Here is a 54,393-nt window from a genome sequence, read left to right on the forward strand (position 1 = left end):
ACGTACGCCTTCGGGCCGGGCACGGCGTGCCACAGCGAGGCGAGCAGGTGGGTCTTGCCGACACCGAAGCCGCCGTCGAGGTACACCCCCGGCCGCATTCCGGACGGGCCCGGCGCCCCCGCCCCCCGGGTCAGGAGCCCGAACAGGCCGCCCTTCCCGGAACGGCCCGCATGCCCGGAACGGGCTACAAGTTCGGAACGGCCCGCATGCCCGGAACGGCTGGAACGATCTGAACGGCGGGACCGCCCGGAGGAGGCGGTCAACCGGTCGGCGAAGGCGGACAGCGCCATGACCGCGGCGGCCTGGCTCGGCTCGGCCGGATCGGGCAGGTAGCCGGCGAACCGGACCACGTCGAACCGGGGCGGCGGGACAAGCGCCGCGACCAGGTCCCCGGGTGGCACAATCGGCCGGCGATCGACGAGACGCTGCGCCACCCGCCCAGCGTACGGAGACGCCCGTACCCGTCGCCCCGGCCGGCGGTATCGCGGCCGACGTCACAACGCATGGGTTCGCCGCCGACCTGGGTTCGCCGCCGATCGGATGACCAGCACCGTCGCCCGTTACAGTCGGCCCGGTGCGGCGCATCTTCCCGGTTCCACCCCCGTTCGCCGGTTCCGCGGGGGCCGCCGGGCTCGCGAGGAAGGCCGAGGAGGCCGAGGATGCCGTCGAGGACATCGAGGACATCGATCTCGACGAGGCGTACGCCTACCCCTCGTCCGCCGCGCACACCCCCTACATCCGGGCGAACTTCGTGGCCTCGGTCGATGGGGCCGCCGAGGTGGGCGGCCGCTCGGGCCCCCTGGGCGGGGAGGCCGACCTGCGGGTCTTCCGGTTGCTGCGCTGGCTCAGCGACGTGGTGCTGGTCGGTGCCGGCACCGCCCGGACGGAGAACTACGGGCCGGTGGTCATCCCGCCCGAACGGCGGGAGCGGCGCGTCGCCGCGGGGCTCGCGGCGGTGCCCCCGATCGCGGTCGTGACCGCGACGGCGGGCTTCGACCCGGGTGCCCGGCTGTTCAGCGGGGGGATCCGACCGGTGCTACTGACCTGCGAGACCGCACCCCTCGACCGGCGTCGGCGGCTGGCTGCGGTCGCCGACATCGCGATCTGCGGCGGCAGCGCCGTCGAACCCGACCTCGCCGTCCGGGCCCTGGCGGAACGGGGAATGACCCGCATCCTCACCGAGGGCGGTCCGCTGCTGCACTCCCAGCTCGCCGCGGCGGGCCTCCTCGACGAGCTGTGCCTGACGATCACCCCGGTACTGGCCGGGCCGGGCCGGCTCGGGATCATGAAAGGCGAGCCGTGGCCGGCACCGGCCGCGCTCACCCTGACCCAGATCCTCACCGAGGACGACGTCCTGTTCCTGCGTTACCGGCGCTGAACCGGCGTTACCGGCGCTGGCCCGGCACCGGCGTCATCCACAGGCGGCCGGACCGGCACCTGCGTCATCCACAGTCGCGTCGCCGCGCGGGCGCGGGCGGGCGGGCCGCTGTTAGCGTCGCCACCGGTGAACCTGATCACGATCTGGGTGGTGTGCGCATGACGGTGCCCGAGGGACGTCGCGCGACGGTGGCCGTCGCCCTGGCCCAGGCCCGGCGTGCCCGGCTGGACGTGGCCGCCGCGCTGGAGCGGATCTCGGCGGTCGGCGCCGAGGCCTGGGAGGGTCGTCAGGCCGAGATCTGGCAGCGCCGGATGCGGCGGCTCGCGGCGGAGGCGGCCATGGCCCTCGATCGGTGCGTGCAGGCCCGCGAGACAGCGTTCGTTGCGGCAGGCCCCGGCGGGCCGGTGTCCCCCGTCCGATCGGCGGGCCCCGGCGGGCCGCGGAAGGTCAGCTGACGCGCATGCCCGGACCAAGCGACCGGGTGCTCGTCGACCCCGATCGGATGCGTGTTCTGGTGTCCAGCGTGACCGAGGCCGGGGAGCTGCTGCGCTCCTGGTCCCGCGCCCTCGCCGCGGCGTTGGCGGATGCCGGGCTGCCGCTCGACCCGGCGGAACGGCTCGGCGCGCTGGAGGACGAAGTCGAGGCCGAGGTCACCATGCTGCGGCGCCGGCTGCGCCTCGCCGAGGGCGTCGACGACGGGATCGGCATCACGATCAGGCCGACGTCCGCCCCGATTCGGCAGCCGGTGCCCCGCGAGGCGCCGGGCATTCCCGGTACCTCCGAGGCGCTCCGCACCTTCGAGCAGGCCGTGGCCGCCGGACGGGCGTTGGCGCACTCGCTGCGGGGGGACGGGCCGAGTCGGCACGGATCAGGCCGGGGCGGAACGGGCAGAGGCGGATCAGGGCTGGGCAGAACGGGCAGAATGGGTGGAACGGGTGGAAACAACTCGGGCATGGTCACCCCGCGTGACGCGCTGACCGTGCTGCGGTCCCGGATGAACGATCCGGACTTCGTCCTGGGCTTTCACGACGCGCTGGGACCCGACGGGCTCGCGCGGCTGCTCTACCGGGTGGAGGGACTGTCGCGGGGGCCGATGGTCCACCGTCCACCCGAACCGCTCGGCTTCGACCGGCGGGAGGCGGAACGGATCCTCGGCGCCACCCTGGCCTCCTACAGCCACCGGCGAACTCTCGACGCCGCCTGGCTCGGCCGGTTCAACACCGCCGGGAGGACCGACACGGCCGAGACGGTCCTGCTGACCCCCCTGCTCGCCTCGGCCCGCCTCGACAGCGTGCTGCTGGGCCGGATGGCCTTCGGGTCGGGTGACCGACCGGGTAGCGGGCCGGGTGACGCCGCGGCCGCCCCGTCGGCGCCGCACGACGTCGGCCTGCTCGCCCCCGCCGCAGCCGGGCTCACGAGCCGGGGCCGACCGACCGTCACCGACTACCAGGGGGTGCTGCTGGACGCCATCGCCGCGGCCCCGGCGCTGGCCGCCCGGTTCGCGGCGGACCACATCGACACCATCCTGCGCGGCGCGGCCGTGCTCGCCCTTCCGCTGCCGGTGGATCTCGCGACGGCCCGATCCCTGGAAGATGCCTGGATCCGGCTGGTGGCCGCGGCGGGAAGCCAGGAGAGCCGCCGTGCCGATCCGCGGGCCTCGGCCTCGTTCGTCTCCCGGCTAGCCCTGGCCGTGCAGGCGACCGGTGATCGGCCGTTGCTCCTCCGGCTGCGGGCGGCCCTCGTCCCGGCGCTACGGACCTATCGGGACGAGCTCTACGACGCCGTCACCGCCGTGGTCCCCGGTCCCACGGTGGACCCGCGGGCCGGGGCCGCGGCGGAGCAGTCCGCCCTGGTCAAGCTGATCCCGATCGAGGCGTGGGAGTCACTGCTGCGGGAGGGCCTGCGCGGCGGGGCGCTGGCCGGTCTGCTCGCCCAGGACGTCGCGACCTACGGTCTTCGTCTCGAGGACCAGGTGGCCGCCTCGGCCCAGGGCTGGAGAACGGCCCCCGGCGGGTATCCGTCGAGCCCCCTGGCATTGGGCTACCTGCGGGTCGAGCACGCGCAGGCGTTCTTCGCCGGCGCCCTCGCCGATGCGACCGAGGCGATGCTGCGCGAGCACGCCGACGCGGTCGGCGCCCACCGCCGGCAGCAGGCGGTGCTGCTCGACGTGCTCGGGGAGGTGGGCAAGTCCATCGATCCGACGAGTCCAGCGGGCACCTTCGTCCATCTGGGCGTCGGGGTCACCGTGGAGATGATCGAGGCCTGGATCCGGGCACGGCACAGCGACCTGCCGACCACCCGCCCCGCCCAGGTCGTCGCGGACCTGCGGGACGCCTCCCGGGTCCTGCCCGGCTGGGCAGCGGCCTACGAGACCAGCGCCCGCCGGCTCTGGGCCCGCCGGGATCGTGACCCGCTCCGGCCGATCGCGGTGACCCCCGCCGGCGGGCCGTGCCGCGTCTACATCGGCGATCCGAGGGCCGACGGGTTCATCACCTCGCCGGCGGAGAACTTCCTCGACGCCTCGGGGAATCCACGTCCGTCCGCGCGGATGACGCCGACCCAGCGGCGTGCCTATGCCGCCTGGCTCGCGAGCCCGGCGATGGTCGCGAACAACGACCGCATCTCGTTCCTCGACGGCCGGGCCGGCAGCCACGGATCCTCCCTGCCACCGGACTGGGGGCGGCGGCCGGGCTGACCCCGGTTCTCCCCGTCACCACCGGCTAGATGATCATCCCGGCGCCGAGAGTGGTCCCGGTCGACTCGTCGATGAGCAGCACGCTGCCGGTGTTCCGGTTGCGGCGGTACAGGTCGTAGCACAGCGGGGACGTCGTCCGCAGGGCGATCCGGCCGATGTCGTTCAGACCCAGCGTCTCGACGGTCTCGTCGCGGTGCAGGGTGTCGATGTCGACGCGGTAACAGATGTCGGTGACCATCGCCCGTACCGAACGGGTGGTGTGCTTGATCCCGATCCGGGCCCGGCGGCGCAGCGGGGCGTCGACCATCCAGGAGACCATCAGGTTGAGGTCCTGGCCGACGGCCGGCTGGTTCATCGGCCGGGCGATCGTGTCTCCCCGGGAGACGTCCAGATCGTCCTCGAGCCGGATGGTCACCGACATCGGCGGGAACGCCTCGTCGACCGGGCCGTCGAACGTGTCGATGCCGGCGATCCGCGTGGTCAGCCCGGAGGGCAGGACGACGACCTCGTCGCCGGGCTTGAGCACCCCGCCGGCAACCTGACCGGCGTACCCGCGGTAGTCGTGCAGGTCGTCGTTCCGCGGCCGGACCACCCACTGCACCGGGAAACGCACATCGATGAGGTTGCGGTCGGAGGCGATGTGGAGCTCCTCCAGGTGGTGCAGCAGCGAGCTGCCCTCGTACCAGGGAGTGCTTGGCGACCGGGAGACCACGTTGTCCCCGCCCAGCGCGGAGATCGGGATCGTCGTGACGTCGACGATCTCTAGTTTCGCCGCGAAGCGCCGGAACTCCTCCTTGATCTTCTCGAAGACGTCCCGGTCGAAGTCGACGAGGTCCATCTTGTTCACGCAGAGCACCAGATGGGGCACGCGCAGGAGGGACGTCAGGAAGGCGTGCCGGCGGGTCTGCTCGACGACCCCCTTGCGCGCGTCGACGAGCAGCAGCGCGAGGTCGGCGGTGGACGCGCCGGTGACCATGTTGCGGGTGTACTGCACGTGCCCGGGGGTGTCGGCGAGGATTAACGACCGCCGGGGCGTGGCGAAGTAACGATACGCGACGTCGATCGTGATGCCCTGCTCCCGCTCGGCCCGCAGACCATCGGTGAGCAGCGCGAGGTCGACGTAGCTGTCGCCGCGCTCCCGGCTGGTGCGCTCGACCGCGGCGAGCTGGTCGGAGAACAGCGACTTCGTGTCGTAGAGGAGCCGCCCGATCAGGGTCGACTTCCCGTCGTCGACGGACCCCGCCGTCGCGACCCGCAGCAGCTCGGCCATCAGAAGTACCCCTCCCGCTTACGGTCCTCCATCGCCGCCTCACTGACCCGGTCGTCAGCCCGGGTCGCGCCGCGTTCGGTGAGCCGGGTGGCGGCCACCTCGGCGATGACCTCCTCGACGGTCGCCGCGGTTGACTCGACCGCTCCGGTGCAGGTGATGTCGCCCACCGTGCGATAGCGCACCTGCCGGGGCGCCGCCGTCTCACCAGCCAGGGGCCGGGTCAGCGGCGTGACCGCCAGCAGCATGCCGTCGCGCTCGAACACGTCCCGGCGATGCGCGTAGTAGATGGAGGGGATCTCCAGCCGCTCCTGGGCGATGTACCGCCAGATGTCGAGCTCGGTCCAGTTCGACAGCGGGAACACCCGGATGTGCTCACCGGGGCGGTGCCGGCCGTTGTAGAGCGACCACAGCTCAGGGCGCTGGTTCTTGGGGTCCCACTGGCCGAACTCGTCCCGGAAGGAGTAGACCCGTTCCTTGGCCCGCGCCTTCTCCTCGTCCCGGCGCGCGCCGCCGAACATCGCGTCGAACTTGTTGTCGGCGATGGCGTCGAGCAGCACCGGTGTCTGCAGCTGGTTACGCGAGGCCCCCGGACGGGTGTCTTCGGTCAGCACGCCCGCGTCGATGGCGGCCTGGACGGAACCGACCACCAGGCGGGCGGCGAGCTCCGCCGCCCGCCTGTCCCGAAACTCGAGGACCTCGTCGAAGTTGTGCCCGGTGTCGATGTGCAGCAGGGGGAAGGGCAGCTTCGCGGGCCAGAAGGCCTTCTGCGCGACCCGGAGCATGACGATCGAGTCCTTCCCGCCGCTGAGCAGCAGGGCGGGACGCTCGAACTCCGCGGCCACCTCGCGGAAGATGTGGATGGCCTCGGCCTCAAGCATCTGCAGCTGGGTGAGCTCGTAACCCATCACCGGCACGCGAAACCCCCCCGTCGAGGCGATGTGTCCCACCAAAGTAGCGGACACGGCGGCCGTGTCGGCGGTTTCGGCGACATTACGCCCCTCACGGTGGACCCACAACCACGACCGACGTCATCCAGAACAACCATGGATCAACAATCGCTACCCTCTGAAACCACTCCGCAACCACTCCGAGGGCATGCGCCTCAACCGCCGGAGCCCCCCGCGGCGCCGATCGCCCGGAGAACCTCCGATGCCCAGCTCGCAGCACAGATGACCAGGTCGGGCAGCAGCGGGTCGGGCTGATTGTACCGCAGCGGCGAGCCGTCCAGCCGGCTGGTGTGCAGCCCCGCCGACCGCGCGACCGCCACCGGGGCGGCGGAGTCCCACTCGTACTGGCCGCCGGCGTGCAGGTAGATCTCGGCCTCCCCGCGGATGACGGCGGCGGCCTTCGCACCAGCCGAACCCATCGGGACGATGGTGGCGCCTAGTGCCTCCGCGACCTCCGTGACCAGCTGTGGAGCCCGGGTCCGGCTGACCACGATCCGTGGCGGACGCGCCTCGGCCGGCCGCGGCGGCAGCCCGCCCGCGCTGGACAGCGTCAACCCGAGCGCCGGCAGCGCCACCGCGCCCGAGACGAGCTCGCCGGCCTGCCAGAGCGCGACATGCACCGCCCAGTCCGACCTGCCGGGTTCGGCGAACTCGCGGGTGCCGTCCAGGGGGTCGACGATCCAGACCCGCTCCGCGGACAGCCGCGCGACGTCGTCGACGCCCTCCTCGGACAGCACAGCGTCCTGCGGGCGGTGCCGCGCCAACGCCCGGGCCAGGAGCTGATGCGAACGCGCGTCCCCGGCGTCACGCAGGGTCGCGGGTTCGGCGAACCCGACCTCCTCCCTGATCCGCAACAGCAGTTTGCCGGCGTCCGTGGCCAGCCGTCGGGCCAGGACGTCGTCGTCGAGTTCGTCGGTCGCGATGTCGACCGGCACGGTGGACGGCGGGCGGGTGTCATCGGTGTTCATTGGGACGGAGTCTGTCACCAGCTACCGTCGCAAGTGTGAGTACCACCTCCCATCCCGCCCCCGGTCCTGATCACCACCCCAAGTCCGGTGCCAACGGTGCCGCCAGTGTGACCGGCGGGTCCGGCGGGTCCGGTGTGACCGGTGGGTCCGGTGTGACCGGCGGGTCCGGACCAACCCCCGTCCTGGCGACACCGGCCCGGGTCGCGGAGCTGACGGCCGCGTCGGTCGCTTGGCCGTCGCTGACCCTGCGCCCGGCCCAGCTCGCCGAGCTGGAACTGCTGCTGCTCGGTGCTTTCGGGTCGGAACCTGGTTATCCCGAGGATCCCGAGATCAATGGCGTGCCGGTGCCGACCCTCATCGTCGGCGCGGCCGAGGCCGGCGCACTGACACCGAGCTCCACGGCGGCCCTGCGGGACACCGAGGGAGTGATGATCGCGGCGCTGCACCTCCGAACGACCATTCCCCTGCCGGACCAGCCGGGGGGTCCGGACGGGCCCCGGGTCCGGCTGGTCGGCACGGTCGAGGGCATCCGGCTGCCCCACCACCCCGATCATCCCGGCCTGCGGCTCACCCCGGCCCAGGTCCGGGCCGAGCTGCTCGCCCGAGGCTGGATCAGCCTCGAGGCGGATTCCGGCGCGTGCTGGGCGGTGTGGGCGGACGGCCTGCTCCACACGGCGGACGTGGGCCGGATCCGGGCGCTGACCCGGCAGGACAAACGGTGCGTCGTCCTCGCCCCGGTGGGTGGCGCCGATCCCGCGGACGCTGGGCATCACCTGCGGGTCCGTTGCCTGCTCGCCGCCCTCAAGGCAGTCGACGCCCCGTTGCGGGCCGCCGAGGCGACGCTCTCCTCGGAGGCGCTCGCCGCCGACGCGATCAGCCCGCCGGGTATTGCCGGCCGGCGGTCGGAACCGCCGCCGGACCCCTACCGGCGGCCGAAAGCCGGCGAGGCGGGAACGCCGGAGCACCGCAGCCTGCTGGTCCTCGTTCCGGTCATCCCGTCGGAGGCGCTGGCCACCCCCCGCGAGCCGGGCATGAGCGCGACGGTCCTGAAAACATCCGCGAAACCGAGCGGCGCGGCGGCGGGGGTACCGGGCCCGGCCACGGCCGTGACGCCCGCCCCCCCGGCACCCACGGACCTGGCGGACATCGCGTGGGCGGCGGCGGGCGCGGCCTGGACAGGCGTGGAGACGGCGGCGAGCTCCGCCGACGAACTGGCGAAACTCGCCGCCCAGCGGGCGCATCTGGCCAGCTTCTACGGCCTGACCGGCAGCCTCATCGGGCCGGCGATCGGCGCACCCGGGCGGGCGGAGCTGGCCTCGCTGCTCGACGCCGGCAACCCGATACCGGCCGAACTGACCCCGCCGACGGTGGCCGCGGAGCTCTCCCGCGCCATCCCACCACGTTCGAAGCGGGGCCTGGCCGTGTTTCTCACCGGGCTGTCCGGCTCCGGGAAGTCGACGCTGGCCGGCCTGCTCGTCTGCCGACTACTGGAATACGGCGGACGCCGGCTCACTTTGCTCGACGGGGACGTCGTGCGGGCCCAGCTGTCCCAGGGACTGGGATTCTCCCGCGCCGACCGCGACATCAACGTCCGACGGATCGGCTTCGTCGCGGCCCAGGTCGCGGGAGCCGGAGGCACCGCGGTGTGCGCGCCGATCGCGCCGTACGCCGACGTGCGCGCCCAGGTCCGGGAGATGGTCCGGGCCGCAGGCGGCGGATTCGTGCTGGTACACGTGTCCACACCGCTGGAGGTGTGCGAGGCGCGGGACCGTAAGGGGCTCTATGCCAAGGCGCGCGCAGGCGTCCTGCCCGCCTTCACCGGCGTGTCCGATCCGTACGAGATGCCGACCGACGCCGACGTCACGGTGAACACCGCGGAGCTCTCCGCCGAGGACGCCGTGGACCGGATCATCGACCACCTACGCCACGCCGGCTGGCTGGCCAGCTAGCCATGCGGGCCCCTAATACGCTCCCTCGCGGCGCAGCACGGCGAACACGGTGCGCCAGAGGATGACGAAGTCCATCGCCAGTGACCAGTTCTCGACGTAGCGCAGGTCGAGACGGACCGACTCGTCCCATTCGAGGTCCGACCGGCCGCTGATCTGCCACAGGCCGGTCAGCCCCGGCTTCACCATCAGCCGGCGGTGCACGTCGTCCTCATAGCGGGCGACCTCCGACGGCAGCGGCGGCCGCGTCGAAGCAGGACGAGGAGCCGGACGTAACGCCGTTCCCAGGTCACCTGAGCGCGGTAGCCGCCCGTCTCGACGGCGGCTGGGCTCACCCGCCCCGCGCTGTGCCGCCCGCCGGGCCCGGTAGCCGGGCGGCTCGGCGGTGCGCCGACGGGACGGCCGGCCGTCCCCGCCGGGCGCGCCGGCGGGGACGGCATCCCCTGCCCGCCGCGGGCGCGCGGAACGAAGTTCGACCCAGCGGTCGCGCGCGTGTCGCCGGGCACCGTCTCCGTCACTCGTGGTCCCCCCCCAGCACCGCGACGGCGCGCGTCAACAACACCGACCGGACCCGGCCGAACGGACTGGCCCAGTGGCGCCGGCACGTGCCCGAGCCCGAGCCAGGATCCGAACGGGCCCGGAGGTGTCATCGTCCTCCCCGTTCGGCGGCCCGCGGCGCCCCTCGCTCAGACAGCCACGAATTCATCCCTCGGTGGTGCATCGACCGGACCTCCAGCGATCTTCCCCCGCCACTGACTGTGGGCCACCCCGAACGATGAGCCGAACGCGCGCATCATCCAGGTCCCACTGGGGTGTGTCGGCACACCGGAGCGAACTGGAATACCGGACGCCGACACGGGTGGCGCTCCGTGGTCACGGGGGCAACGTTACCGGTTACGCCGAGATGATCTACCAGCGGCCCGGCCCGGCGATGGCGGCGTAACGCCCCGACCGCCGACCGTGGCCATGGCGTGATCCGTGCGTTTATGGCAACTTACAGTAACAGAGATGCGGTCGTCGACCAGCGACCGCCATGACGAACCTTCCGAGTCGACAAACCTTCCGAGTCCGCCCGCCGACGCGGGCATGACAGGCACCATCGACCCACGGACGCCTGACGCCTACGCTGCGCACACAAACAGCGGCGATAATGCTACTCTGCGTTATTGATCGCGGGTCTCGGCTCGGGATCCGTCGGCTGCCCGCCCCCGCGGGCGCCGGGAGAGGTGGGGCTGTGCGATCCTGCGCGCCCCGTGCGACGTCGCCGACGTGATATCGCCGACGTGATATCGCCGGGGTGACATCGCCGGGGTGATGTCACGTCGGGATTGATGTCACCTGGAGTGATGCCGCCCGGGTGAGGCCGGTGAGCACAGTCACGGGACGGTCGGCGCCTGCCGGACGGGTGGGGGCGCCCAGGCAGGCGCCGGCTGCCGTCCCGGTCCTCCGCCGGTCCCGGTCCTCCGCCGGTCTACCCGGCAGCCACCCGCCTCAGGGCAGGGCGGTGACGACGTCCGCCAGCGGCTTGCGGGCACCGGTGTAGAACGGCGTCTCCAGCCTGGTGTGCCGTCGCGCCGCGCTGGCCCGAAGGTGTCGGATGCAGTCGACGATCCGGTGCAGCTCATCCGCTTCGAAGGCGAGCAGCCACTCATAGTCGCCCAGTCCAAACGAAGCCACCGTGTTGGCCCGGACGTCCTCGTACTCCCGGCCCATGATCCCGTGCTCGGCGAGCATCCCGCGCCGTTCATAGTCCGGCAGCAGGTACCACTCCAGCGAGCGGTTGAACGGGTAGACGCAGAGATAACCGCGGGGGTCCTCCCGCCGGACGAAGGCGGGGATGTGGTTCTGGTTGAACTCCGCCGGCCGGTGCAGGCCGACCGCCGACCACACCGGACGCAGGTGCCCGCCCAGGGCCGTCCGCCGGAACCGCTGGTAGGTCTCCTGCAGCAGGTCCGGGTCCGGGCTCGTCCACCAGACCATCAGGTCCGCGTCGGCCCGGTAGCCCGAGATCTCGTAGACACCGCGGGTGTAGACGTCCTTGGCCAGCGCCCCGTCGAGCAAGGCGGTCGCCTGGTCGATCAGCGGGGTCCGCTCGGCGGGCAGCGGACGGTCGGCCGCGAAGACCGACCATCCCGTGTAGAGCAGCTCCGCGTTGAGTTCGCGGGCCGATTTCGTGGACTCCGACATTCCCATCCTCCTTCACCGGCGGCCGGACGCGGTCCGGGCCGGTGCACGTAATCAGATTCCCGGGCCCACCGGATCGGCCGGACTGCCTTGCGCCGTCCGGGTAGCCCTCAGCACCGCGTGCGCGGCGGTCTCCCCCGACCGGATACAGGCCGGGATGCCTACACCGTCGTATCCCGCGCCGGCCAGGACGATCCCCGCTGGAAGCCCCCGGCGCACCGCGGCGATCCGGTTGAGATGACCCGGCAGGTACTGCGGGAGTGCCCCGCCCCAGCGACTCACCCGGGTCGCGACCGGCCGACCGGACAGACCGGTGATCTGCGCGATCTCCGCCGCCGCCACCCCGGCGAGCTCCACGTCCCCACGCTGCAGGTCCTGTTCGGCACCGGCGCGGCCGATGCTCGCCCGCACCACCGTGAGCCGGTCGGAGCCCAGGTGCGGCCACTTGGCGGACAGGAAGGTGGCCGCCTTCACCGCGGTGCCCGCCCGGGCGGGCACGAGGAATCCGCTGCCGGGTGGCGGCGCGGCATCCCGGTAGACCAGCGTCACCAGGCCAACCGAGGCGTAGGGCACGCCGGCAAGCGGGGCGGAGGCATGCGGGGCCAGCGGCGCCAGCAGGGCGCGGGCCACCCCGGCGGGCACCGCGAGGATCACGGCGTCGGCCTGGAACGGCCCGAGGGCGTCCGCGCCGCCCACCCGGTCACAGTTGACCTGCCAGCCGCCCGCGGTCTTCGCGATCGAGCGGACGAGCACCCCGGTGTGCACGGTGGCGCCGGACTGCGCCGCCACCCGCGCCGCGAAGGAGCCCAGGCCCCCCCGAAGCGTGGCGAACAGCGGTGCCGTCGAGGTCGTCGTCGCGGGTCCGGTACGGGCCCGCACCCGGTGCGCGCCGAGGAGCAGCGAGCGATCCTCGGCGAAGATGGGGACGAGCTGGGGCACGGTAGTCCGCAGCGACAGCGCGTCGGCCCGGCCCGCATACACCCCCCCGAGCAGCGGATCCACCAGCAGGTCGACGACTTCGCGCCCGACCCGCGTGCCGACGTAGCGGCCGACGGTCGGATCGTCGGCGAAACGCGTCCGCGGCAGCACCAGGTCGGCGGCGGCCCGCACCAGCCCCCACGGGGACAGCACCCGCGAGCGGACCAGGCCGAGGACGTCGGTCGGCACTCCGAGCAGAGTGTTCGGGGGGATGGGACGCAGCCGGCCGCGGATCCACAGTGACGCCGACGTCGTGGCCGGATGCACGATGTCGTGCCCGAGCCCGATCTGCCGGGCCAGGCGGAGTCCGTCGGGAACCCGGGCGAGGAAGGACTCCGCGCCCTCTTCGACGTCCAGACCCTCGATCGGGGTGGTACGCAGCTTGCCACCGACCCGGTCCGCCGCATCGAGGACGGTCACTTCGGCGTGCCCGGCCAGGGCGCGGGCGGCCGAGAGCCCGGCGATACCCCCACCGACGATCACAACCCGCACGTTCCTGCCGCCCTTCACGTTGAGTGGTGCCGCCCGCCAGTTTTCACCATCGAGCCGGTTCCAGTGAACCGGTCCGATGAGGGCGGATCACCTGCCGTGGACTCACCTGCCGTGGACGAGGTCAACGACGTGTGCAAGCATGCCCGGATCGGTCTGCGGCAGCACCCCGTGGCCGAGGTTGAACACGTGCCCCTCCGCCTTGGCCCCGCGGGCGCAGACGTCACGCACCTTGGCGGCGAGCACCGCTTCGGGGGCGAAGACCGCGGTCGGGTCGAGGTTTCCCTGCACGGCGTGACCGGGCCCGATCCGCCGAGCGGCCTCGTCGAGAGGAACCCGCCAGTCGACCCCGACGACGTCCGCACCCGCCTGGCCCATCGCGGCGAGCAGCTCACCGGTGTTCACACCAAAGTGGATGCGCGGCACCTCACCGGCGAAGGCGGCCAGCACCCGAGCGCTGTGCGGCGCGACGTAGCGACGGTAGTCCGCCTCGTCCAGCGCCCCGGCCCAGGAGTCGAACAGCTGCAGCGCGTCGACACCGGCATCCACCTGGACCCGCAGGAAGGCGGTGGTAATGTCGGCGAGCCGGGCCAGCAGGTCGTGCCAGAGCTTCGGTTCGCTGTACATCAACGCCTTGGTGCGGGCGTGGTCGCGACTCGGCCCGCCCTCGATGAGGTAGCTCGCGAGGGTGAACGGCGCCCCGGCGAACCCGATCAGCGGGGTTGAACCCAGCTCGGCCAGCAGTAGCCGGACCGCGTCGGCCACGTAGGGAACGTCGTCCGGCTCCAGTACGCGCAACGCGGCGAGCCCGACGGCGTCCCGCACGGGCTCGGCCACCACCGGTCCGATCCCGGCGACGATGTCGATGTCGAGGCCGATCGCGACCAGGGGCACCACGATGTCGGAGAAGAAGATCGCCGCGTCCGGCCGGAACCGGCGTACCGGCTGGAGCGTGATCTCAGTGATCATCTCGGCCTCCCGGCAGGAGTCGAGCATGGCGACTCCCGCGCGCAGGGCCCGGTACTCGGGCAGGACCCGCCCGGCCTGACGCATGAACCACACCGGCGTGGTCCCGGGGGGCTCCCGTCGACAGGCCCGCAGGAAGGGCGCGGTGTCGGCCAGGCCGAGCCGCCGGGCGAGCGCGGCACCGGTCGGCGGGGGCGAGACGCCGCCCGGCCCGGATCCGGGTCCCGCGTCGACGTGGAGGACAGGCATGGGTCGATCGTTGCACGCCCGTGAGATGTGTGGGAGTACGGCCATAGCGGGATGGGCCACCGCACGGGCCTGACGGCTCCCGGCGGCGAGGACCGGAGAGTACCAACCGGAACGTTGCACATCCGCTATCTTCTACTCTGGGTAGAAGAACTTCCAGATCCGGCCGGTGCCGGGCGCTCCCGTCCGTCGAGGCCGCGCCAGCGGACGGGGACGAACGATCGGACGTGACGAATCCCGCGGTCGCCGTGGCATGCCACGGCGCGTCCCGGGTCCCGGCACTCCAGGACACCCGGACAGTGGAACACCTCGGTGTCATCCGCTACGACGCCATCCCCTACGACGCCATCTGCTACGACGAGGAGTCACCGATGACCGGTCGTGCCCCGAGCGGCGCCTCCCAGCCCCTTGCCCTGGCCCGCGTCGTCTCGCTCGCCGAGGCGTTGTCCTTCCTCTTGCTGCTCGTCGCGACTGCGATCAAATACGGTGCCGACTACCCGATCGGCGTGCGGATCCTCGGCCCGGTCCATGGCGTGCTCTTCCTCATCTATTGCGCCCTCATCGGCTACCTCTCGGTGGTCGGGCGCTGGCGCCGTAAGCGGACCGTGCTCGCGCTGATCGCCGCGGTGCTGCCCGTCGCCCCGTTCTTCGTCGAGCGGCACTGGCTGCGTGGCGACGCCGCCCGGCTGGGCGACGCAGAGCCGGCACGTCCCACCTCGAAGCCGGCCGGCCAGGCGGGCTGAGCCGAGGGCCGGCCCGGCCCCACCGCCCCACAGACCGGGCGATCCGCCCCGCACCGCCCCGAGACGGGCTCACGCGACACGCCGGAGAGAATGCACGGACATCCGCCCGTCCCGTGGCACCGTCAGTCCGGTCGGAATTGGGGTAGAGGGTGCGCGTCATCCCGCGTTCCCCCTCCCGCCGGCCGTGGCGAGTGGCGCGCGATCCGTGATTATGCGCCCACCACGATCCAACGGTACGCATCACGGGCAGACGTGCGCGGGGAGTGGTGGTCGAGTGGAACAGGTCCGGGTGAGCGCCGAGGATCACATCGTTCTCGTCTGCATCGCATGCGGCGACGAGCGCATCTTCGAACAACCCCCGTGCTCCGACGGGCACGGTGACGACTGCCCGGAGTGGGTCTGCACCTCCTGTGGCGCCGCGGTGCTGGTCGGGCCGGCCCCCGCGGAGCGGCCGACGGCCCAACCGAGGCCCGTGCGCGAGACCCCCGCAGTCCGGGATCTCCGCGGCCGCGATCGTGCCGCCGCGCGGATCCCGGCGTGAGCCTGCACAGTTCCGCCCCTCAGCCGGGGTACTCCGGACACCGGCTCACCGGTTCCCGCCCGCACGCAACGGGACCGAAACCGTACGCTAACCGTACGCTCCGACGTCCGGCCAGCATGATCAAGACCGACGTCCTACCGTTGCCGTCATGGGGGTCGCGCAGTCATCCGAGGCGAGCTCTCCGATCTTCCTCGCGGTCACCAACGCCCTGCGCGCGGGGATCGCGCGGCTGCGCCCGGAGGTGGCGGTGCACGAGGTGGCGGCGCCCACCCGGGTCGCGCCGTTCTCCTTCGCTCTGGCCGGTGGGCTGACCGGGGACGAGGCCGACACCGCGGCCGGCCGGCTCATCCTGCTCATGGATCCTCAGGGACAGCCGGCCTGGCAGGGCACGGCCCGCATCGTCTGCTACGCCCGCGCGAGCATCGACCGGGAGATCGCCGGCGATCCCCTGCTTGCCGAGGTCGCCTGGTCGTGGCTGCGGGAATCGTTGGAGGCGCACGGCGCGGGCGTGCGCGCCCTGGGCGGCACGGTCACGGCCACCGCGTCACAACGCTTCGGCGTGCTCGCGGCCGACGGGGACAGCTTCGCCGTGGAGCTGCGCTGCTCCTGGTCACCCGACTGGGCGGAGACCACCCTCGCATCCGACCTCGGCCCCGCAGGGCCGGGCGCGCAGGGCCAGCCGCCCTGGAGCGCCTCGGCGACGGCCGCCCACCTGCTCGCATTCGGCGACCTGCTCGCGGCCATGGCCGGCCTTCCCCCACAACTGTCCGGAGTCATCACACTACCAACCCGCCGGGGTTGGCCGCGTCACACCGGCCCGCCGGACGGACAGCACCGCACCACCCACCGCGCGCCGCGCGCCGCGGCCGACCCTCCACCGCGCGCACCTCCCATTACCGAGTCGTTACAAAGCGTATAAATAACGCGATTCACTGTAGGACACGGCTACCTCTGCCAGGATTCAGACGTACGATCACTGATCGTGACGTCAACGGTTCCTGAATCAACACAGCGGGTCAGCGGGGGTGTCAGCGCCGAGGTGGAGGTACAGTCCAGCACTGGTGCCCATGAGCCCATCCCGCTGCTCACCCCTGCGGACGGGGTACCCCCCGTCATCGTCGACACCGCGGAACTCGCCGCGGCGGCGGAACGCCTCGCGGCCGGCGTCGGGCCAGTCGCGTTCGACGCCGAACGAGCGTCCGGTTACCGGTACAGCCAGCGGGCCTACCTCGTCCAGATCCGACGGCGGGGCACGGGCTCGCTGCTCCTCGATCCGATCGCGCTCGAGGATCTGAGCGTCATCCAGGACGCGGGGGACGGGATCGAATGGGTGCTGCACGCCGCCAGCCAGGACCTTCCGTGCCTGTCCGAGCTCGGTCTGCGGCCGAGTCTGCTGTTCGACACGGAGCTCGCCGGCCGGTTGCTGGGCTACGAACGGGTCGGGCTGGGGATGATGGTCGAACGGGTGCTGGGCTACGGGCTGGAGAAGGGCCATTCGGCCGCGGACTGGTCGACCCGCCCGCTTCCCGAGCCGTGGCTGCGCTACGCGGCGCTCGACGTCGAGCTGCTGGTGGAGTTGCGCGACGCGCTCGAGGCGGAGCTGATCGAACAAAACAAGATCAAATTTGCCCGGCAGGAGTTCGCCGCGATCGTCGCGGCCCCGCCACGCGAGCCACGGGCCGAGCCGTGGCGCCGGACGAGCGGGATCCACCGCGCCCGGTCCCGCCGCCAGCTCGCGGCGGTCCGGGCGATGTGGACCGCCCGGGACCGGCTCGCTCGTACCCGTGACGTCGCGCCGGGTCGCGTCCTCCCGGACAGCGCGATCATGGACGCCGTGCTGAACGCCCCCACCGACGCGGCCGCGCTGGTCCGGCTGCCCATCTTCTCCGGACCACGGATCCGCCGCACCGCGAACGTCTGGCTCGACGCCCTGCGTGGCGCCGCCGCGCTGCCCGAGGAAGAGCTGCCCGCCCCGGCCGGACCGGGCGGCGACGGTCTGCCGCCGCCCAACCGCTGGGCCGAGCGCGACCCGGTGGCCGCGTCGCGGCTGGCCCGGGTACGGGCCGCGCTGGCCGCCCTCGCCGCCGCCCACACGATGCCGGTGGAAAACCTCCTCGAGCCCGCGTTGTCCCGGCGGCTCGCCTGGTCCCCGCCGAATCCCCTGACGGACACGACCGTCGCCGGGGCGCTGCGGGCCGGCGGGGCACGCCCCTGGCAGATCGAGCTGACGGCCGCTCCCCTGCTCACCGTCCTCGCCGAGCCGCCGACCGAACCAACCGAACCGACAGCACCGGCCGAACCGACAGCCGAGCCGGCGGGCTGACGGCCGGATCTGCGGGTCGTGGGCCAGGGACGGACCGGCGCATCACGACATTGGCATCCCCGGGCACCTGGCATCCATGGCTCCGAGATGTCTACTGGCTGGTAACCGCTGCCGTAGGCTAGCCGTGCCGGCGGTATCCGCGCCGGTGCCGGCTGGCTGTCCGAGCCCTGGAACCGGGTCCCGGACAACAGCCGACGTTCGACGGCGACGAACCAGCGGTCGGTGGCGGCCGCGGGTCGGGAGGTCCCGTGTTCGGATCATCCAGAAACTTCGTACGCGACGTCGTGTTCGTCGACGGGGTCCGAACCCCGTTCGGGAAGGCCAAGGGCGTCTACGCCGAGACCCGTGCCGACGATCTGATCGTGCGGGTGGTCCGGGAGCTGCTGCGGCGCAATCCCTCCCTCCCCCCTGAGCGGATCGACGAGGTGGCGATCGCGGCCACCACCCAGATCGGCGATCAGGGCCTGACCATCGGCCGGGTCGCCGCCATCCTGTCCGGGTTGCCGGAAACGGTGCCGGGCTTCGCAATCGACCGGATGTGCGCAGGCGCCGTCACGGCGGTGACCACGACGGCCTCGTCGATCGCCGTCGGCGCCTACGACGTGGCCATGGCCGGCGGGGTGGAACACATGGGCCGCCACCCGATGGGCGAAAGCGCCGACATCAACCCCCGGTTCGTCGCCGAACGGCTCGTGGACACCTCCGCGCTGGTGATGGGCTCGACCGCCGAGAACCTGCACGACCGGTACCCCAAGATCACCAGGTCGCGGGCGGACGCCTTCGCTCTGGCCTCCCAGGAGAAGGTCGCCAAGGCGTACGCGAACGGTCAGATCCAGCCCGACCTCGTCCCGGTGGCTGCCCGGCACGTCGAGGCGGGCTGGGAGTTCGTCACTGCCGACGAGCCGCCGCGACCGGACACCACGCAGGCGGGGCTCGCCGGGCTGCGCACGCCGTTCCGGCCGCACGGGCGGGTGACCGCGGGCAACTCCGCCGGGCTCAACGACGGCGCCACCGGCTGCCTGCTCGCCGCCGCCGAGGTGGCGGCCGAGCTGGGCCTGTCGGCGAAGATGAGCCTGGTGGGTTTCGCGTTCGCCGGAGTCCCCCCCGAGGTGATGGGCGTCGGGCCGATCCCGTCGACGGAGAAGGCGCTGGCCCGTACCGGCCTGACCATCGACGACATCGGCCTGTTCGAGCTGAACGAGGCCTTCGCCGTGCAGGTCCTGGCCTTCCTCGACCACTTCGGCATCGCCGAAGACGATCCCCGGGTCAACCCGTACGGCGGGGCCATCGCGTTCGGTCACCCGCTGGCGTCCAGCGGGGTGCGCCTGATGACCCAGCTCGCCCGGCAGTTCGCCGAGCATCCCGAGGTGCGCTACGGCATGACGGCGATGTGCGTGGGTCTCGGCATGGGCGCCACCACGATCTGGGCGAACCCGCACCACGCCGCGGCCGACTGAGCAGGCACGACGACTGAGCAGGCACGACTGAGCAGGCACGACGACCGACCCGGGACGACCCGTCCGACACGACCGGGCCCGCGGCGGAACCGAGGGGAGATCCATGACCATCGACGAGGTGACCCTGTCCTTGCCGGACGAGGTCGTCACGGCCGCCCACGCCCGTTACGCGCGGCTGCCCGGGGTGGCCAGGCCCGTCGCCCTGATCACCCTCGACAACGGTCATGACCACACCCGGCCGAACACCTTCGGCCCAGCCGGCCTGCGGTCCCTGCTCGCCGCCGTCGACGAGATCGAGGCGCACGACCCGCCGGTCGCCGCGATCGCCGTCACCGGCAAGCCGTTCATCTTCAGCGTGGGTGCGGACCTGTCCTTCCGCTCGTCGCTCACCGACCCGGAGCAGATCCGCCCATCGCTCGCGGCGCTCGGCCGCCTCGGGCACGAGGCCTTCGCCCGGGTGGGTGAGGGTCGCCTGGGTGACCGGAAGGTCCCGACCTTCGCCCTCGTCAACGGAGCGGCGCTGGGCGGCGGGCTGGAGCTGGCCCTGCACTGCGACTACCGGGCGCTGTCCGCCGGCATTCCCGCACTCGCCTTCCCAGAGGTCTTCCTCGGCCTCGTCCCGGGCTGGGGCGGCACCCAACTGCTGCCCAACCTCATCGGCGCCGAACAGGCGGTGTCCGTCATCATCGGCAACGCGCTCAGCCAGAACCGCATGCTGCGCGGCCGGCAGGCGTTCGAGCTGGGTCTCGGGGACGTGCTGCTGGAGCCGGCGGACTTCCTGACGGAGGCGCTGCGCTGGGTGGGCCGGGTGCTGCGCGGCGAGGTCGACCCGGTGGCCGCCCGCGCGCCGGTCGAGCGGGGGGCGGCCTGGGCGGAGGCGATCGCACGGGGCCGGGCGCTCGCCGACGCGAAGCTGCACGGGGCCGCGCCGGCCGCCTACCGGGCGTTGGACCTCCTCGCGCTCGCCGAGACCGCCGACCGCGCCACCGGGTACGCGGCCGAGACCGAGGCCCTCGCCGATCTGTCCGTCAGCGACGAGCTCGCCGCCAGCCTGTACTCCTTCGACCTCGTGCAGAAGCGGGCGAAGCGGCCGGTGGGCGGGCCGGACCCGGCGCTGGCCCGGCCCGTGACGAAGGTCGGGGTGGTCGGCGCCGGCCTCATGGCAAGCCAGCTCGCCCTCGTGTTCGCGCACCGGCTCGAGGTGCCGGTGGTGCTCACCGACATCGACCAGGCCCGGCTCGACACCGGGGTCGCGGGGGTCCACCAGGAGATCGACAACCTCCTGCTGCGCCACCGCATCACCCCCGACCAGGCGAACCGCTACAAGGCGAACGTCACCGGATCCCTGACCAAGGACGCCTTCGCGGACGTGGACCTCGTCATCGAGGCGGTCTTCGAGGACCTGGCCGTCAAGCGGACCGTGCTCGCGGAGCTCGAAGCCGTCGTAGCGCCCACGGCCGTGCTCCTGACGAACACCTCGGCGCTGTCGGTCACCGAGATGGCCGCTGGGCTCGATCATCCCGAACGGGTCGCCGGGCTGCACTTCTTCAATCCGGTGTCGATCCTCCCCCTGGTCGAGGTGGTCCGCGCTGCCCGCAGCGACGACGCCACCATCGCGACGACGCTGGCCGTGGCGAAGAACCTGAAGAAGAACGCGGTCCTGGTCGCCGATGCCCCGGCGTTCGTCGTCAACCGGCTGCTGACCCGGTTCCTCGGGGAGGTGCTCGGCGCGACGGAGGGCGGTACGCCGCTCGAGGAGGCCGACCACGCCCTCGATCCGCTGGGGCTGCCGATGTCCCCGATGACCCTGCTCGCCCTCGTCGGGCCGCCGGTCGCCCTGCATGTCGCGGAGACGCTGCACGCGGCATTCCCGGACCGGTTCCGGCGGCCGGCGGCTCTCGCCCGGCTGGTCGAGGCGGGCCGGAGCGGCGTCTACACCACGGGCCCGGACGGCGTCCAGACCGTCGACCCGGACGCCGCCGCGCTCATCTCCACGCCGCCCCCGGCCGCCACCCCGCTGACCGGGGACGAGGTACGCGAGGCGGCGTTGCGGGCGCTCGCCGAGGAGATCCACCTGATGCTGACCGAGAAAATCGTCACGGAGGCCGCCGACATCGACCTGTGCATGATCCTCGGCGCCGGCTGGCCGTTCCACCTCGGCGGCATCACGCCCTACCTGGACCGTACCGGCATCAGCGAGGCCGTCACCGGGCAACGCTTCACCCCGCCAGGCGTCGCCACCCTGCGCTGACCCAATCCGAAATACCGGCACTCAGCACATGGGTGTCTCACCTCAGGCTGGCGAAGAGGGTCAGGCCGTGCGGACCGGCGGCTCGTCGTCGCTACCGCCACGCCGGCCATTGCCGGGGAAATCACCGAACGGGCCCGGCGGCTGAAGATCCGGGGGCAGCGACGGGTCCAAGGAGAACGGGGCGCCGGGCGCCAGCAGGCAGTAGCTTCCGGATTCCTTGCCCACCTGGTACGTCTCGTGACTCGCCGAGGCGCTGCCGCGCCGGACGTCGACCTGAACCTCCCGGACCGTCGGGAAACCCACGGACCGGTGGATCTGCACTCCCCGCACGGCGAACGAGGCGATACCGCCCTGGACATCGTCCAGAGCCCGCATGATGATGGCGAACTCGGACGCCGGGCGGCGTTCCTGGACCGATGGGCAGAGGCGGGCGTAAGCGGCCTCGTAGCGCGAGTCGCTGACCTCCGTCAGGTAGGCGCGGACGGCGTCGGCAGTGCCGTTGGCGGAGCGGAAGAACAGGAACAGGCCTGTCCCGCCCGCGCCGGCCAGGAGGGCGAGCACGAGGACGAGCGGAATCAGCCACCGGGCCCGGCTACGGCGGGGCGCCGGCGGCCCGCCCGGCCACCCGGGGCCGCCCCACGAGGTCGGCGGGACGGGTGGCGGCGGGGGCCCACCAGGGTGGCCGTTGCGGGTCATGGTGCACCCCCACCCTCCTCCCACTTCCTCACATTCGCTCCTGCACCACATCATCAGTACACGACAGCCGAGCACCCCGCTGCCGCAGGGCGACACCGACGAGCGCCCAGACCAGGTCGGCGATCGTGGCGAGAAGCCGCGCCACCAGCGCGACCAGGGTCGCCGGCCCACTGGCGACCGCCGGGGCCAGCGCCAGTACCAGTACCGCCTCCCGCACCCCCGCCCCGGCGGGCAGCACCAGTACCAGGAATCCGGCGGTCCAGGCCAGGGCGTAGGCCCCGAGGGAGAGCAGCAACAGCCGGCCGCCGCCGACCGCCGGATGCAGATCCCGGACGAGCAGCCAGGTCGCCACCCCGTAGCAGCAGAAGCTGAGCAGCAACCAGCCGGCTCCGGCGGCGACGGCCCGCGGGGGCAGCGGTTCGGTCAACGGTGGGCGGCGCAGCAGCCGGAACGCCAGCGCCAACAGGCGGGACAGCACCGGCGGGCAGAGCACGACGACGAAGACGGGCACGACCGCCAGCGCCCACCAGTAGTCGGCGAGCGCCTGCGCAGAGACGAACGGCAGGGTGACCGCCGCGGCGAGCCCCCCGCTCGGCACCGCGAGCGCCAATACGACCAGGCTCGCCGAAGCCGCCTTCGACCGGGAGACGCCGTGGTCGCGGGAGAGCTCCATCTGCGCGAGCACCGGCCACACGCTGCCCGGGATGTACTTGCCGATCTGCCCGAGGAAGAAGATCCGCACGGCGGCCCGCAGGGGAAGCGCGGCACCCAGCCCTCCCAGCAACGCCCGCCAGGACAGCACGGTGGTACCGACGGCAAGCACGGTGACCACACCCGAGGCCACCACGCCGCCCACGGTGAGCGAGCGGACGGACTCCTCGACCTCGTTCCACTGGCTGACCAGGGCGAGAACCAGCAACCCGAGGGCCACCAAGAGCGCACCACGCATGGCCCACCAGCGTGGGCCGCGCCCAGCCCGGCGGCGGGAGGCGGCGCCCCGGCGCGCCGACACGGTGTGCTCACCCACCTGGTCAGCCTAGGACGGCGGTCGGGCCGCCATCGTGCCGGGCCCCGACACGATGGCGGATCCCGACACGGTGGCGGGTCCTCGCCCGCCGAACCCCGATGACCGGGCGATACCCGGGTGCGTTCGGGGTCAGAGCGCCCGAGTCAGGACGCCGGGGTCAGGGCGCCGGGGATCAGCGCTGGTCGCCGATGGCCTCGCCGGCCCGCTCGCCCGCCGGGGCCGCTTCGCCGGGCGAGGCCGGGTCGTCCTCGATCGCCGGCTGGCGCTTCGCGACGGCCTCGACGACCTTGCGGGCGAGGTCCTGCGGGGCAAGCCCGACCTCGGCCATGACCTCGTCCCGCTTGCCGTGGTCGAGGAAGCGCTGGGCGATGCCGAAGTCCCGCAGGGGCACGTCGACGTCGGCGTCGCGCAGCAACTGGGCCAGCGCAGCCCCGACCCCGCCGACCCGGCCGTTGTCCTCGACGGTGACGACGAGGTCGTGGGCGCGGGCAAGATCGATCAGTGCCGGGTCCAGTGGCTTGACCCACCGCGGGTCGACGACGGTGATGCCGATGCCCTGGCTCGCGACCCGCTCCGCGATCTCCAGGCAGGTCGCGGCCATCGCGCCGATGGAGACCAGCAGCACCTCGCGGCGCTGGGCCACCTTCGGCGAACGGTAGAGCACGTCCACCCCGCCGACCGTGTCAATCGCCGGCACGTCCGCGGCGACCTTGCCCTTGGGGAAGCGCACGACGGTCGGGCCGTCGGTGTTACCCACGGCCTCGCGCAGTTCCGCCCGCAGGGTCGGCGCGTCCCGCGGGGCGGCGATCGCGAGCCCCGGGACAACCTGCAGGAACGACAGGTCCCACATGCCGTTGTGCGACGCCCCGTCCTCCCCGGTGATACCGGCCCGGTCGAGCACGAACGTCACGGGCTGGCGGTGCAGGGCGACGTCCATCAGGACCTGGTCGAACGCGCGGTTGAGGAACGTGGCGTAGAGACACACGACGGGCTTGAGCCCACCCATCGCGAGCCCGGCGGCCGAGGTGACGGCGTGCTGCTCGGCGATACCGACGTCGAACACCCGGTCCGGGTAGGCCTTGGCGAAGGCGCCGAGACCGACCGGCTGGAGCATCGCGGCGGTCAGCGTGACGACGTCGGGCCGCTCGGAACCGATCTGCACGATCTCGCCCGAGAAGATGCTCGTCCAGCTGATGGTCTTCGACGTCGACACCGGCTTACCGGTCGCCGGGTCGATGATGCCGACGCCGTGGAAGTTGTCGGCGTCGTCCTGCTCCGCCGGCGGGTAGCCGAAGCCCTTGCGGGTCACGCAGTGGACGATGACGGGCCCGCCGAAGTCCCGAGCCCGGCGCAGGGCCGACTCGACCGCGACGACGTCGTGGCCGTCGACCGGGCCGACGTACTTCAGGCCGAGGTCCTCGAACATGCCCTGCGGCTGGACGACGTCCTTGATGCCCTTCTTGATGCCGTGCAGCGCGTCGAACAGCGGGGGGCCGACCAGCGGGGTGCGGCCGAGGACCTGCTTGACGACGTCGAGGACCTGCTCGTACTCGGGCGCCAGCCGCAGCGCGGCGAGGTGGTCGGCGAGGCCGCCGATCGTCGGTGCGTAGGACCGGCCGTTGTCGTTGACGACGATGACGACGGGCCGGTCGTCGGCGGCGATGTTGTTCAGCGCCTCCCAGCACATCCCGCCGGTCAGGGCACCGTCACCGACGACGGCGACGACGGCCCGGTCCTCACCACGCAGCGCGTAGGCACGCGACAGCCCGTCGGCGTAGGACAGGGCGGTCGAGGCGTGCGAGTTCTCGATGATGTCGTGCTCGGACTCGGCCCGGCTGGGGTAGCCGGAAAGGCCACCCCGCTGGCGCAGCCCAGAGAAATCGTCCGCCCGGCCGGTCAGAATCTTGTGCACATAGGACTGATGGCCGGTGTCCCAAAGGATGCGGTCGAATGGCGAATCAAACACACGATGTATTGCCAACGTCAGCTCGACAGCCCCCAGATTCGGCCCGAGGTGACCTCCCGTACGCGCGACTGCGTGAATGAGGAAATCACGGATCTCGGCCGCCAGGGTGCCGAGCTCCTCGTGGTCAAGGCGCTTGACGTCCTGCGGACTACTGATCGTGGACAGAAGCGACACGGCGTGAACTCCCTCTCCCGAAAGGGGATCGGTCCGGGTCCGGCGAAGTCTACGCAGCCCGCCTGGTCCCTTGCAGACGGGCACCCGACATGTGAGTTCCTCGTAGAGCGTCAGGCAATAGGCCTGATCGCGGTAGAATCCACCTCCCCGGTTGTCCACTATTGGTCCGGATCCGAGTACGCGGATGCACACACTCTGTCGGCGTGGCGCGCGGGCGACACGCCAGGACGACCAGGTCGTGCCAGAAGCGGCCGGAAGTGGAGTCCACGCCGTTCCGGCGACACTTCTGGTACCGGCGCAATCACACCAGGTTCGGACTCCGGTCCGCGCCTCGCGGCTCGAGCAGTGCCACACACTCGACGTGGGCGGTCATCGGGAACAGGTCGAAGGCGCGCAACGCGACAAGGTCGTAGCCCACGGCTGCCGCGGCGGCGAGGTCCCGACCCAATGCGACGGGATCGCAGGCGACGTAGGCGACCGCGCGGGGGCAATGGGCGAGCAGCGCGGCCACCACCGCCGGGCCCGCCCCGGTGCGCGGCGGGTCGAGCACCGCGAGATCGACCCGGCCGGCCGGCCCGCCCGTACCGAGCACCCCGCGGATGGTAGCCGGTGTCACCCGCAACGCCCGCAGCGAGACCCATGGCAGATCGGCGAGGTTGTTCGCCGCGGCCGCGACCGACGCGGCGTCGGACTCCAGTGCGATGACGCGGCCAGCGGCGCCGACATCCTCCGCGAGGAACGCCGCGAACAGGCCCGTCCCGGCATACAGGTCGAGCGCGGTCTCCCCGGCTCGGGGACGCAGGGCCCCGCGGACCGCGTCCACCAGCACGCCGGGAGCCGCCGGATGGACCTGCCAGAACACCTCCGGCCCGAGCCGGAACCTCCGCTCCCCCACCACCTCGACGACCTCCCCGGGGACTCCGACCTCCCCAGGGTCCTCGCCGGTCCCGGCGCGCCCGTCGTCGACGACCGTCCCGGCGCCGGCGGGATGCACCGCCACGGCCACCTGCCCGGTCGCCGGGCTGGCCGCGACCTCGACGGCGTCGGCCCCGGGGAACCGCCGGCCGGCGAGCGCCGCGAGGACGAGGGGGTGGGCAATGCGGCAGTCCGGCGTCGCCACCACCTCGTGCGAGCGGCTCGCCCGCAGCCCGACCTCGCCGCCGGCCGTCACCGCGAAGCGCATCCGAGTCCGCCACGCCAGTCCGTCGTCGACGCCACCGGACCGGTCGGATCCGGTCAGCCGCTCCGGGCCGCTGACGGGCACCGCCTCGACCAGCACCTCCAGCGCCGGCTCGGCGCCGGGTCCGGCCTCGGCCGCCGTCCCGAGGCCGGACCCGGCGTGCGCGAGGCTGACCCGGGCGTCGAGGCCACCGAACCGCCGAAGGGCGTCGGCCACGACCTCGGCCTTGCCGCGCCGCTGCGCCGCGAGGCCGGCATGCTGCCAGTCGCACCCCCCGCACAACCCTGGGCCGGCGTGCGGGCAGGGCGCGACCACTCGGTCCGGCGAGGGCGTCAGGACGGCGACCACGTCCGCCCGCCAGTACCGCTCGTGGGAGGCGTCGGTAACTCGGGCACGGACCCGTTCGCCGGGCAGGGCATGGCGGACGAACACCACCCGACCGCCCGAGCGGGCGACGCAGAAGCCGCCGTGGGCCACCGGCCCAACGTCGAGGTCGAGCAGCGAGCCGACCGCGATCCCCGGGGCGCGGGCCTGCCGTGCGGTGTGCCCGGAGACGCGCGATCGCGCGGGCCGGCGCTGTCGACTCACCGCTTCCGCTCCGACGGGCCGGGAAGCGTGGCCCGGCCCTGTCGCACCGCGCCCGCCCCGGTCCGCTCGAGCCGCTGCTCGGCCAGCCTGGACGAGGCGAGCTGCCAGGGCACGCTGGTGACCATGACGCCGGGCTGGAAGAGAAGCCGGGCCTTGAGCCGCAGCGCGCTCTGATTGTGCAGGAGATGCTCCCACCAGTGACCGACGACGTACTCGGGGACGTAGACGGCGACGACGTCCCGTGGGCTCTCCCGCCTGATCCGGGCAACGTAGTCCAGCACCGGGCGGGTCACCTCCCGGTAGGGGGAGGCCAGCACCACGAGATCGACGGTGATCCCCCGCTCCGCCCACGCCTTGCGGAGCCGATCGGCCTCCGCCTGGTCGACGGCGACCGTGACCGCGACGAGGCTGTGCGGCCGCGACGCCTTGGCGTAGGCCAGGGCCCGCAGCGTCGGGGCATGGATCTTACTGACGAGGACGACGGCGTGGATCCGGGAGGGCAGGGTCGGCGGCCCGGGTTCCGGGGTGAGTTCGACCGCGACCCGGTCGTAGTGAGCCCTGATCCCCCGCATCCCGAGAAAGATGATCGGGATAGCCAGACAGACGATCCAGGCACCGTGGGTGAACTTCGTGACCAGCACGAGGATCAGCACGGTGCCGGTGAGACAGGCGCCGAAGAAGTTGATCGCCTGAGACCGGCGGATCCGCCGACGGGCGGCCGGATCGGACGCAGCCGGGTCGTCCGAGCGCAGGATGCGCGCCCAGTGCCGCACCATCCCGGTCTGGCTGAGGGTGAACGAGATGAAGACCCCGAGGATGTAGAGCTGGATCAGGGCGGTGACCTGCGCGTCGAACACGACGATCAGCAGGATCGCGAAGCCGGCGAGCAGCACGATCCCGTTGGAGTAGGCCAGTCGGTCGCCGCGGGTGTATAGCTGACGCGGCAGGTAGCCGTCGCGGGCAAGGATCGAACCCAGCACCGGGAAGCCGTTGAAGGCGGTGTTCGCCGCCAGCATCAGGATGAGAGCCGTGACGACGGCGATGTAGCCGAAGCCGGGCGATCCGTCCCCGAAGACGGCGGCGGCGACCTGGGCGATCACGGTCGGCTGCTCACCACTGGCGCCGATCAGGTCCCCGGTGTGCTCGGCGACATGCACGTCGGAGATCAGAGCCAGCGCGGTGACGCCGCCGAACATCGTGACTGCGATGAACCCCAGCATCAGCAGGGTGGTCGCGGCGTTGCGGCTCTTGGGCTTCCGGAACGCGGGCACCCCGTTGCTGATCGCCTCGACCCCGGTGAGCGCCGTGCATCCCGAGGCGAACGCCCGCAGCACCAGGAACACCAGGGCGAATCCCGCGTAGTCGTGTTCGGCGACCACCTGGTATCCGGCGCTCTCGGCCCGCGGCGGATGACCAACGGCCGCCTGGACCAGCCCGGTGACGATCATTACGAAGATGCCGAGCACGAAGCCGTAGGTCGGGATGGCGAACGCCGTGCCGGACTCGCGCACCCCACGCAGGTTCATTATCGTCAGTAGGATCACGATGACGACCGCGAGGAGCACCTTGTGCGCGGCGAGCCCGGTGACGGCCGACGTCAGGTTCGCGACACCGGCCGACACCGACACCGCGACCGTGAGGACGTAGTCAACCAGCAGGGAACTGGCCACCAGCAGGCCGGCCCGCGGGCCCAGGTTGACCGAGACGACCTCGTAGTCGCCGCCGCCGCTCGGGTAGGCGTGCACGTTCTGCCGGTAGGACGCCACCACCGTCAGCATCAGGATGGCGACGGCTCCAGCAAGCCAGGGCGAGTAGTGGTAGAAGGCCAGCCCGCCGAGTGACAGGACAAGCAGGATCTCCTCGGTCGCGTACGACACCGAGGAAAGGGCATCGCTCGCGAAGACGGGCAAGGCGATCCGTTTGGGGAGCAGTGTCTCCCCAAGCCGGTCGCTCCCGATCGGTCGACCGACGAAACCGCGCTTGAGGCGATCCGTGAGCGCCACGCGGCGATGTTACCGACGCCAGCCACGCAGTTCAGCATCAGTGTGGCGTAGCACACAGATGCTCCGTATCCGGAGATCCGGCCACGTGACCTGCGCCGGTCAGGCCGGATCGGACTACCCTGAACCCTTGTGCATGTCGTGATCCTCGGCTGCGGCCGAGTCGGCTCCGCGCTTGCCCGCAGCGTCGAACGGTTCGGCCACTCAGTAGCGATCATCGACCAGAACCCCGCCGCGTTCGGGCGGCTACCGCGCGATTTCACCGGTTTGCGGGTCACCGGGATAGGCTTCGACCGCGACACCCTCATCGAGGCGGGCATCGAGCGGGCCGCCGCGTTCGCCGCCGTCTCCAGCGGGGACAACTCAAACATCATCGCCGCCCGGGTGGCCCGCGAGATGTTCGGGGTCGAGCGGGTCGTCGCGCGGATCTACGATCCCCGCCGGGCCGAGGTCTACGAGCGGCTCGGTATCCCCACCGTCGCCACGGTGCGCTGGACCCGGGACCAGATCCTCGGCCGGCTCCTGCCCGACGCTGTCACGCCGCAGTGGTCCGATCCGTCGGGCTCGGTGCTGCTGGCCGCGATCCCACCAGGACCCGCCTGGGTGGGCCGCCGGATCCGGGAGCTGGAGGAGTCCGCCGGGGTACGGGTGGTCTGCGTGACCCGGTTCGGCGAGGGTGTCCTGCCCGACGCCCGCACCCTCGTCCAGGACGGTGACGTCGTGCACGTGGCCGTGACGAAGGCGCACGCGTCCGAGGCGGACACGGTGCTGCGCACCGGGCCGGACGGCGAGGGCTCCGGGTAGCTCCGGGCAGATCCAGGCAGACGATGCCGCGCGAGGAGGAGAAGCGATGAGCGTGCGCCGGGTGGTAATCGCGGGAGCGGGCAAGGTCGGCCGGTCCATCGCCGCCGAACTGCTGGAGAACGGCTCCGAGGTGCTCATCATCGAGCGGGATCCGCAGAAGATCCGGACCGACGCGCTACCGGAGGCCCGGTGGCTGCTCGCGGACGCCTGCGAGCTGTCCCAGCTCGACGCGGCCGGGCTGAACGAGTACACCGTCCTGGTGGCCGCCACCGGGGACGACAAGGTGAACCTCGTCGTCTCGCTGCTCGCGAAGACCGAGTTCGGCGTGCCCCGGGTCGTGGCGCGGGTCAACCATCCCAAGAACGAATGGCTGTTCACCGAGTCGTGGGGGGTGGATGTGGCGGTGTCCGCGCCGCGCCTGCTCACGGCTCTGGTCGAGGAGGCCGTCAGCGTCGGCGACCTCGTCCAGCTGATGCGGTTCCGGCAGAGCGATGCATCCCTCGTCGAGCTGACGCTGGCCGAGAACGCGCCGGTGATCGGCCAGCGGCTCAGCGAGATCGCCCTGCCGGCGGACAGCGCCCTGGTGGTGATCCTGCGTGACGGACGGGCGGTCATTCCCTCGCCCGACGCCACTCTGGAAGACGGCGACGAGGTTCTCGCGGTCACGACGAACGCCGAGGCCGAGGAGAAGTTCGCCGTGCTGCTCGGTCAAGCGCCGGCAGGCGCGGGCACGCCGGGCTGACGCGCGACAGGCTGGCGATGCGGAGGCGGTCAGCCGGCAGGCTGCCGCTCTCCGCGCGGGGGCTCGCCGCGCGGGGCGTCCCCGGCCAGCACCTCGCCGTCCACGACCGTCGGGTCGGTGGCGGCGGGGAGCAGCGGTGCGATCCGGCGGACGATGGCGAAGCTGGCCAACACCGCGACACCGAACAGCGGAAGTCCCAGGGCGATGTTGGCCGCGGCCAGCCAGCCGGGCTCGTCGGCGAGGTAGAGCACCCCCTGCACGACGAACCGCACACCGAACACGGCGATCCAGACGACCGTCGCCCACACCGCGGCCCGCTGCTGGCGGGGCACCCGCTGCCAGTTCGCATAGCGGCTGTCCAGACCGGCCATGAGATACCCCGCCACCGGCCGGCGCAGGACGATCGACAGCAGGGCCACCACCCCCCAGAGCGCGTTCTTCGCAATGCTGGGCAGGAAGAACCCCTTCGTGTTCCCGGTGCGAGAGGCCACGAATGCAGCGATCGCCACGGCGAACAACCCCGAAAAGGTCTGCTGGGTCGGCTCACGGCGCACGATGCGCAGCACCAGCAGAGCGGCCGCCGTGGCAATGGCGACCGCAATGCCGGCGGTCAGTCCGGCCTCGGCGTTCACCGTCACAAACGCCACGGTGGGCACGGAGCTGTCAATGATCCCCCGTGGGCCGCCGATGGCCTCGGACATCGTCATCGGAGGCGTGTCGGGAGATGGCGTACGTGGCATATCTGGTTAAGATCCCGTCGGGTTGGGCGGACCCGCCGACCTAGGCGCTCGCCGACGGAACGGGGAGTAGTTCGTAACGCGGGTTGAAGATGATCGGACGGTTCTCCTGCACGGTAACGCGCCCGGAAGCCTTGACCGACGCGCCAGCCCGCAGGCCCGGGATGTCCCGGCGGCCGAGGAAGACCAACGTGACGGTGCCGCTGCCGTCGTAGATGTCGACCTCCAGGGTCGGTGCACCCGAAGGCGCACGTACCGTCACGGCCTGGATAGTACCCGCGACGCAGATCTCGTCCCGGTCACGACAGCCGCTCATCGGGGCGGCGCCCGCCGCCGCCGAGGCCGCCTGGAGGTCCTCGGCGTCGAGCTCGCTCGTCCCTGCTGTCAGTCTGTGGAGCTTGCGCCCCAACCAGCCGCGTGACTCGCCCACGGCTCCTCCGATCCGGCTCGTCGGCGACTCGGCGCAAGCAACTGCTGCTCCAACACGTCCAACACGTCCAACACGTCCAATGCAACGCATGACCGGCGCTCAATGTGCCCGCCCCGCATGGCGCCTTCGGCGCAATGCGGGGATCCCGGGCACAGGGCGGTCAGCGGATCTCGGCTATACGCGCACCGCGCACGGGCATCTCGGGCCGTCCGCTGGTCGCCGAGGCGACCGGTCCGCCGGAACCAGCGGGGTGATCGGGGTGATCAGTGATCTCTTTCGGCAGCCTCAGGGGCAACGGATCCCGCACCGGCATCGCGCCGTCACCACGAGAAATGATCAGATTGCGCAACGCGGCGTCCAGGAGGGGGCCGGCCGCCGGATCCTGTCCGGCCGCGCCGGTCACCACCGCCCGCAGGAACCAGCGCGGACCGTCCACACCGATCATCCGACCCGGCACGGTCTCGCCCGGTCGCCCGGTCGGCAACCTCATCCGCAGTTCAGGGCCGTAGCGACCGTCTGCCTCCGACCCACCGCCTCCCTGAATGGTCTCCAGAATCTCGGCCCGTACCTCGTCCCAGAGGCCCCGGCTCTTCGGCGCCGCGAAGACGGAGAGCTCCATCGCGCTGCGTCCGTCGGTCACCAGCACCGTCAGCGGCTTGCCGGTCGACTCCTCGACCTGGAACTGCACCTGCATGCCGTCGAGCGCCGGAATCCGCAACGACCCGAGATCGAGGCGATGCACGTCGTCATCAGGTGCCTGCGCGATGTCGTAGGGACCGTCGGGCTCCGACGAGCCCCGCGAGGTGACCTTCTCGGGGACGTCCACCTCGGACGCCTCGCGACGGTCGAACTCCCTACGCCCTCGCCCGAACACCGGTGGTCTCCTTTCCTGCCCCCCCGGCGGACCCGAAACCCCCCGTGGAGCCGAACCCGCCGCTTCCGCGCACCGAGGCCGGCAGCTCATCGACCTCCCGGAACACGGCGTGCTCCACGCGCTGCACGACCAGCTGGGCGATCCGGTCGCCCCGATGTAGGATGATCATGTCAGATCGGTCGGTATTGATCAGAATGACTTTGATTTCTCCACGGTAACCGGCGTCCACCGTTCCCGGGGCGTTGACCACGGACAGGCCGTGCCGCGCGGCCAGGCCACTGCGCGGATGGACGAACGCCGCGTACCCGGCCGGCAGGGCGATGCTCAGGCCGGTTCCGACCGTCGCCCGTTCCCCCGGGCCGAGCGTCACATCCTGGGCCGTCACCAGGTCCGCCCCCGCGTCCGACGGCTGGGCGTACGCCGGCAGCGCCAGCTCGCGGTCCGACCGGCGGACGAGGATCTCCACCCGACCCGGTACGGCGGGCGCGGGCTGCGCGGCGGGCTGTACGGCGAGTGGCACCGCGGACGCGGGAGGCGGGGCGGTGGGCGTCGTCGGATCGGTGGCGGTCATGGCTCTCCTGGTCGAGGGTGCCCGGTCCGGGCGTGACCCCCACGCTAGGCCATGGCCCTCGTACCGCCATCGGCCTGCCGGTCCGACGGGCCGCAGCGAGCCCCGGACTCCGGCGGGCGTATCCCGGCGTGATCGGATAGCAGATGATCCGAGAGGCTAAGACGATCCGAGGGGCTAAGCAGGCCGGTCGGGGTAAGCAGGGGGCGGGCGGACCGGCATGGTCCTCGCCGAGGAACGAGAGGTGCGGGGTGGCGAAAGCAGCGTCAAAGCTGGGATGGAAGATCGTCGGCGGAGGGGCGACCACGCTCGCGGGCATGGCCGCGAGCCGAGTCGTGAGCGCCCTGTACCGCAAGGTGCGCAAGTCCGACCCGCCGGCCAACCCGGCGGACCCGGACACCGCCTGGACGGAGGCCGTCGCCTGGGCGGCGATCTCGGGTCTCGCGATCGGGATCGGCCGGTTGGCGGCCGAGCGCGCGGCCGCGCGCGGATGGGCCCGGGCGACGGGTTCACCACCGCCCGGCATGCTCCACCCGAAGACCTCCTTCTCCGAGGACTGACTTCTCCGAGGACTGAACGCGTGACCGGCGAGCACTGATGAGCGGCCGGCCACGAGCGGCTCTCCGGGGCACCCGGCTGCTCCTTTCCGGGCACGATGGGATCCACCGGTGCGCCGTCCGGATCGGCGGCGTCACGATCAGCGGGAGGCTCGGATGGCCGTGTACGCCCTGGGGGACGCCGTCCCCACCATCGATCCCACGGCCTACGTCCATCCGGACGCGACGGTCATCGGCACGGTGACGATCGGGCCCAAGTCCACGGTGTGGCCGGGCTCGGTGCTGCGTGGCGACTACGGGACGATCGAGATCGGCGCCCGTACGTCCATCCAGGACGGCACGGTGATCCACGCTACCGAGGAACTCACCACGGTGGTGGGTGACGACTGCACGGTCGGGCATCTGGCTCATCTGGAGGGTTGCGTCGTCGAGGACGGCGCCCTGGTCGGTTCCGGTTCGGTGGTGCTCCACCGGGCCCGGATCGGCCGGGGTGCGCTGGTCGGCGCGGGCGCGGTCGTCGTGGGCGGCACGGTCGTGCCGCCGGGCGCGAGGGCGCTCGGCGTGCCAGCGAAGATCCTGCCGGATTCCGTCGCCCCGGGTGCCCTCGCCGCCGGGGCCGCGATCTACGTGGCGAACGGCAAGCGCTACCGCGAGCAGCTACGCCGGATCGACTGACCGGTCGACCGCCGGGCCACCCACGCCTCGCCCGGCCCTCCCGGCGGATCCGCCGACGGCCCGACGGCCGGTGCGCCCGAGGTCTCACCGTCGGGTCCCCGCCCAGGTAAGCGGATGTCTCAGAGAGAGTCACAGCCGACGCCGCGCCACGTAACGGCGCATTCCTACCGTCGTGGCATCACCCGCACCTCGGAGGATCATCTATGAGCGCCACGCTGGAAGGCGTCCCGACTACCGGCACCGTGACCGGTCCGTCCCGACGCGGCCGCTGGATCGACGACTGGCGGCCCGAGGACCGCACTTTCTGGAACAACGGCGGTTTCCGCATCGCCCGCCGAAACCTGATCTTCTCGATCCTGGCCGAACACGTCGGGTTCTCGATCTGGTCGTTGTGGGCGGTGACGGTCCTGTTCCTCGGACCGGCTTACCACATCGACCCGGCCGGCAAATTCCTGCTGACCTCGCTGCCCGCGCTCGTCGGCTGTGTGCTGCGGATCCCCTACACCTTCGCCGTCGCCCGGTTCGGGGGGCGTAACTGGACCATCTTCAGCGCGGCGGTGCTCCTCGTGCCGACGATCCTCGCGGCCGTCGTTCTCTCTCCCGGCGTCTCCTACCCCACCCTGCTGATCGTCGCCGCGGTCGCGGGGGTCGGAGGCGGCAACTTCGCCTCCTCGATGACCAACATCAACGCCTACTATCCGGAGCGGCTGAAGGGCTGGGCCCTGGGACTGAACGCCGGCGGCGGAAACCTGGGGGTGGCCGCGATCCAGCTTGTCGGCCTGCTCGTCCTCGCCACCGCCGGCAAGGACCACCCCCGGGTTGTCCTTGCCGTCTACATACCGCTGATCGTCTTGGTGACACTCGGCGCGGCGCTGTTCATGGACAACCTGTCGAGCGCGAAGAACGACCGGGGCGCGATGCGCGACGTCGCCCGTGACGGTCACACCTGGGTGATGTCGCTGCTCTACATCGGCACGTTCGGGTCGTTCATCGGGTTCGGCTTCGCGTTCGGCCAGGTGCTCCAGGTGCAGTTCCACGACCAGTTCAGCACCCCGATCAAGGCCGCCTACCTGACCTTCCTCGGTCCGCTGCTCGGCTCACTGATCCGCCCGGTCGGCGGCATCCTGGCGGACCGCGTCGGCGGAGCGAAGGTCACCTTCGCCAACTTCGTGGCGATGGCGGCCGCAGCCGCGATCGTGCTCGTCGCCTCGCTGACGGAGTCGCTTCCCCTGTTCCTGGTCGGGTTCATCGCGCTGTTCGTCTTCAGTGATGTCGGGAACGGGTCAACGTACAAGATGATCCCGGCGATCTTCCAGGCGAAGGCGCAAACCACCATCGACGCCGGTGGCGACCCGGTCGCGGCGCAGCACTCGGCCCGGCGGCTGTCCGGAGCCCTCATCGGCCTGGCCGGCACGATCGGCGCGTTCGGCGGGGTGCTGGTGAACCTGGCCTTCCGACAGTCGTTCCTGAGCTACCGGACCGGCGACGCGGCCTACATCTCCTTCATCGCCTTCTACGCGCTGTGCTTCGTGGTTACCTGGTGCGTGTATCTGCGGCCGTCCGCCAAACGCCTCGCCGGCATCTGATCCCGTCTGTGCCCTGTGTTCAGGCCAGTTCGACGGCGACGGCGATCTCGCCGCCGGTCGGGCTCAGCGTGAGCTCCCGGATGCTGCCGGCGCTGCGCAGGTCCGCGGCCACCGACTCGACGAGGGCGACGAGGTCGGCCTCGCCGCTGATCAGGACGCTCGCGACCTCGGCCTTCTGCGATACCTTCGCCTCGGACTTGGCCCGGCGGACACCGGACAGCGCCGCCCCGACGGCACCGAGGAGCTCCGCGCGGGCGCCCTCGGCGAGCTTGCGGATCTCGGCGGCGTCCGGCCAGCTCGCCCGGTGCACCGAACCAGGACGCCACCAGGACCAGACCTCCTCGGTGACGAACGGCAGGACCGGGGCGAACAGCCGGAGCAACGCCGACAGGGCCACCGAGAGCGTGGTGTGCGCGGAGGCCGCGCCCGCCGCCCCGGAGGAGCCGTACGCCCGGCCCTTCACGAGCTCGACGTAGTCGTCACAGAACCGCCAGAAGAACGACTCAGTGACCTCGAGGGCCCGGGCGTAGTCATAGCTGTCGAAGGCCGCGGTGGCGGTGTCGACCACGTCGGCCAAGGCGGCCAGCAGGGCCCGGTCCAGCGGTTCGCTGGCCGGGGCGGGGGCCGCCCCGGCGTCGGAGACCACGGCGTCGGGGGTCACGGCGAGACCGAGCGCGAACCGGCTGGCGTTGAGGATCTTGATGGCGAGCCGGCGGCCGTTCTTCATCTGGCCGACGTCGAAAGCGGTGTCGGTGCCCGGCCGCCCGGACGCCGCCCAATAACGGACCGCGTCCGACCCGTGCTCCTCGAGCAGGCCCATCGGGGTCACCACGTTGCCCTTGGACTTCGACATCTTCTTACGGTCCGGGTCGAGGATCCAGCCGGAGATCGCCGCGTTCGACCAGGGCAGCACGCCGAACTCGGCGTGGGTGCGCACCACCGTCGAGAACAACCAGGTCCGGATAATCTCGTGTGCCTGCGGGCGCAGGTCCATCGGGAAGACCCGGGAGAACAGATCGGTATCGTGCTCCCAGCCACTGGCGATCAGCGGGGTGAGCGAGGACGTCGCCCAGGTGTCCATCACGTCGGGGTCGGCGGCAAACCCGCCGGGCACGCCCCGCTGCTCGGCGGTGTACCCGGGCGGGACGTCGCTGGACGGGTCGACCGGCAGCGACGCCTCGTCGGGCACGATCGGCGCGTCATACCGCGGCGCACCGGCGGCGTCCAGCGGGTACCACACCGGGAACGGCACGCCGAAGAACCGCTGCCGGCTGATCAGCCAGTCGCCGTTGAGGCCGTCGACCCAGTTCTCGTAGCGGACCTTCATGTAGTCCGGGTACCAGCGCAACTCCTGGCCTCGTCCACGCAGCGCGGCCCGCAGCGGCTCGTCCCGCCCGCCGTTGCGGAGGTACCACTGGCGGGTCGTCACGATCTCCAGCGGCCGGTCGCCCTTCTCGTAGAACTTGACCGGATGAGTGATCGGCCGCGGCTCGCCGAGCAGCGCGCCGGACTCGGCGAGCAGTTCGACGAGCCGCGCCCGGGCGCTGTGCACGGTCTTTCCGGCGAGCTCGGCGTACCGCTCCCGGCCGGCCGCGTAGGTGACGGCGTCCGGTGGGTCCGGGATGAACCGGCCGTCACGGCCGATCACCGCACGCGCCGGAAGTCGCAGCTCGCGCCACCACGTCACGTCGGTGAGGTCGCCGAAGGTGCAGATCATCGCGATGCCGGATCCCTTTTCGGGGTCGGCCAACCGGTGCGCGACCACCGGGACCTCGACGTCGAACAGCGGGGTCCGCACCGTGGCGCCGAACAACGACTGATAACGCGGGTCGTCCGGATGGGCGACCAGGGCGACGCAGGCGGGCAGCAGCTCGGGACGGGTCGTCTCGATGACGATCGGGTCCGCCGGGTCCAGCCCCTCGCCCGGGGCGGAGACGCCCGACCGGGGGAAGGCCAGGGTGTGGTACGCGCCGGGGCGGTCCCGGTCCTCCAGCTCGGCCTGGGCCACTGCGGTGCGGAAGGTAACGTCCCACAGCGTCGGGGCCTCGGCAAGATAAGCCTCACCGCGAGCGAGGTTGCGCAGGAAGGCCCGCTGCGCGACGGTCCGCGACCGGGCGTCGATCGTTGCGTAGGTGTGCGACCAGTCGACGGAGAGCCCCAGCCGGCGCCAGAGCTGCTCGAAGCCCTTCTCGTCCGCCAGGGTCAGCCGCTCGCAGAGCTCGACGAAGTTGCGTCGCGAGATCGGGATCTGCTCCTTACCGGGCTTGTCCGGCGGGGTGAAACCCGGGTCGTAAGGCAGCGACGGCTCGCAGCGGACAGCGAAGTAGTTCTGCACCCGGCGTTCGGTCGGCAGCCCGTTGTCGTCGAAGCCCATCGGGTAGAAGACCTCGCGACCCCGCATCCGCTGGTAGCGGGCGATCAGGTCGGTGTGGGTGTACGAGAAGACGTGCCCCACGTGCAGGGAACCGCTGACGGTCGGCGGCGGGGTGTCGATGGAGTAGACCTGCCCGCGGTCGACCGTCCGGTCGACCGCGTAGGTGCCCTCATCCTGCCATACCGTCGACCAGCGCGCCTCGATGCCGTCCAGGCTCGGCTTCGCCGGGACCGCGCGGGTGGACCGTTCCGTACCGTCTGTCGCGACCACAAGCAACGATCCTACGGGCGCCTCGATCGTGGTCACCGACCACCGAGGTCCCCCGGTCGGCGGACCGGCGAGGTTCCGGCCCGGGCACGCACCCCTGGGCCGGAGCCGGAGCCGGGAACGGGAACCGGAAGCAGTCAACGGACGTGACGCCTCTCACATTCCACGGGGAGTGCACGACCGGCCGTCTTGGCAGGATGAACCGTTGAACGGACCGTACTCCCGTGCCGATCCCTGGAGCGCCGGACGATGAGCGACCTGCCAGACCCGGACGAACTGCTCGCCATTGCGCTGACGATCGCCCGTGAGGCGGGTGACCTGCTCGCGCGGGGCCGGGAGGGCACCGTGGCCGCGGAGACGACGAAGTCGTCTCCCACCGACGTCGTGACCGCCCTCGACCGCGCCTCCGAGGCGCTCGTCGCCCGACGGCTCGCCGAACTGCGCCCCGGCGACGGACTGCTCGGCGAGGAGGGTTCGGACTCCGCCGGCACGACCGGGGTGCGCTGGGTCGTTGACCCGCTCGACGGTACGGTGAACTTCCTCTACCGGCTGCCCAACTGGGCGGTCTCGATCGCCGCCGAGGTCGGCGGGGAGGTCGTCACCGGAGTTGTGCATGCCCCGGCGCTGGGCGTGACCTACACCGCCACGCGCGGCGGCGCATCCTACCGGGACGGGGAACCGCTGACCGGGTCGGCGGTGACGACGCTGGCCGGCGCCCTCGTCGCAACGGGTTTCGGCTACACGGCGTCCCGCCGGGCCGCGCAGGTCGCTGTCGCCAGCCGGGTGGTGCCCCGGGTGCGCGACATCCGTCGGATGGGTGCGGCATCGCTGGACCTGTGCGCGGCGGCCGGCGGCCTCGTCGACGCCTACTACGAGCGCGGGCTGAAGCCCTGGGACCAGGCCGCCGGCGGCCTCGTGGCGGTGGAGGCCGGGCTGCGGGTCGGTGGGCTGCACGGCCGGCCGGCGGGCGAAGATCTCACCGTCGCAGCCCCGCCGGCCCTGTTCCCGGCGCTGACCGCCCTGCTCGCCGAGGATCCCCCCGCCGACCGAGACTGAGGTCCCCGACCGGCCCGCCGCTCACCACCGGCCCGCCACTCACGGCCAGGGCACGACGTCGTCGACTCCGGCTGCGACGAGCGCCCGGCTGAGACCGCCGCGAGAGCGGATCCCGAGCTTGCGGTAGACCCGGGTGAGATGGGTCTCGACCGTCTTGCGGGACACGAACAGGGCGGCCGCGGCCTCGGCGTTGTTCATCCCCTCGCAGATGGCGCGGGCCACCTGGAGCTCGGCGGGGGTGAGCCGCTCCAGCCTTGTCGGGTGCTCCGTCGGGCGGTCGTTGAGGACACTCCGGTCGCCGGTGGCCGTGAGTTCGGCGGCGGCTCGGCGGGCCCACGGTTTCGCTCCCAGCATCTCGAAGGTCGCGTACGCCTCGCGCAGGGGCACCCGGGCTGCGGCCGGCTGGCGGAAACGACGCACGACCTCGCCCCGGCACAACCGGGTCCGAGCGTGCTCGAACGGCATCCGCCGGCGCCGGTGAGCGGCTTCGGCCTGCGCGAAGGCGGTCTCGGCCGCCGCCAGGCCGTCGGCCATCAGGCCGCGGCAGCGGGCGGCGACCGCCGCGGGCCACGCGAGTCCAGTCGTCTCGGCACGTTCGGCGAGCCAATCCACGACCTCCGCGGCACCGTCGTGGTCACCGGACCGGATGTGCGCCTCGGCGAGATCGCCGACCAGCGGCATCGCGTTGGGATTGGCCAGCCCCATGGCTCGGGCCCGCGACCAGGCCTCTCGCAGCGTGATGACGGCAACGTCGTACTCGCCGTGACCGAGCGCGGCGAGCCCGAGGACGCCGGCCGCGTGCAGGTCCAGGCTGCCGATGCCGTACGGCCCGATCTCGCGCCGCAGGCGGCTGATCCGCTGCTCGCTCAGGGCGCGGTCGCCGCGGGCGGCGTCGATCCGGGCGAGCACGATAAGACTGAGGCCGATCGCGCCTACCTGCCCGAGCTCCTCGGCCCAGCGCAGCGCGTCCACCCCGTCCGCGTAACCGGCCGCCCACAGGCCCCGCCAGCCCTCCAGTTCACAACGCACCGCGAGGGCGTAGGGCAGCATCGCGGGGGCTCCGGCGCGGCGGGCCGCATTGACCACCGCGGTGAGCAGTCGGGCGGCCTCACCGTCCGCCTCGACGTCGAGGCGGGTCTGGCCGGTCAGGGTCAGCGCCTGCTGGTCCTCCACGTCGTCCGCGGCGATGATCTCTCCGGACACGGCGTCCAGGCAGGCGGCCGCCTCGCCGGTCATCCCGGTGAGGGCGAGAGCGCGGCCATGGTGGATCGACAGGGGCAGGGCGCGGGCCAGATGGCGCGGCGTCAGTGCCTGCCCGCGCTGGGCGGTGTTCAGGGCCACCGTCACCCTGCCGTCCATCAGAGCCGGCAGGACGGCTTCGGCGAGCAGCGCGCCCGCCCGTCCGGCATCGGTGTCCATGACCGCCTCGGCCGCCTGGACGAGCTGGTCGTACGCCCGGGTCGGATGACCGGACCAGGTGAGCACCCGGCCGCGGACCAGCTCGACGTCGGCTCGCACGAGCGGCCCGCGGGCCAGCCGCGCCGCCTCGTCGGCCCAGGCTGCCGCATCCTGGGACAGGCCGCCGAGATGCGCGTCGGCGGCAGCACGCAGGACGCGGTCGACCCGGGTGGCCCGCTCGGAGATCAGTGCGGCGGAGCAGTGCCACGCCCGCGCCGACGCGCCGTATCCCCCGCGTCGGCGCGTCCGGACGGCGACCTCGGCAAGCACGTCGGCCACCCCGTCGTCCGGACCGCCAGCCGCGGCGGCCAAGTACCACACCCGCGCATCACCATGGGAGACCTCGGCGAGTGCCTGGTAGGCGCGCATGCGCGCCGACAGTGCGGCGTGGCGCAGCACGAAGGGCCCCAGCATCGGATGGGCGAACTCCAGCGTGGCATCGACGCCATCACCGCCGCCGACGCCGCCGTCCGCGGCGGCGACCCTGACCAGACCCGCGTCGTGGGCGGCGTCCAGATCGGCCAGGGTGAGAGCGGCTGCGGTCACGGCACGGGCCAGGGCTCCCACCGACGTCGTGCGGTTGGCGGCAAGCACGACCAACGCCTGCCTGGTGCGTTCGGGCAGCCCGTCCAGCCGGTCGGACCAGGCATGCTCCAACTGACGTCCCGGCGGCGGCAGCTCACCGAGCGGTTCCTGCCCAAGCAGCTGGGCCTCCCCCAGCGAGGCCGCCGTCTCCAGCAGCGCCGATGGGTTGCCGGCGATCCGCCGGACCAGGTCGCCCAGCACGTGCGGGGCCATCCGATAACCGTGCTCGCGGATCAGCTCGCCGCACGCCTCGGTGGACAGCCCGGCGACCTCCATACAGGGCAGGCCGGACCGCTCGCACAGGTCGGCGGTATCCGAGCGGACCGTCATCACCATCGCCACCCGTTCCACCGCCAGCCGGCGCGCGACGAACAGCAGCGCCTGCTGCGACGGCGGGTACACCCATTGCAGATCGTCGACGAGCACCACGAGCGGATGCCTGTCCCCGGCCGCGGCCAAGACGTTCAGGGTTCCCGCGCACGCGGCGTACGGGCTCGTTGACACCCCCTCCGCGAGCGCCAGGCATACCCGCAGCGGCAGCACCAGGTCCGCCAGCGCGGCGAAAGGCAGCGTGCTCTCCGACTCGACCCCGCGAAGCTGGAGCATCCGGGCGGCACACCGCAACAACGCGGTCTTCCCCACACCGGGTTCACCCCGCAGAACGAGGGCGGATCCGCGCTGCGCCACGGCCGCGAGCAGGCCGTCGAGGAGACGACACTCCTTTTCCCGGCCTACCAGCGGATGCATACCGGTAGAGTCGTCGATGGTGGCCTTTGCCCCTTTCACGACAACCGTCCTTCCCCCGTGACGCCGTTGTCCACCAACATCATCCTGCCGTGACCAGAACGGTCGGCAAAGGGACTTTAAGCACAGAAGTGAACGACGGTGTCCGGAACCGCCGGGGATTCCCGGACGCGGTTCGGCCCTCGGTGTGTTGACCTGGGAGAACCGGGAGAATCCGTACGGAGGGGTGTTCTGTGCCCGACCCAGCGCCATTGACGATCCGGCCGTCACGCCCGGTTACCCACGCAGAGAAATGATCCCGATGTTGCCCGTATATGACCGGACTTCTACTCACTCCCGGTAATTCCCACGGAAGCTGAGATGCGTCCCCGTCGTCGCCTGGACTGCGTTCAGATCAAGGTGAACCTCACCGGGCCGTGGATATCCGCCGCGCGTGACGCTCTGGCGCTCACCGCCGAGCTGGGCATCGGCCGTCGGGTCTACTTCTGCGCGGACCCGGCTGGAACGGCGGAACGCGGCGGAATAGCGCTGCTCAACGAGGGAATCATCCTGCGGCTGCGGCAGTACGGTGCCGGACACGGTGATGCGACGGTCAGGCTCCGGCCAGCCCGGCGATCCCGGCTCAGTCCGGAATGGCTCGGCCTGCGCCCCGACCGCGTCGCGGTGTTCCGGATGGAGGCGGACTGGACGGGGGAACGCAGGGTTCCCGCGGCCTCGCTGACCGCACACCCGGAAGCACGCCGGGTGACCGACGTCCTCGTCGGCGCGACGTCGCCGCGGGAACTGTTCTCACCCCGCCAGCGCCGGTTCCTTCGCGAGTACGCGGACCGCCCCATCGATCTGGACAGCCTGTCCGTACTGGGCCCACTCGACGGTGTCCGCTGGAACACCCCGGTTCCGATCCCGGTGGCGGGTTTTCCCGTGGCGGCCGAGAGATGGCGGCTCGCCCCCGGTCCCGGCGACCGCGGGCTCGATCTGCTGGAATTGTCCATCCGGGTTGAGCCGGATGGTGCCCAGATCGCCTTCGAGGCCGCCCTGCGCCGCCTCGGGCTCGACATCGAGGAGGACGAGGAGACGAAGACCCGGCGCGCCCTGGCTCTGCTGACCGCAAGACCCTGATAGCGCGAGGTGGCCCCGGCGGAGATCCTCCGCCGGGGCCACCGTCAAACAATCGGATCCGATGTCCTCGTGAGGAGCCGGACCCGATCAGGGTGAGACGATGAACGAGGGGCTGATCGCGACCGTGGTGTTGACGAACCGTCCCGACGCCACCTTGAGCGCGGCGATGACGTCAAGGGCGTCCCCATCCTCCGCAGCATTCGCGAATCAGGGTGCGGAGATTGGCACCGTCAACGGCTTGTTGAAGGCCTTCCTCGGGTCCCCCGGCTTGACCGGAATCTTGCCGATCACGTTTCCGGTGGCCACGACAACGAACCGGCTCAGGTTGCGAACAGAAACACTGAGCGTGTATTCGGCGCCACCGAAGTCAATCAGGCTCTCCCCGATCTCGACGTCGGCGATGACATCGAAGGCCTTGTCATCCGCGATGACATCAATGGTGTTGTTGGTACCACTGTCGACGGCGTAGACCGACTTGACGGTGGCGTCCCACTGTCCGGGCATGACGGTGTTCCTCCCCAACTGATACCGCTGACGGCGTGTCGCTTTTCAGTCTGGGAAACGGGAACGGGGGCGCGCGTCAGGGAGATCCCTAAAAAAGCTGACTACCGTGCCCGGGACGGGGAGGGTTCAGTGGCTCTCGGCGGTGGTGGCGGGAGCGGCCGGACTCGGCCCGGCGGACGGGCCGGGGTCGCCGTACCAGACCGTCCGGCGGATGTGATCGACGTAGCTGACGATGATGTGCAGCACCCGGCGGGAGACGTCGTCGACGTCGTAGTCGGCGACGACCCGGGGGCGGCGGTCGCTCTCCGCCTCCCGGACGACGAGCTCGACCGCGTCGAGGATCCGGTCGGGGCGCAGCACGCTGGAGACGCCCACGCCGCGGTCCATGCCCTCCGGGCGCTCGTGGGCCTCCCGGATCAGCACCGCAGGGAAACCGACGAGGGACGCCTCCTCGGTGAGCGTGGCGCTGTCGGACAGCACGCACAGCGCGGACCGCTGCAGGGCGAGGTAGTCACAGAATCCGAACGGCCGGCAGAAGCGCACCCGCTCGTCGATGAGCGGGAAGTGTCCGGAGCGGCGCAGCGCCGAGAGCCGCTCGCGGGTCCGCGGGTGGGTCGAAACGATCACCGGCAGCCGGTAGCGGGCCACCAGCCGGTTGAGGGTGTCCAGCAGCGCCGACAACGTCTCGGGGCGGTCGACGTTCTCCTCCCGATGGGCGCTGACGAGCAGGTACCGGCCGGCCTGCACCCCGAGGGTGGCGAGCACCGACGAGGTGTCGATGAGCGGCGCGTAGTGGGTGAGCACCTCCTTCACCGGCGATCCGACGACGAAGACCCGCTGCGCGGGCAGTCCCTCGGCGAGCAGGTGACGGCGGGCATGTTCGGTCAGGGCGAGATGCACGTCGCTGAGGTGATCGACGACCCTACGGTTGATCTCCTCGGGAACCCGCTGGTCGAAGCTGCGGTTCCCGGCCTCGAGATGGAACACCCCGATGCGCCGGCGCTTCGCCGGGATCGCGGCGAGGCAGGTGTTCGTGTCGCCGTAGAGCAGCACGGCGTCAGGCTCCTCGGCGGCGAGCACCGGGTCCACCCGGGCGATGATCCTGCTGATCGTCTCCGCGGGCGTGGCTCCGGCGGCCTCCAACATGTGGTCCGGTCGGCGGATGCCGAGCTCCTCGAAGAAGATTCCGCTCAGTTCGTGGTCGTAGTTCTGGCCCGAATGGACCAGACACAGGTCGACCGCCTGGTCGAGGGCGGCGATCACCCGGCTAAGCTTGATCACCTCCGGCCGGGTGCCGACGATGACCATGACCCGCAGGCGCCGCCCGCGCGGTCCGGCGGCGTCGTCCGCGGCCGGCCCCGCCCGGGCCACGGCCGGCTGGGGGCGGCGTGGCCAGGGCCCGCTGGGCTGGGGGACGATCGGGGTGACCCACTCACCGGGGATTCCCGACGGAACCGTCGGTACCGAGGGCCCACTCTGTTCCGGGGTGCCACGCGGCATTCGGACTTCCCCCTACCGCAACGGATGGTGACGATCGGACGGCACGGCCGTCCGTGTTCACCCAGCAAGCTTATCACTCTTGGTAGTACGTAAATTACCCAGCACGCCGACCAGGGCGAGGGAGGAGCGCACGAGGCGCGACAGGCGACAGGCGGGCCGGCGGGCGGGGCCGGCGGGAGCGAACCCGCCGGCCCCGGATCATCGGCCGTGGGCTACAACAGCGAGCGCAGAACATACAGCAGGATCCCGCCGTGGCGGTAGTACTCCGCCTCGCCGGGGGTGTCGATCCGCACGACCGCCTCGAAGGTCTTGTCGCCGGCACGTACCGTGAGGGACGGGGTCCTCTCGCCCACCTCGGCGAGGCCCGTGATGGTGAACGTCTCCTCCCCGGTCAGGCCGAGCGACTCCACCGACTCGCCGACGGGGAACTGCAGCGGCAGCACGCCCATGCCGATCAGGTTCGACCGGTGGATGCGCTCGTAGGACTCGGCGATGACCGCCCGCACGCCGAGCAGCGCGGTGCCCTTCGCCGCCCAGTCCCGGGAGGATCCCGAGCCGTACTCCTTACCGGCCAGGATCACCAGCGGCACACCCTCGGCGGCGTATTTCTGCGCGGCGTCGTAGATGGCCAACTGCTCGCCGTCGGGCAGGTGCCGGGTGACCCCACCCTCGGTGCCCGGCGCCAGCCGGTTGCGCAACCGGATGTTGGCGAACGTGCCACGGATCATCACCTCGTGGTTGCCGCGCCGCGACCCGTAGGAGTTGAAGTCGGCGGGCGCGACCCCGTGCTCGGTAAGGTAGCGGCCGGCAGGCGAGTCCTTCTTAATCGAGCCAGCCGGGGAGATGTGGTCGGTGGTGACCGAGTCGCCGAGCACCGCCAGCACCCGGGCGTCGATGATGTCAGTCCGGGCCTCCGGCTTCGCCGCCATCCCCTCGAAGTACGGAGGGTGCCGGACGTAGGTGGAGTCGGGCGCCCAGGCGAACGTCCGCGACGCCTCCCCCCCATCACCGACCGGCAGCGAGCGCCAGCGCTCGTCACCGGACAGGTCGGCGTAGTCGGACTCGTACATCTCGGACTGGATGGCGTCGCCGACGACCGCGGCGACCTCGGCCTCGCTCGGCCAGATGTCACGCAGGTAGACGGGCTCCCCGCCGGTGCCGGTGCCCAGCGGGTCGGTGTCGAGGTTGATGTCCATCGTGCCGGCCAGCGCGTAGGCGACCACCAGCGGCGGGGACGCCAGGTAGTTCATCTTGATGTCGGGGTTGATCCGGCCCTCGAAGTTGCGGTTACCCGACAGCACGCTGACCACCGCCAGGTCCGCGTCGTTCACCGCGGCACTGATCTCCTCCGGCAGCGGCCCGGAGTTACCGATGCAGGTGGTGCAGCCGAACCCGACCAGGTTGAAGCCGACCTTGTCCAGGTAGGGCACGAGCCCCGCCCGCTCGTAGTAGTCCATGACCACCTTCGAGCCCGGCGCGAGGGTGGTCTTCACCCACGGCTTGCGGGTGAGCCCCTTCTCAACGGCGTTGCGGGCCAGCAGGGCCGCGCCGACCATGACCTGCGGGTTGGACGTGTTGGTGCAGGAGGTGATGGCCGCGACGGCGACGGCGCCGTGGTCGATCTCGACGCTCGTGCCGTCGGCGAGGGTGACCGCCGTCGGGTTGGACGAGCGGGCGGCGACGTCCCCGGCCACGGCGTTCACCGAGATCGGGGCGTCGGAGGGCTTGTCGGCGAATGCGGCCGCCGAGTCGGAGGCCGGGAAGGACTCGGCATCCGCCTCGTCCGCGCCACCGTTCGTGAGCACCAGGGGCTGGGCGTAGTCGACCAACGCCGCCCGGAAGGCCTGCTTCGCGCTCGCCAGCGGCACCCGATCCTGCGGGCGCTTGGGCCCGGCAAGCGACGGCTCGACGGTGGACAGGTCCAGCTCGAGGGTGGTCGTGTAAGCGGCCTCGCGGCTCGGGTCGTGCCAGAGGCCCTGCTCCTTGGCGTACGCCTCGACCAACGCCACCAGCTCCGCGCGACGGCCGGTGAGCCTGAGGTAGTTCAGCGTCTCCGCGTCGATCGGGAAGATCGCGCAGGTGGAGCCGTACTCGGGGCTCATGTTGCCGATGGTCGCCCGGTTCGCCAGCGGGACGTTCGTCACGCCGTCGCCGTAGAACTCGACGAACCGGCCGACGACGCCGTGCCAACGCAGCATCTCGGTGATGACGAGCACCATGTCGGTCGCGGTGGTGCCCGTCGGCAGCTCGCCGGTCAGCTTGAAGCCCACCACAGTGGGGATGAGCATGCTCACCGGCTGGCCGAGCATGGCGGCCTCGGCCTCGATGCCTCCGACGCCCCAGCCGAGCACACCGAGACCGTTGATCATCGTGGTGTGGCTGTCCGTGCCGACGAGGGTGTCGGGGTAGGCCAGCGTCCCGTCGGCCGTCTGCTTCGTGAAGACGACCCGGGCGAGGTGCTCCAGGTTGACCTGGTGCACGATGCCGGTGTTCGGCGGGACGACGGTGAAGTTGTCGAACGCCTCCTGACCCCAGCGCAGGAACTGGTAACGCTCCCGGTTGCGGCCGAACTCCAGCGCCGCGTTGAGCTCGAACGCGTCCGGCCGACCGAAGTGGTCAGCGATGATCGAGTGGTCGATCACGAGCTCGGCGGGGGCCAACGGATTGATCTTCAACGGGTCGCCGCCGAGGGCGGCCATCGCCTCCCGCATGGCGGCAAGGTCCACCACGCACGGCACGCCGGTGAAGTCCTGCATGATGACGCGGGCGGGCGTGAACTGGATCTCCTGGCTGGGGGCGGCCGAGGGATCCCAGTTCGCCAGCGCCCGGACGTGGTCCGCGGTGATGTTCGCGCCGTCCTCGGTACGCAGAAGGTTCTCCAACAGCACCTTGAGGCTGTAGGGGAGTCGATCGGCCCCGGGCACCGCGTCCAGCCGCCTGATCGTGTAGGTGCGATCACCCACCACGAGCGATCCGGTACTGCCGAAGGTGTCCATCGTTCTCCTTCTCGTCGCCCACCGCCCGCCACCCGCGAGCGGCGGGGCTCGCTCCCATGGCCCCGCCCGGCTGGCCGCACCGTGGTGACGCCGGACCCACGGTCCCGGGTGGGCACGCATCCGGCGTCTGCCTGCCTCGGCCAGCTCCGTCCCATCCTGGCATTCCGGCGCGTCTCGCACCGCGCCCGCGGCGCTGTGACCCCGCCGACCCTCCGGGTCGGCGGGAACCGCCGGGGCCTCCCGAACAAGGTCGCCACAGCCGACTCCGGCAATTATTTAACACTGCTAACAGCATCGGAGGCTGCCGGCAGTCCCTGCCCACAACGGCGGAATGTTCGGCGAAAATCATCCCACCTGCGGGTGAACTCATTCTTCCGGTACCCAGGTGCATCCCGGCACACTCCGGCCCGGGCCGGAGCACGCGTGCCACGACCGCGCGCCGCGCACGGCCTCGTGCAGGGCAGCGACGACGTCCTGGCTCAACGACCGGCGATCCAGCAGCTTCTCGGCCCGTGCCCGCGCGGCGAAGCCGCGGTCGCGCGCGGCGGGTGCCCGCCGGCCGGCCGCGGCGTCGGTGAGACACTCCGCCACCGCCACCGCGTCGCCGGGTGCCACCAGCCAGCCGGTCTCGTCGTCCACCAGCTCGCTGATCGCCCCGACCCGCGTCGCCACGGTCGGTACCCCGCAGGCCGACGCCACCCCGACGGCGCCGTAGTCCTCCACCCGGGAGGGCACCACGTTCACATCGGCGACGGCGTAGTACGGCCGCACGTCGCGGACACCGTGCACCCAGCGCACCGCCGCCGCGCCGGGAAGCGCCCCGGCCCAGGCCCGGACCCGCTCGCGGTAACGGGCCGCGGCCTCGTTCCGCCGGCCGGCGACATCCTCTCCGTCCTCGGGAACCCCGCCCTCGGGAGCCCCGTCGACGAGGATCAGGGTGCCGCGGCCGCCCAGCTCGACGAACCGCGACCAGGCCGCCAGCAGTACCTCGTGGCCCGCCACCCCCCGGCCCGGATGGACAAGACGACCGGGCGGGTGGAAGCGCGCCACCTGCACCGCCACGAACCCGTCCTCGGGCAGACCAAGATCCGTCCGGGCCGCCCGGCGCTCCCGGTCGTCTGCCGGCGTGAACCGGTCCAGATCCACGCCGTAGGACACGGTGCGCAGGCGGCGCACCGGCTGGCCGAGCGCGGCGTAGCGGCGCCGGACGTCGGAGGTCGGCGCGATCAGCAGGTGATCGAGCCGGCAGAGCACCCGCTCGACCGGCCGGATCAGCGGGTGGTCCAAGTGCAGAGGGTTCGCGACCATGTACACGCGGGTGATCGTGGTGCCCACGGTGGCGAGGCGGGCGGCCACCGCCGAGGCGTAGTGGTGGTAGTGGACGACGTCCGCCCCGAGCGCGGCCAGCTCCGCCCGCAGCCGGAGAATCCTGCCGGCCTGACGGCGGATCGTCGCTCCCCGGCGCGGCACGGGGCTCGCGACGACCTCCACGCCGCCCGCGGTCAACTCCCGGGCCAGCGGACTGTCGACGTGGTCGGGCGGGGGCATCAGAACGATGACGTGGTCCCCACTCTCCTGTTCGGCGACGGCGTGCGCAACGGGCCACCGCGGGCCATCCCCCGCCTCGAGCAAGGTGACGATCTTCATCGTGGGCGGTCCTCTCTGGTCGTGGCCGGGCGGTGGCGGTACCCGGGCGGGCGGGGACGCCGACTACGACCACACCGCCGCGATGTCGCGTTGCCAGTGCTCCATCGTGAACGGGGACCGGCGCAGCAGACGCATCGCCTCCCGGCGCTGATCAATGGTCGGGGGAACGGCGGTGAGCATCTCGGCGGTGCCGGCCCAGACCACGTCGGAGATGCGCAGCGGCAGGATCGTCACGCCGGGGAGCAGCCGGGCGATCTCGTCGACCCCGGGCAGGTCCGCGGAGAGCACGGGCGTCCCGACCGCACAGGCCTCGAGCACGATGCCGGGCAGGCCCTCGTGACGGGAGGTGACCAGCAGCAGCGAGGCCGCGACCAGCAGGCGCGGGATCTCGAGCACCTCGCCAGTGAACTCGACGTGGTCAGCGACGCCGCACCGGGACGCCAGCGCGACCAGCCGGGCCGTCTCGGCGGCATCCTGACGACCCACGAAGAGGAGCCGGGCGTTCACGGACCGCCCCCGCAGCGCCGCGAGGATCTCCACGGCCCGGTCCCGGTTCTTCGCCGAATCCGGGCAGGCGACGTGGACGACGGTGACAAGCTCCTGATCGTCCTCGGCGAGTTCCTCCGCGCGGCGGCGGGCCGCGATGGCGACGCCGACCGGTTCCAGCTCGACGCCGTGGTAAATAACGCGGCAACGAGGGTCGAGCCGCCAGTTCTCCCGCCACAGACCCCGCATCACCGCCTCGCTCACTGCGACCAGATGGGTGGCGAACCGGTCGAGCAGCAACCGGCCGACGACCCGCCGCACCCGGCCGCCCAGGCTGTCGCCGTGCCGGTCCGGGGCATCGGCGAGGTAAGCGACGCGGCGCCGAACCCCCCCGAGCCGGGCCAGCGCGAGGATCACCCCGGAGAGGATCGTCACGTCCGCCTGCACCACCTCCGCCTGCACCACGTCCGGGCGTACCTGGCGCAACAGCCCCAGCAAGGACCATGGAAAGCGCCAGTCGGCCCGGCAGTGGTACACCTCGCCGCCGAACGCCCGGATCTCACCGTCGAACGCCCCTGCCGCGCCGGACGTCACCGCGAACAACAGCCGGAACTCGTCCTGGTCGAGGCGGCGGAGCAGGTTCACGGCCCCCAGCTGGATACCGGAGCGCTCCGTCCGGTTCAGCACCTTCAGCACCGTTATCGGGCCCCGGCGCCTGCGCCCGCTTGGCCGGTGATGGAACCACGCGTCGGTGGCGACGACCCGCATGGCATCCGCCCCCTCCGCCCGCACCCTCTCGATGATGATAATTTTCAGTTATCATTCAACTACATAAAGATACGGGAAGATGTGGGGCGCCGCGAGGGTGCGAAGGCGTCAGAGGGTGGGGAGGGCGTCACAGGGGTTCCACGGCAAACGCGAGCTCGTCGTGCCGCGCAACCTGCGCCGGTATCACCGGGTGTCCCCCGCCGGCTGCCACCGGCCGGCGGCCCCGGTCGTGCGTGGGCAGCCAGTGCCGGGTGTCGAGGACCGCACGGGCATGCCGTGCTACCTGGTCACGGTCGAAGGCGTCGTGGTCGACCAGGAGCACCACCAGATCCGCGGTCGCGAGCTCCCCCGCACCCACCTCTACCAGGGTCACCCGGGGCAGCAGCCGGGCCGCGTCGACGTGCGGGTCCGCCGCCCGCACGTGGGCACCGAGGTCAGCGAGCAGGGTGGCGACCCGCGTCGCGGGCGACTCGCGCGCATCCCCGGTGTTCTTCTTGTAGGCAAGTCCCAGCAGCAGGATGCGGCTGCCCGCGACCGACCGTCGCCGGGCGTTGAGCATCTCGGTGACCCGCCGCACCACGTGGTCGGGCATGTGGTCGTTGATGTCGTTGGCGAGCTCGACGAATCGGAAGCTGCGGCCGAGGCTGCGGCGCACCCGCCAGGACAGGTACGACGGGTCGATGGGCAGGCAGTGGCCGCCGACCCCCGGGCCGGGAGTGAACCGCAGGTACCCGAACGGCTTGGTGGACGCCGCGTCGATCGCCTCCCACACGTCGACGCCGAGTTCGTGCGCGAACATCGCCAGTTCGTTCACCAGCGCGATGTTGACATGCCGGAAGGTGTTCTCCAGCAGCTTGGTGAGTTCGGCGGTCCGGGTCGAGCCGACCGGAACCGTCCGCTCGACCACGGTGTCGTAGAAGGCGCTCACGGCCGCCAGGGAGTCCTCATGCACCCCGGAGATGACCTTGGGGGTGTTCACCAGGTTCCACACCCGGTTACCCGGATCGATCCGCTCCGGCGAGTAGCCGAGATGGAAGTCGATACCGGGGTGCAGACCGGAACCCTCGGTGAGCAGCGGGGCGAACAGCTCCTCGGTCGTCCCCGGATAGGTCGTCGACTCCAGGATCACGGTCACGCCCGGCCGGACCAGCGGCGCGAGGCTGTGCGCCGCGCCCACGATGTAGGACAGGTCGGGAGCCCCCTCCCGCAACGGGGTGGGGACGGTGACCACCGCGACGTCGAACCCCGCGGCGCGGGCGTAGTCCGACGTCGGCTCGTACCGGCCCGACTCCAACGCCGCCGCGAGCTGCCTGTCGGGGATGTCCTCGACGTAGGACCGCGCGGCGGCCAGCTGGGCGACACGGCTCGCGTCCACGTCCACCCCGACGACCCGCCAACCCACATCGACCGCCCGCATCGCGAGCGGGAGACCGACGTATCCCTGCCCGACGATCACCAGTTTCTTCGAAGTCATACACATAGTGTGTCAGATTGTTTACATAGAGAGGGGCAGGTGGCTCACTGTGTCCCGAGCCGGCGGACGGATCTCCGGATCCGGTGCGCCCGGACGGCCCGGTTCCGGCGGGGGTGCGACCACCCGGGCCAGAATTCGCGCGATGCGGCGGGCGGCGTGGCCGTCCCACAGGGCCGGACGCCGGGGCGTAGGCGACCGCTCCAGGGTGTCGAACGCGGCCGTGACCACCACCCGCCGGTCCCGACCCACCACCCGGTTGGTACCCTCGGTAACAGTCAATGGACGTTCCGTCGAGTCGCGGAGCGTCAGGCACGGTACTCCCAGCACGGTGGACTCCTCCTGCACGCCGCCGGAATCGGTGAGCACGAGACGCGCCCCGGCCTGCAACGCCAGGGAGTCGAGATATCCCACGGGCCCGAGTAGCCGAATCCCCGGGGGGAGCATCCCGGCCAGCCGCGCCGCCGTACGGGGATGCGCCGGGAAGACCAGCGGGCACCGCACCGCGATCTCCCCGAGCGCCCCGAGCAGCCCGGCGAGCACGTCCGGATCGTCGACGTTGGCGGGCCGGTGCATGGTCACCAGGCCGTACCCGCCCGGGTGCAGGCCGAGCTCGGTCAGCGTCGGCCGGCCCAGCGCCTCATCCCGGCACGCCAGGAGGGTGTCCACCATGACGTTGCCGACGAGATGGACCGCCCGGGGGGGCAGGCCCTCCCGGTACAGATGCTCCACCGCGTCCGGTGAGGTCGCGAACAGCTGGTCGCACACGTGGTCGGTGACAATGCGGTTGATCTCCTCGGGCATGGACCGGTCACCGCTGCGCAGTCCCGCCTCCACATGGGCGACGGGCACGCCCGCCTTCGCCGCGACGAGCGCACAGGCCAGAGTTGAGTTGACATCGCCGACCACGACGACGATCTCCGGGACGAGCCGGTCGAGCAACGGCTCGAACGACGTCATGACCGCGGCCGTCTGCACGGCGTGGGAGCCCGATCCCGCCGCGAGGTGATGGTCAGGGGGACGCAGCCCGAGATCGGCGAAGAACACCTCGCTCATCGCCTCGTCATAGTGCTGACCGGTGTGCACGAGCGTGGTCCGGAAACCCTCCGCGTCGAGGGCGTCCAGAATCGGCTTGATCTTGATGAAGTTCGGTCGCGCCCCGGCCACGACCACCGCGTGCGGCCTCGGCACGAGCACGGGCTCGGCGAGCGTCGGGACCGGTGCGGGGCGGCGGCGCGTGGCCGCGAGCGGGGCCCGCGGCGAGGGCGGGCCATCCACCGGTACACCGGCGACGGGCTCACCACCCGCCGATACGCCGGTCACGAGCGGACCCCGGAACGATCCGATCCGCCGCGCGGCTGGTCGACGACGGTAGGCCCGGCGGGACGGGCCGCTCCCGCCCGCCCGGTGGGGGCCGCGAGCCCGTCGCGCG

The 54,393-nt window shown here is 71.8% G+C and carries 41 protein-coding genes and 2 pseudogenes; 17 read left to right on the plus strand and 26 right to left on the minus strand.

The window, feature by feature from the left end; genetic code table 11:
* Window positions 1-434: pseudogene (locus tag AC08OJ_RS01405) on the minus strand (cell division protein ZapE); the annotation flags it as partial.
* 140 nt (window positions 435-574) lie between these two features.
* On the opposite strand from AC08OJ_RS01405, the gene AC08OJ_RS01410 reads away from it, so the two are divergent.
* The 3 genes from AC08OJ_RS01410 to AC08OJ_RS01420 all read left to right on the plus strand — a co-directional run bounded on the left by AC08OJ_RS01410 (window position 575) and on the right by AC08OJ_RS01420 (window position 4,073).
* Window positions 575-1,378, plus strand: a complete 804-nt coding sequence (locus AC08OJ_RS01410; protein ID WP_476593725.1) for a pyrimidine reductase family protein — start codon at window positions 575-577, stop codon at window positions 1,376-1,378.
* Between the two features lie 158 nt (window positions 1,379-1,536).
* The gene (locus AC08OJ_RS01415) at window positions 1,537-1,833 is read left to right on the plus strand and encodes a hypothetical protein (RefSeq protein ID WP_476593724.1); all 297 of its coding nucleotides are present in this window, start codon (window positions 1,537-1,539) and stop codon (window positions 1,831-1,833) included.
* Between the two features lie 5 nt (window positions 1,834-1,838).
* Window positions 1,839-4,073: a hypothetical protein gene (locus AC08OJ_RS01420; RefSeq protein WP_476594879.1), complete on the plus strand. Its 2,235-nt coding sequence runs from the start codon at window positions 1,839-1,841 to the stop codon at window positions 4,071-4,073.
* Between the two features lie 25 nt (window positions 4,074-4,098).
* Here AC08OJ_RS01420 and AC08OJ_RS01425 read toward each other — a convergent pair whose 3' ends face one another.
* The 3 genes from AC08OJ_RS01425 to AC08OJ_RS01435 form a co-directional block, all read right to left on the minus strand.
* Window positions 4,099-5,343, minus strand: coding sequence for a sulfate adenylyltransferase subunit 1 (locus tag AC08OJ_RS01425; protein WP_476593722.1), 1,245 nt, complete (start codon window positions 5,341-5,343; stop codon window positions 4,099-4,101).
* Window positions 5,343-6,257, minus strand: coding sequence for a sulfate adenylyltransferase subunit CysD (gene cysD / locus AC08OJ_RS01430; protein WP_476593721.1), 915 nt, complete (start codon window positions 6,255-6,257; stop codon window positions 5,343-5,345). Before cysD ends, AC08OJ_RS01425 begins: the two co-directional genes overlap by 1 nt.
* Window positions 6,258-6,445: 188 nt before the next feature.
* Window positions 6,446-7,258 (minus strand): 3'(2'),5'-bisphosphate nucleotidase CysQ, encoded by an 813-nt coding sequence (locus tag AC08OJ_RS01435; RefSeq protein WP_476593720.1) that lies wholly within the window; start codon window positions 7,256-7,258, stop codon window positions 6,446-6,448.
* A 35-nt stretch (window positions 7,259-7,293) separates the two neighbouring features.
* Here AC08OJ_RS01435 and cysC point away from each other — a divergent pair, with 35 nt between their 5' ends.
* The gene (gene cysC, locus AC08OJ_RS01440) at window positions 7,294-9,207 is read left to right on the plus strand and encodes an adenylyl-sulfate kinase (protein ID WP_476594880.1); all 1,914 of its coding nucleotides are present in this window, start codon (window positions 7,294-7,296) and stop codon (window positions 9,205-9,207) included.
* A 12-nt stretch (window positions 9,208-9,219) separates the two neighbouring features.
* Here the strand turns inward: cysC and AC08OJ_RS01445 are convergent.
* The 4 genes and pseudogenes from AC08OJ_RS01445 to hemE all read right to left on the minus strand — a co-directional run.
* Window positions 9,220-9,450, minus strand: a pseudogene (locus AC08OJ_RS01445) (sugar transferase); the annotation flags it as partial.
* Window positions 9,451-10,695: 1,245 nt separating this feature from the next.
* Window positions 10,696-11,391, minus strand: a complete 696-nt coding sequence (hemQ, locus tag AC08OJ_RS01450) for a hydrogen peroxide-dependent heme synthase (protein ID WP_476591654.1) — start codon at window positions 11,389-11,391, stop codon at window positions 10,696-10,698.
* Between the two features lie 51 nt (window positions 11,392-11,442).
* The gene (hemG, locus tag AC08OJ_RS01455) at window positions 11,443-12,858 is read right to left on the minus strand and encodes a protoporphyrinogen oxidase (RefSeq protein ID WP_476591655.1); all 1,416 of its coding nucleotides are present in this window, start codon (window positions 12,856-12,858) and stop codon (window positions 11,443-11,445) included.
* A gap of 102 nt (window positions 12,859-12,960) precedes the next feature.
* Window positions 12,961-14,070, minus strand: coding sequence for a uroporphyrinogen decarboxylase (gene hemE, locus AC08OJ_RS01460; RefSeq protein WP_476591656.1), 1,110 nt, complete (start codon window positions 14,068-14,070; stop codon window positions 12,961-12,963).
* Window positions 14,071-14,294: 224 nt separating this feature from the next.
* On the opposite strand from hemE, the gene AC08OJ_RS01465 reads away from it, so the two are divergent.
* The 6 genes from AC08OJ_RS01465 (at window position 14,295) to AC08OJ_RS01490 (ending at window position 21,382) form a co-directional block, all read left to right on the plus strand.
* Window positions 14,295-14,810, plus strand: a complete 516-nt coding sequence (locus tag AC08OJ_RS01465) for a DUF3817 domain-containing protein (RefSeq protein ID WP_476591657.1) — start codon at window positions 14,295-14,297, stop codon at window positions 14,808-14,810.
* 289 nt (window positions 14,811-15,099) lie between these two features.
* The gene (locus AC08OJ_RS01470; RefSeq protein ID WP_476594881.1) at window positions 15,100-15,351 is read left to right on the plus strand and encodes a hypothetical protein; all 252 of its coding nucleotides are present in this window, start codon (window positions 15,100-15,102) and stop codon (window positions 15,349-15,351) included.
* A gap of 148 nt (window positions 15,352-15,499) precedes the next feature.
* Window positions 15,500-16,270 (plus strand): DUF3000 domain-containing protein, encoded by a 771-nt coding sequence (locus AC08OJ_RS01475; RefSeq protein ID WP_476594882.1) that lies wholly within the window; start codon window positions 15,500-15,502, stop codon window positions 16,268-16,270.
* A 63-nt stretch (window positions 16,271-16,333) separates the two neighbouring features.
* Entirely contained in the window at window positions 16,334-17,674 is a 1,341-nt protein-coding gene (locus AC08OJ_RS01480; RefSeq protein ID WP_476594883.1) for an HRDC domain-containing protein, read from the plus strand.
* A 248-nt stretch (window positions 17,675-17,922) separates the two neighbouring features.
* The gene (locus AC08OJ_RS01485) at window positions 17,923-19,131 is read left to right on the plus strand and encodes a thiolase family protein (protein WP_476591661.1); all 1,209 of its coding nucleotides are present in this window, start codon (window positions 17,923-17,925) and stop codon (window positions 19,129-19,131) included.
* A gap of 103 nt (window positions 19,132-19,234) precedes the next feature.
* Entirely contained in the window at window positions 19,235-21,382 is a 2,148-nt protein-coding gene (locus AC08OJ_RS01490) for a 3-hydroxyacyl-CoA dehydrogenase NAD-binding domain-containing protein (RefSeq protein ID WP_476594884.1), read from the plus strand.
* A 60-nt stretch (window positions 21,383-21,442) separates the two neighbouring features.
* Here AC08OJ_RS01490 and AC08OJ_RS01495 read toward each other — a convergent pair whose 3' ends face one another.
* The 5 genes from AC08OJ_RS01495 to AC08OJ_RS01515 all read right to left on the minus strand — a co-directional run bounded on the left by AC08OJ_RS01495 (window position 21,443) and on the right by AC08OJ_RS01515 (window position 29,016).
* Window positions 21,443-22,078, minus strand: a complete 636-nt coding sequence (locus AC08OJ_RS01495) for a hypothetical protein (protein WP_476591663.1) — start codon at window positions 22,076-22,078, stop codon at window positions 21,443-21,445.
* A gap of 28 nt (window positions 22,079-22,106) precedes the next feature.
* Complete coding sequence (locus tag AC08OJ_RS01500) at window positions 22,107-23,105, minus strand: lysylphosphatidylglycerol synthase domain-containing protein (protein ID WP_476591664.1); 999 nt, start codon at window positions 23,103-23,105, stop codon at window positions 22,107-22,109.
* Between the two features lie 172 nt (window positions 23,106-23,277).
* Window positions 23,278-25,245, minus strand: a complete 1,968-nt coding sequence (gene dxs / locus AC08OJ_RS01505; RefSeq protein ID WP_476591665.1) for a 1-deoxy-D-xylulose-5-phosphate synthase — start codon at window positions 25,243-25,245, stop codon at window positions 23,278-23,280.
* A 301-nt stretch (window positions 25,246-25,546) separates the two neighbouring features.
* Window positions 25,547-27,013 (minus strand): class I SAM-dependent RNA methyltransferase, encoded by a 1,467-nt coding sequence (locus AC08OJ_RS01510; RefSeq protein WP_476594885.1) that lies wholly within the window; start codon window positions 27,011-27,013, stop codon window positions 25,547-25,549.
* Window positions 27,010-29,016: an APC family permease gene (locus AC08OJ_RS01515; protein WP_462187659.1), complete on the minus strand. Its 2,007-nt coding sequence runs from the start codon at window positions 29,014-29,016 to the stop codon at window positions 27,010-27,012. The genes AC08OJ_RS01510 and AC08OJ_RS01515 overlap by 4 nt, the downstream gene beginning before the upstream one ends.
* A 129-nt stretch (window positions 29,017-29,145) precedes the next feature.
* Between AC08OJ_RS01515 and AC08OJ_RS01520 the strand changes: the two genes are divergently transcribed.
* Both AC08OJ_RS01520 and AC08OJ_RS01525 read left to right on the plus strand, forming a co-directional pair.
* A complete protein-coding gene (locus tag AC08OJ_RS01520; RefSeq protein ID WP_476591667.1) occupies window positions 29,146-29,817 on the plus strand; it encodes a potassium channel family protein in 672 nt (223 codons plus the stop codon).
* A 46-nt stretch (window positions 29,818-29,863) separates the two neighbouring features.
* Window positions 29,864-30,559: a potassium channel family protein gene (locus tag AC08OJ_RS01525; RefSeq protein WP_476591668.1), complete on the plus strand. Its 696-nt coding sequence runs from the start codon at window positions 29,864-29,866 to the stop codon at window positions 30,557-30,559.
* Window positions 30,560-30,588: 29 nt separating this feature from the next.
* Here AC08OJ_RS01525 and AC08OJ_RS01530 read toward each other — a convergent pair whose 3' ends face one another.
* From AC08OJ_RS01530 to dut, 4 genes are all read right to left on the minus strand, one after another.
* Window positions 30,589-31,266 carry a DUF3159 domain-containing protein gene (locus tag AC08OJ_RS01530; RefSeq protein ID WP_476594886.1) on the minus strand — a complete coding sequence of 226 codons (678 nt, stop codon included), beginning with the start codon at window positions 31,264-31,266 and terminating at the stop codon, window positions 30,589-30,591.
* A 73-nt stretch (window positions 31,267-31,339) separates the two neighbouring features.
* Window positions 31,340-31,726: an OB-fold nucleic acid binding domain-containing protein gene (locus AC08OJ_RS01535; RefSeq protein ID WP_476594887.1), complete on the minus strand. Its 387-nt coding sequence runs from the start codon at window positions 31,724-31,726 to the stop codon at window positions 31,340-31,342.
* Between the two features lie 160 nt (window positions 31,727-31,886).
* Window positions 31,887-32,600, minus strand: a complete 714-nt coding sequence (locus AC08OJ_RS01540; RefSeq protein WP_462187665.1) for a DUF3710 domain-containing protein — start codon at window positions 32,598-32,600, stop codon at window positions 31,887-31,889.
* Window positions 32,581-33,171, minus strand: coding sequence for a dUTP diphosphatase (gene dut, locus AC08OJ_RS01545; protein WP_476594888.1), 591 nt, complete (start codon window positions 33,169-33,171; stop codon window positions 32,581-32,583). Before dut ends, AC08OJ_RS01540 begins: the two co-directional genes overlap by 20 nt.
* A 248-nt stretch (window positions 33,172-33,419) precedes the next feature.
* On the opposite strand from dut, the gene AC08OJ_RS01550 reads away from it, so the two are divergent.
* The 3 genes from AC08OJ_RS01550 to AC08OJ_RS01560 all read left to right on the plus strand — a co-directional run bounded on the left by AC08OJ_RS01550 (window position 33,420) and on the right by AC08OJ_RS01560 (window position 35,986).
* On the plus strand, window positions 33,420-33,728 hold the full coding sequence (locus AC08OJ_RS01550) for a DUF4235 domain-containing protein (RefSeq protein WP_476591673.1): 309 nt from the start codon (window positions 33,420-33,422) through the stop codon (window positions 33,726-33,728).
* Between the two features lie 153 nt (window positions 33,729-33,881).
* A complete protein-coding gene (locus tag AC08OJ_RS01555; protein ID WP_476591674.1) occupies window positions 33,882-34,400 on the plus strand; it encodes a gamma carbonic anhydrase family protein in 519 nt (172 codons plus the stop codon).
* Window positions 34,401-34,603: 203 nt separating this feature from the next.
* Window positions 34,604-35,986 (plus strand): nitrate/nitrite transporter, encoded by a 1,383-nt coding sequence (locus AC08OJ_RS01560; RefSeq protein WP_476594889.1) that lies wholly within the window; start codon window positions 34,604-34,606, stop codon window positions 35,984-35,986.
* A 19-nt stretch (window positions 35,987-36,005) separates the two neighbouring features.
* On the opposite strand, the gene valS is transcribed toward AC08OJ_RS01560, so the two are convergent.
* Window positions 36,006-38,630 (minus strand): valine--tRNA ligase, encoded by a 2,625-nt coding sequence (valS, locus tag AC08OJ_RS01565; RefSeq protein WP_476594890.1) that lies wholly within the window; start codon window positions 38,628-38,630, stop codon window positions 36,006-36,008.
* Window positions 38,631-38,876: 246 nt separating this feature from the next.
* On the opposite strand from valS, the gene AC08OJ_RS01570 reads away from it, so the two are divergent.
* Window positions 38,877-39,683: an inositol monophosphatase family protein gene (locus AC08OJ_RS01570; protein WP_476591677.1), complete on the plus strand. Its 807-nt coding sequence runs from the start codon at window positions 38,877-38,879 to the stop codon at window positions 39,681-39,683.
* A 39-nt stretch (window positions 39,684-39,722) separates the two neighbouring features.
* Here the strand turns inward: AC08OJ_RS01570 and AC08OJ_RS01575 are convergent, their stop codons facing one another.
* Window positions 39,723-42,512, minus strand: coding sequence for a helix-turn-helix transcriptional regulator (locus AC08OJ_RS01575; RefSeq protein ID WP_476594891.1), 2,790 nt, complete (start codon window positions 42,510-42,512; stop codon window positions 39,723-39,725).
* A 318-nt stretch (window positions 42,513-42,830) separates the two neighbouring features.
* Here AC08OJ_RS01575 and AC08OJ_RS01580 point away from each other — a divergent pair, with 318 nt between their 5' ends.
* Window positions 42,831-43,589 (plus strand): hypothetical protein, encoded by a 759-nt coding sequence (locus AC08OJ_RS01580; protein ID WP_476591679.1) that lies wholly within the window; start codon window positions 42,831-42,833, stop codon window positions 43,587-43,589.
* 207 nt (window positions 43,590-43,796) lie between these two features.
* Here AC08OJ_RS01580 and AC08OJ_RS01585 read toward each other — a convergent pair whose 3' ends face one another.
* The 7 genes from AC08OJ_RS01585 to wecB (AC08OJ_RS01615) form a co-directional block, all read right to left on the minus strand.
* Window positions 43,797-44,093, minus strand: a complete 297-nt coding sequence (locus AC08OJ_RS01585; RefSeq protein ID WP_476591680.1) for a hypothetical protein — start codon at window positions 44,091-44,093, stop codon at window positions 43,797-43,799.
* Window positions 44,094-44,219: 126 nt separating this feature from the next.
* Entirely contained in the window at window positions 44,220-45,593 is a 1,374-nt protein-coding gene (gene wecB / locus AC08OJ_RS01590) for a non-hydrolyzing UDP-N-acetylglucosamine 2-epimerase (protein WP_476591681.1), read from the minus strand.
* 212 nt (window positions 45,594-45,805) lie between these two features.
* The gene (gene acnA, locus AC08OJ_RS01595; RefSeq protein WP_476594892.1) at window positions 45,806-48,589 is read right to left on the minus strand and encodes an aconitate hydratase AcnA; all 2,784 of its coding nucleotides are present in this window, start codon (window positions 48,587-48,589) and stop codon (window positions 45,806-45,808) included.
* Window positions 48,590-48,955: 366 nt separating this feature from the next.
* Window positions 48,956-50,236 (minus strand): glycosyltransferase, encoded by a 1,281-nt coding sequence (locus AC08OJ_RS01600; protein WP_476594893.1) that lies wholly within the window; start codon window positions 50,234-50,236, stop codon window positions 48,956-48,958.
* A 63-nt stretch (window positions 50,237-50,299) separates the two neighbouring features.
* Window positions 50,300-51,409 (minus strand): glycosyltransferase, encoded by a 1,110-nt coding sequence (locus AC08OJ_RS01605; RefSeq protein WP_476594894.1) that lies wholly within the window; start codon window positions 51,407-51,409, stop codon window positions 50,300-50,302.
* A 208-nt stretch (window positions 51,410-51,617) separates the two neighbouring features.
* A complete protein-coding gene (locus AC08OJ_RS01610; RefSeq protein ID WP_476594895.1) occupies window positions 51,618-52,964 on the minus strand; it encodes a nucleotide sugar dehydrogenase in 1,347 nt (448 codons plus the stop codon).
* Window positions 52,965-52,985: 21 nt separating this feature from the next.
* Window positions 52,986-54,158: a non-hydrolyzing UDP-N-acetylglucosamine 2-epimerase gene (wecB, locus tag AC08OJ_RS01615; protein WP_476594896.1), complete on the minus strand. Its 1,173-nt coding sequence runs from the start codon at window positions 54,156-54,158 to the stop codon at window positions 52,986-52,988.
* Window positions 54,159-54,393: the final 235 nt, after the last annotated feature.

Source organism: Frankia sp. CgKIO3 (genome assembly GCF_977946435.1).

Excerpts from the sequence above, each read along its gene's own strand:
- AC08OJ_RS01415 (WP_476593724.1), top strand. The coding sequence starts at position 1,537 with ATGACGGTGCCCGAGGGACGTCGCGCGACGGTGGCCGTCGCCCTGGCC.
- AC08OJ_RS01420 (WP_476594879.1), top strand. The coding sequence starts at position 1,839 with ATGCCCGGACCAAGCGACCGGGTGCTCGTCGACCCCGATCGGATGCGT.
- AC08OJ_RS01425 (WP_476593722.1), bottom strand. The coding sequence starts at position 5,343 with ATGGCCGAGCTGCTGCGGGTCGCGACGGCGGGGTCCGTCGACGACGGG.
- AC08OJ_RS01435 (WP_476593720.1), bottom strand. The coding sequence starts at position 7,258 with ATGAACACCGATGACACCCGCCCGCCGTCCACCGTGCCGGTCGACATC.
- hemQ (WP_476591654.1), bottom strand. The coding sequence starts at position 11,391 with ATGTCGGAGTCCACGAAATCGGCCCGCGAACTCAACGCGGAGCTGCTC.
- hemE (WP_476591656.1), bottom strand. The coding sequence starts at position 14,070 with ATGCCTGTCCTCCACGTCGACGCGGGACCCGGATCCGGGCCGGGCGGC.
- AC08OJ_RS01475 (WP_476594882.1), top strand. The coding sequence starts at position 15,500 with ATGGGGGTCGCGCAGTCATCCGAGGCGAGCTCTCCGATCTTCCTCGCG.
- AC08OJ_RS01490 (WP_476594884.1), top strand. The coding sequence starts at position 19,235 with ATGACCATCGACGAGGTGACCCTGTCCTTGCCGGACGAGGTCGTCACG.
- AC08OJ_RS01495 (WP_476591663.1), bottom strand. The coding sequence starts at position 22,078 with ATGACCCGCAACGGCCACCCTGGTGGGCCCCCGCCGCCACCCGTCCCG.
- AC08OJ_RS01525 (WP_476591668.1), top strand. The coding sequence starts at position 29,864 with ATGAGCGTGCGCCGGGTGGTAATCGCGGGAGCGGGCAAGGTCGGCCGG.
- AC08OJ_RS01530 (WP_476594886.1), bottom strand. The coding sequence starts at position 31,266 with ATGACGATGTCCGAGGCCATCGGCGGCCCACGGGGGATCATTGACAGC.
- dut (WP_476594888.1), bottom strand. The coding sequence starts at position 33,171 with ATGACCGCCACCGATCCGACGACGCCCACCGCCCCGCCTCCCGCGTCC.
- AC08OJ_RS01555 (WP_476591674.1), top strand. The coding sequence starts at position 33,882 with ATGGCCGTGTACGCCCTGGGGGACGCCGTCCCCACCATCGATCCCACG.
- AC08OJ_RS01560 (WP_476594889.1), top strand. The coding sequence starts at position 34,604 with ATGAGCGCCACGCTGGAAGGCGTCCCGACTACCGGCACCGTGACCGGT.
- AC08OJ_RS01570 (WP_476591677.1), top strand. The coding sequence starts at position 38,877 with ATGAGCGACCTGCCAGACCCGGACGAACTGCTCGCCATTGCGCTGACG.
- AC08OJ_RS01580 (WP_476591679.1), top strand. The coding sequence starts at position 42,831 with ATGCGTCCCCGTCGTCGCCTGGACTGCGTTCAGATCAAGGTGAACCTC.
- AC08OJ_RS01585 (WP_476591680.1), bottom strand. The coding sequence starts at position 44,093 with ATGCCCGGACAGTGGGACGCCACCGTCAAGTCGGTCTACGCCGTCGAC.
- wecB (WP_476591681.1), bottom strand. The coding sequence starts at position 45,593 with ATGCCGCGTGGCACCCCGGAACAGAGTGGGCCCTCGGTACCGACGGTT.
- acnA (WP_476594892.1), bottom strand. The coding sequence starts at position 48,589 with ATGGACACCTTCGGCAGTACCGGATCGCTCGTGGTGGGTGATCGCACC.
- AC08OJ_RS01600 (WP_476594893.1), bottom strand. The coding sequence starts at position 50,236 with ATGAAGATCGTCACCTTGCTCGAGGCGGGGGATGGCCCGCGGTGGCCC.
- AC08OJ_RS01610 (WP_476594895.1), bottom strand. The coding sequence starts at position 52,964 with ATGACTTCGAAGAAACTGGTGATCGTCGGGCAGGGATACGTCGGTCTC.